The sequence below is a fragment of the Amycolatopsis sp. cmx-11-12 genome (genome assembly GCF_046269425.1).
Classification (GTDB): Bacteria; Actinomycetota; Actinomycetes; order Mycobacteriales; family Pseudonocardiaceae; genus Amycolatopsis.
This window is the reverse complement of sequence record NZ_JADNQM010000031.1, coordinates 55794-105616: the sequence shown is the minus strand read 5'-3', so window position 1 is coordinate 105616 and position 49823 is coordinate 55794. Positions and strand designations below refer to the sequence as shown.

The 49823-nt window shown below is 70.3% G+C and carries 41 protein-coding genes and 2 pseudogenes (1 of these 43 only partly in view); 24 read left to right on the top strand and 19 right to left on the bottom strand.

Features of this window, described 5'->3' with window-relative positions; genetic code table 11:
• Window positions 1-367, top strand: a pseudogene (locus ACLARN_RS33155) (hypothetical protein); the annotation flags it as partial.
• An 846-nt stretch (window positions 368-1213) separates the two neighbouring features.
• Here ACLARN_RS33155 and ACLARN_RS33150 read toward each other — a convergent pair.
• Together ACLARN_RS33150 and ACLARN_RS33145 are read right to left on the bottom strand one after the other, a co-directional pair.
• Complete coding sequence (locus tag ACLARN_RS33150; protein WP_409495413.1) at window positions 1214-2389, bottom strand: 4-hydroxybenzoate 3-monooxygenase; 1176 nt, start codon at window positions 2387-2389, stop codon at window positions 1214-1216.
• A gap of 32 nt (window positions 2390-2421) precedes the next feature.
• Complete coding sequence (locus ACLARN_RS33145) at window positions 2422-3195, bottom strand: IclR family transcriptional regulator (RefSeq protein ID WP_409495412.1); 774 nt, start codon at window positions 3193-3195, stop codon at window positions 2422-2424.
• A 68-nt stretch (window positions 3196-3263) separates the two neighbouring features.
• Between ACLARN_RS33145 and ACLARN_RS33140 the strand changes: the two genes are divergently transcribed.
• Entirely contained in the window at window positions 3264-4487 is a 1224-nt protein-coding gene (locus ACLARN_RS33140) for an FAD-binding protein (protein WP_409495411.1), read from the top strand.
• Here the strand turns inward: ACLARN_RS33140 and ACLARN_RS33135 are convergent.
• Window positions 4484-4834, bottom strand: a complete 351-nt coding sequence (locus ACLARN_RS33135; protein ID WP_409495410.1) for a hypothetical protein — start codon at window positions 4832-4834, stop codon at window positions 4484-4486. The genes ACLARN_RS33140 and ACLARN_RS33135 overlap by 4 nt on opposite strands.
• Before the next feature lie 24 nt (window positions 4835-4858).
• Window positions 4859-5089 carry an FCD domain-containing protein gene (locus ACLARN_RS33130; RefSeq protein ID WP_409495409.1) on the bottom strand — a complete coding sequence of 77 codons (231 nt, stop codon included), beginning with the start codon at window positions 5087-5089 and terminating at the stop codon, window positions 4859-4861.
• Between ACLARN_RS33130 and ACLARN_RS33125 the strand changes: the two are divergent.
• Window positions 4986-5984 (top strand): annotated as a pseudogene (locus ACLARN_RS33125) (AMP-binding protein); the annotation flags it as partial. The gene ACLARN_RS33130 and the pseudogene ACLARN_RS33125 sit on opposite strands and share 104 nt — an antisense overlap.
• Here the strand turns inward: ACLARN_RS33125 and ACLARN_RS33120 are convergent.
• A complete protein-coding gene (locus tag ACLARN_RS33120; RefSeq protein ID WP_409495408.1) occupies window positions 5965-6924 on the bottom strand; it encodes a helix-turn-helix domain-containing protein in 960 nt (319 codons plus the stop codon). The pseudogene ACLARN_RS33125 and the gene ACLARN_RS33120 sit on opposite strands and share 20 nt — an antisense overlap.
• A gap of 99 nt (window positions 6925-7023) precedes the next feature.
• Between ACLARN_RS33120 and ACLARN_RS33115 the strand changes: the two genes are divergently transcribed.
• Complete coding sequence (locus tag ACLARN_RS33115) at window positions 7024-8028, top strand: NAD(P)H-binding protein (protein WP_409495407.1); 1005 nt, start codon at window positions 7024-7026, stop codon at window positions 8026-8028.
• On the opposite strand, the gene ACLARN_RS33110 is transcribed toward ACLARN_RS33115, so the two are convergent.
• Entirely contained in the window at window positions 8018-8530 is a 513-nt protein-coding gene (locus tag ACLARN_RS33110) for a M15 family metallopeptidase (protein ID WP_409495406.1), read from the bottom strand. The two genes, ACLARN_RS33115 and ACLARN_RS33110, sit on opposite strands and share 11 nt — an antisense overlap.
• A 154-nt stretch (window positions 8531-8684) precedes the next feature.
• Here ACLARN_RS33110 and ACLARN_RS33105 point away from each other — a divergent pair, with 154 nt between their 5' ends.
• The 16 genes from ACLARN_RS33105 (at window position 8685) to ACLARN_RS33030 (ending at window position 33070) form a co-directional block, all read left to right on the top strand.
• Window positions 8685-9419 (top strand): response regulator, encoded by a 735-nt coding sequence (locus ACLARN_RS33105; RefSeq protein WP_409495405.1) that lies wholly within the window; start codon window positions 8685-8687, stop codon window positions 9417-9419.
• Entirely contained in the window at window positions 9416-10822 is a 1407-nt protein-coding gene (locus ACLARN_RS33100) for an ATP-binding protein (protein ID WP_409495404.1), read from the top strand. The genes ACLARN_RS33105 and ACLARN_RS33100 overlap by 4 nt, the downstream gene beginning before the upstream one ends.
• On the top strand, window positions 10819-11304 hold the full coding sequence (locus ACLARN_RS33095; RefSeq protein WP_409495403.1) for a GerMN domain-containing protein: 486 nt from the start codon (window positions 10819-10821) through the stop codon (window positions 11302-11304). The genes ACLARN_RS33100 and ACLARN_RS33095 overlap by 4 nt, the downstream gene beginning before the upstream one ends.
• 112 nt (window positions 11305-11416) lie before the next feature.
• Window positions 11417-12166, top strand: a complete 750-nt coding sequence (dhbA, locus tag ACLARN_RS33090; protein WP_409495402.1) for a 2,3-dihydro-2,3-dihydroxybenzoate dehydrogenase — start codon at window positions 11417-11419, stop codon at window positions 12164-12166.
• Between the two features lie 139 nt (window positions 12167-12305).
• On the top strand, window positions 12306-13502 hold the full coding sequence (locus tag ACLARN_RS33085) for an isochorismate synthase (RefSeq protein ID WP_409495401.1): 1197 nt from the start codon (window positions 12306-12308) through the stop codon (window positions 13500-13502).
• Entirely contained in the window at window positions 13499-15121 is a 1623-nt protein-coding gene (locus ACLARN_RS33080) for a (2,3-dihydroxybenzoyl)adenylate synthase (RefSeq protein WP_409495400.1), read from the top strand. Before ACLARN_RS33085 ends, ACLARN_RS33080 begins: the two co-directional genes overlap by 4 nt.
• Complete coding sequence (locus ACLARN_RS33075; protein WP_409495399.1) at window positions 15118-15792, top strand: isochorismatase family protein; 675 nt, start codon at window positions 15118-15120, stop codon at window positions 15790-15792. The genes ACLARN_RS33080 and ACLARN_RS33075 overlap by 4 nt, the downstream gene beginning before the upstream one ends.
• Entirely contained in the window at window positions 15789-16022 is a 234-nt protein-coding gene (locus ACLARN_RS33070) for a phosphopantetheine-binding protein (RefSeq protein WP_409495398.1), read from the top strand. Before ACLARN_RS33075 ends, ACLARN_RS33070 begins: the two co-directional genes overlap by 4 nt.
• Entirely contained in the window at window positions 16019-16873 is an 855-nt protein-coding gene (locus tag ACLARN_RS33065; RefSeq protein ID WP_409495397.1) for a siderophore-interacting protein, read from the top strand. The genes ACLARN_RS33070 and ACLARN_RS33065 overlap by 4 nt, the downstream gene beginning before the upstream one ends.
• Before the next feature lie 31 nt (window positions 16874-16904).
• Complete coding sequence (locus ACLARN_RS33060; protein ID WP_409495396.1) at window positions 16905-17909, top strand: ABC transporter substrate-binding protein; 1005 nt, start codon at window positions 16905-16907, stop codon at window positions 17907-17909.
• Window positions 17906-18889 carry a FecCD family ABC transporter permease gene (locus ACLARN_RS33055; protein ID WP_409495395.1) on the top strand — a complete coding sequence of 328 codons (984 nt, stop codon included), beginning with the start codon at window positions 17906-17908 and terminating at the stop codon, window positions 18887-18889. Before ACLARN_RS33060 ends, ACLARN_RS33055 begins: the two co-directional genes overlap by 4 nt.
• Complete coding sequence (locus ACLARN_RS33050; RefSeq protein WP_409495394.1) at window positions 18886-19908, top strand: FecCD family ABC transporter permease; 1023 nt, start codon at window positions 18886-18888, stop codon at window positions 19906-19908. Before ACLARN_RS33055 ends, ACLARN_RS33050 begins: the two co-directional genes overlap by 4 nt.
• Entirely contained in the window at window positions 19905-20681 is a 777-nt protein-coding gene (locus ACLARN_RS33045; protein WP_396562667.1) for an ABC transporter ATP-binding protein, read from the top strand. Before ACLARN_RS33050 ends, ACLARN_RS33045 begins: the two co-directional genes overlap by 4 nt.
• Window positions 20675-30631 carry an amino acid adenylation domain-containing protein gene (locus ACLARN_RS33040; RefSeq protein WP_409495393.1) on the top strand — a complete coding sequence of 3319 codons (9957 nt, stop codon included), beginning with the start codon at window positions 20675-20677 and terminating at the stop codon, window positions 30629-30631. The genes ACLARN_RS33045 and ACLARN_RS33040 overlap by 7 nt, the downstream gene beginning before the upstream one ends.
• Window positions 30628-32034 (top strand): DHA2 family efflux MFS transporter permease subunit, encoded by a 1407-nt coding sequence (locus ACLARN_RS33035; protein ID WP_409495392.1) that lies wholly within the window; start codon window positions 30628-30630, stop codon window positions 32032-32034. Before ACLARN_RS33040 ends, ACLARN_RS33035 begins: the two co-directional genes overlap by 4 nt.
• Window positions 32021-33070 carry a 3-deoxy-7-phosphoheptulonate synthase gene (locus tag ACLARN_RS33030; protein WP_409495391.1) on the top strand — a complete coding sequence of 350 codons (1050 nt, stop codon included), beginning with the start codon at window positions 32021-32023 and terminating at the stop codon, window positions 33068-33070. Before ACLARN_RS33035 ends, ACLARN_RS33030 begins: the two co-directional genes overlap by 14 nt.
• Before the next feature lie 224 nt (window positions 33071-33294).
• Here ACLARN_RS33030 and ACLARN_RS33025 read toward each other — a convergent pair whose 3' ends face one another.
• On the bottom strand, window positions 33295-33726 hold the full coding sequence (locus tag ACLARN_RS33025; RefSeq protein WP_409495390.1) for an SRPBCC family protein: 432 nt from the start codon (window positions 33724-33726) through the stop codon (window positions 33295-33297).
• A 41-nt stretch (window positions 33727-33767) separates the two neighbouring features.
• A complete protein-coding gene (locus tag ACLARN_RS33020) occupies window positions 33768-34136 on the bottom strand; it encodes a winged helix-turn-helix transcriptional regulator (RefSeq protein ID WP_409495389.1) in 369 nt (122 codons plus the stop codon).
• Between the two features lie 94 nt (window positions 34137-34230).
• On the opposite strand from ACLARN_RS33020, the gene ACLARN_RS33015 reads away from it, so the two are divergent.
• A complete protein-coding gene (locus tag ACLARN_RS33015; RefSeq protein WP_409495388.1) occupies window positions 34231-35070 on the top strand; it encodes an SDR family oxidoreductase in 840 nt (279 codons plus the stop codon).
• A gap of 5 nt (window positions 35071-35075) precedes the next feature.
• Here the strand turns inward: ACLARN_RS33015 and ACLARN_RS33010 are convergent, their stop codons facing one another.
• The 5 genes from ACLARN_RS33010 to ACLARN_RS32990 form a co-directional block, all read right to left on the bottom strand.
• Window positions 35076-35705, bottom strand: a complete 630-nt coding sequence (locus tag ACLARN_RS33010) for a hypothetical protein (RefSeq protein WP_409495387.1) — start codon at window positions 35703-35705, stop codon at window positions 35076-35078.
• Between the two features lie 144 nt (window positions 35706-35849).
• Window positions 35850-36401, bottom strand: a complete 552-nt coding sequence (locus ACLARN_RS33005; protein ID WP_409495386.1) for a hypothetical protein — start codon at window positions 36399-36401, stop codon at window positions 35850-35852.
• A 99-nt stretch (window positions 36402-36500) separates the two neighbouring features.
• A complete protein-coding gene (locus tag ACLARN_RS33000) occupies window positions 36501-37157 on the bottom strand; it encodes a response regulator (RefSeq protein WP_409495385.1) in 657 nt (218 codons plus the stop codon).
• Window positions 37136-38206 (bottom strand): histidine kinase, encoded by a 1071-nt coding sequence (locus ACLARN_RS32995; RefSeq protein WP_409495384.1) that lies wholly within the window; start codon window positions 38204-38206, stop codon window positions 37136-37138. Before ACLARN_RS32995 ends, ACLARN_RS33000 begins: the two co-directional genes overlap by 22 nt.
• Window positions 38199-39302, bottom strand: a complete 1104-nt coding sequence (locus ACLARN_RS32990) for a sensor histidine kinase (RefSeq protein WP_409495383.1) — start codon at window positions 39300-39302, stop codon at window positions 38199-38201. Before ACLARN_RS32990 ends, ACLARN_RS32995 begins: the two co-directional genes overlap by 8 nt.
• Window positions 39303-39486: 184 nt before the next feature.
• On the opposite strand from ACLARN_RS32990, the gene ACLARN_RS32985 reads away from it, so the two are divergent.
• On the top strand, window positions 39487-41121 hold the full coding sequence (locus tag ACLARN_RS32985) for a choice-of-anchor A family protein (RefSeq protein ID WP_409495382.1): 1635 nt from the start codon (window positions 39487-39489) through the stop codon (window positions 41119-41121).
• A gap of 357 nt (window positions 41122-41478) precedes the next feature.
• On the opposite strand, the gene ACLARN_RS32980 is transcribed toward ACLARN_RS32985, so the two are convergent.
• Window positions 41479-42366 carry a DUF2268 domain-containing protein gene (locus ACLARN_RS32980; RefSeq protein ID WP_409495381.1) on the bottom strand — a complete coding sequence of 296 codons (888 nt, stop codon included), beginning with the start codon at window positions 42364-42366 and terminating at the stop codon, window positions 41479-41481.
• 179 nt (window positions 42367-42545) lie between these two features.
• On the opposite strand from ACLARN_RS32980, the gene ACLARN_RS32975 reads away from it, so the two are divergent.
• Window positions 42546-43439: a helix-turn-helix domain-containing protein gene (locus ACLARN_RS32975; RefSeq protein WP_409495380.1), complete on the top strand. Its 894-nt coding sequence runs from the start codon at window positions 42546-42548 to the stop codon at window positions 43437-43439.
• On the opposite strand, the gene ACLARN_RS32970 is transcribed toward ACLARN_RS32975, so the two are convergent.
• Entirely contained in the window at window positions 43436-44107 is a 672-nt protein-coding gene (locus tag ACLARN_RS32970; protein ID WP_409495379.1) for a GntR family transcriptional regulator, read from the bottom strand. The two genes, ACLARN_RS32975 and ACLARN_RS32970, sit on opposite strands and share 4 nt — an antisense overlap.
• The gene (locus tag ACLARN_RS32965) at window positions 44104-45537 is read right to left on the bottom strand and encodes an aldehyde dehydrogenase family protein (protein WP_409495378.1); all 1434 of its coding nucleotides are present in this window, start codon (window positions 45535-45537) and stop codon (window positions 44104-44106) included. Before ACLARN_RS32965 ends, ACLARN_RS32970 begins: the two co-directional genes overlap by 4 nt.
• A 138-nt stretch (window positions 45538-45675) precedes the next feature.
• Between ACLARN_RS32965 and ACLARN_RS32960 the strand changes: the two genes are divergently transcribed.
• The gene (locus tag ACLARN_RS32960) at window positions 45676-47121 is read left to right on the top strand and encodes a GMC family oxidoreductase (protein WP_409495377.1); all 1446 of its coding nucleotides are present in this window, start codon (window positions 45676-45678) and stop codon (window positions 47119-47121) included.
• Here ACLARN_RS32960 and ACLARN_RS32955 read toward each other — a convergent pair.
• The 3 genes in view from ACLARN_RS32955 to ACLARN_RS32945 are tightly spaced (at most 9 nt apart) and all read right to left on the bottom strand, a layout consistent with a single transcriptional unit that may run on beyond the window.
• On the bottom strand, window positions 47105-48028 hold the full coding sequence (locus ACLARN_RS32955; protein ID WP_409495376.1) for an alpha/beta hydrolase: 924 nt from the start codon (window positions 48026-48028) through the stop codon (window positions 47105-47107). The two genes, ACLARN_RS32960 and ACLARN_RS32955, sit on opposite strands and share 17 nt — an antisense overlap.
• Window positions 48025-48984 (bottom strand): aldo/keto reductase, encoded by a 960-nt coding sequence (locus tag ACLARN_RS32950; protein WP_409495375.1) that lies wholly within the window; start codon window positions 48982-48984, stop codon window positions 48025-48027. The genes ACLARN_RS32955 and ACLARN_RS32950 overlap by 4 nt, the downstream gene beginning before the upstream one ends.
• 9 nt (window positions 48985-48993) lie before the next feature.
• Window positions 48994-49823: the 3' portion of a zinc-binding dehydrogenase gene (locus ACLARN_RS32945; RefSeq protein ID WP_409495374.1), read on the bottom strand. 274 nt of this gene lie beyond the right edge of the window; only the last 830 of its 1104 coding nucleotides appear in the window; its start codon lies off the right edge, out of view — the gene reads right to left on this strand; its stop codon occupies window positions 48994-48996.

Below are 49823 nucleotides of genomic sequence, written 5' to 3'. Positions count from 1 at the left end.
CAGCCCAACAAGCATAACTACATGGAGAGCCCGTTGCGGCGAGAGTCGCACGGCGGGTTCGGCGGGCGGCCTCTGGGAAACGCACCCGAGGAAACTCGGGCGGCGCGCCCAGGGCCGACCCATCTGCAACCGGGCCGCCCATGTCTGCGAACTCGACCACTCGATTCCGTGGCAGTTCCAGGGCGAAACGAACGTGGCCGACCTGGTCACCTACTGCACTCGCGACCACCGGCTGAAAGACGAACCCGGCTGGATCTATCACCTCGAACCCGATGGCGGCTTGAAGATCACCACTCCTACCGGGCAGGTCCACACCAGTGCGCCACCACCATTGCATGACCCGCGGTCGGAAACGCCGCCGTTCTGACCTGTTGCCGCGAAACGGCGACGAGTGTGCGGTCTCGTGGAGCGGTTGCCGCTGGCGGTGACCACGGCTGGCGGTCTGATTGACGCTTGCCGTACGCCGATCGGTTTTGGTCCCGGATCGTTGCCGCGGAACGGCTACACCGGGCACCTGACTGTTCCGCGCTTGGTGTTGCCGTGAATTGGCGACCACAACGGCTGGTGGCTTGACCGAAGCTTGGCCGTTTGCTGATCGCTGGTTCGTCTGGGCCGTTGCCGTGGAATGGCGAAACCTGTGGTCTTGCCGCGGGACGGCGACACCTCGAGCTGTTCGCCGGATCAAAGCTTGCCGCCCGTCGATCGCTGGTTCACCCCTGATCGTCGCCGAGGAATGGCAAGACCAGGCACCTGGCTGTCCGGTGCTCGGCGGCGTTGCGTTGTCGCGTTGCCGCGAATTGGCGACGACCGCGGCTGGTGGCCTGTCCGAAGCTTGGCCGTTCACTGGTTCGCCTGGGCCGTTGCCGTGGAATGGCGAAACCTGTCCCGATTCGCCTCTGTCGAATGGCGCGTGGTGCATCTTCTGCCATGTGGTCTTGCCGCGGGACGGCGACGCCTCGAGCTGTTCGCCAGATCGAAGCTCGCCACCCGTCGATCGCTGGTGTACCCCAGACCGTCGCCTCAGAACGGCAACACCCAACACGAGCCCCAAGCCCTTGCCCGCCCCGGAGCGACCACCGCCGTCCGTTCATCCGAAACCAGCCGCGAACCACCCACGACCAACCCACGACCAACCCGCATCCGGCCCCCAACGCCGCCAGTTCGTCCATCGCCCGAGGCTGGCCAACGGCCCTCGAAAACCGGACCAGACGAGTCAGAACCCGATGGGCAGCCCCGCGTAGTTCTCCGCCAGCCCCGCCCTGCCCGCCTCGCTTCGCGCCAGCCAACGCAGTTGCGAGAGCTGCAACTGCCGGTCGAACGGATCGCCCGATTGGTGCAACATCGTCGTCATCCACCACGAGAAATGCGTACACCGCCAAACCCGGCGCAGTGCGGCGTCGGAGTAGGCGTCGGCGAGCGCGGAGTTCTTTTCTCGCACCAAAGCGGCCAGCGCGGGGGCGAGGAGGGCGACGTCGGCGACGGCGAGGTTGAGGCCTTTGGCGCCGGTCGGCGGCACGATATGGGCGGCGTCGCCGGCGAGGAACAGGCGGCCGTGCCGCATGGGTTGCTGCACGAAACTGCGCATGGGCAGCACGCTCTTGTCGGTGATCGGCCCGGGGGTGAGCGTCCAGCCGTTCTGGCCGTGGCCGAGCCGGGCCGCGAGAGCTACCCAGATCCGCTCGTCGGACCACGTGCCGATGTCGGTGCCGTTGGGCACCTGGAGATACAGCCTGCTGACAGTGGCCGAACGCATCGAATGCATGGCGAAACCGTCGGGATGCCAAGCGTAGATGAGCTCGTCGGTCGACGGGGCGACGTCGGCGAGGACGCCGAGCCACGAGTACGGATAGGTGCGCTCCCAGGTCTGCTTCGCGGCGTCGGGAATCGCGGTGCGGCAGGGCCCGAAGGAACCGTCGCAGCCGACGACGACGTCGGCGTCCAGGCGCTGAGGCGTGCCGTCAGGAGCGGTGAAGGTGACGTAGGGCTTGTCGGTCTCGACGTCGTGTACGGCGGTGTCGCTGACCTCGTAGTGGATCTGCTGCCCCGCCGCCGCTCGCGCCTTGCCGAGGTCTTTGGTCACCTCGGTCTGGCCGTACACGGTCACGCTGCGCCCGACCAGGTCGACGAAGTCGAGATGGTGTCGTTCCTCCGGCCACTGCAAATAGATGCCGCGATGCTCGTCGCCCTCGCGGTCGAGCCGGTCGGCGAGCCCGACCTCGCGCAGGAGGTCCACTGTGGACTGTTCGAGGATGCCGGCCCGGATCCGTGCCTCGACGTACTCGCGCGAGCGGGTCTCCACGATCACCGATTCGACGCCCGCCAGATCGAGCAGATGCGACAGGAGCAGTCCGGCGGGGCCGGCACCGACGATGGCGACTGGGGTTCGCATGACCGGAGTCTGGTCGTGAGGCAGGTGAACTCCTAGCGTCCGCTTTCACTCAGTGAAACTCGCAGGCTCCGGCCGATTCCGGCGGCCGCCACCTGGAGCGCGGAGACCAGTCGCGCCTTGCCGCGGCTCAGATCCGGGACGACCAGGCCGAGTGCCGCGACGACCTCACCGCCGTCGGACGGCCGGATCGGGACCGCGACCGAGCAAGCGCCTCGACTCATCTCCTCGACGGTCTGCGCGTAGCCCTCCCGGCGGACGCGCCGCAACTGCTCACGCAGCCGTCCGGGCTGCGTGACGGTGTACGGCGTGACACGGGTCAGCGAGGCGAGCACCTGCCGCTGGACATCCTCCGGAGCCCAGGCCAGCAGGACCTTCCCGATCCCGGTGGCGTGCAGCGGCAGCCGTCCGCCGATCCGGCTGACCACCGGCACGGACGCGTTCCCGGAAAGCCGGTCGAGGTAGAGCACCTGGCCGCCGTCCCGCTCGCCGAGGTGCACGGTGGCACCGGTCGCGCCATAGAGATCCTGAAGGAAGGGGGCCGCGACCTGCCGCAGTTCGAACTGGACGGGGGCGAGCAGGCCGAGGTCCCAAAGCAGCCTGCCGACGGCGTAGCGATCCTCGCGTCGCTCCAGCGCGCCCAGTCCCACGAGTTCGCGGGCGAGCCGGTGCGCGGTGGGCAACGGCAGAACGGCGCGGTTCGCGAGTTCGGTCAGTGACAGCTCACGGTGCTCGACGTCGAAGGCACCGAGCAGCGCGAACGCCCGCGAAGTGACGCTGGCGCCCGGCGTGGAGAGGTTCCCGGCCATCCGGCCATTCTCTCACTGAGTGGAATCAAGGCCGACCTTGGCATTCTGGCCTGCGTAGGCTGGGCCGGGTGCGCGAGACGAACTGGGCGGGAAATCAGACCTTCACCGCGGAGCGGATCCTTCGCCCGCGCACGGTCGAACAGGTCCAGGAGGCCGTCGCCGGAGCGACCGCGGTCAAGGCGCTCGGCAGCAGGCATTGCTTCAACGACATCGCGGACTGTCCGGGTGGTGTCCAGCTCGACCTGAGCGCGCTCGACACCGAGGCCGTACTCGACGCGGAGTCCGCGACGATCTCGGTGTCGGCGGCGGCCCGTTATGGCGACGTCGCCGTTCAGGCGCACGCGGCCGGGTTCGCGCTGGCCAACCTCGCTTCGCTGCTGCATTGCACGGTGGCGGGCACCGTCGCGACGGCGACCCACGGCTCCGGACGACGCAACCAGAGTCTCGCGTCGGCCGTGTCCGGTCTGGACCTGGTCACCGCGGACGGTGAGCTGAAGACGTACTCGCACCACGACGGCGTGGTCGTCGGCCTCGGCGCGCTGGGCGTGGTGACCCGGCTGACGCTCGACCTCGTGCCGTCCTTCGAACTCCGCCAGGACGTCTTCGACGGCTTGTCCTGGGAGTCGGCGTACGAGCACTTCGAAGAGATCCAGGACGCGGGGTACAGCGTCAGCATGTTCACGAACTGGGCCCGCGACGAGATCGACCAGATCTGGGTCAAGGGCCCGGGACAGGCGGGCGCGGACTTCTTCGGCGCGAAGGCGGCGGACGGGCCGAGGCATCCGGCGCACGCGGCGGGGATCCCGGCGGACAACTGCACGCGGCAACTCGGGGTGCCGGGGCCTTGGCACGAACGGATCCCGCATTTCCGCCTGGACTTCACACCCAGTATCGGGAACGAACTACAGACCGAGTACTTCGTGCCCGTCCGGCACGCCGTCGCCGCGATGGAGGCGCTGCGCGGCATCGGGCACCGGCTGGCGCCCGTCCTGCTCACCTCCGAAATCCGCACGGTGGCGGGGGACGAGCTGTGGCTCAGCCCGTTCCACGGCGGTGACCGGATGGCACTGCACTTCACGTGGCAGCCGGATGAGGAAGCGGTCCGCGCGCTGCTTCCAGTCATGGAGGAGCGCTTGGCGCCGTTCGATGTCCGGGCACATTGGGGGAAGCTCTTCCAGCGGACGGGGAACTACCCGAAGCTGGCCGATTTCCGGGCGCTGGCCGTCGAACTGGACCCGGATGGCAAGTTCCGGAGTCCGTTCGTCCGGCGACAGGTGTTCGGGCAGCGCTAATCCGATTGCGACCAAGCGGCGACGGGCAGTGAGAGGTACACGCCGACGTCGTCGATCCCGGTCGCGGACTCGATGCTGGTGCGCAGCAGGTCCACCCGCTCCTGGCGGTTGTCCGCCCGGCTCGGGAACCATTTGGACTTGACCTCGATCAGCAAGTCCAGCCCGAAACGGTCGAAGGGGCCCGGCTGGCGGAAGCGGAGCTCGACGTCGCCCGGTTGCAGATCGCCGTCGTAGGGCTCCTCGGGACACTCCACCGCGACGGACACGAGGTGCGGCAGGACAGTGCCCAGTTCGCGCAGCTTGGCTTCGGAGAGGTGGGGCGCATAAGTGATTTCCACGATCGGCACGAGACCAAGCCTAAGGCAGGCGGATCAGTCGGTCTGCGGGTCCCAGGTCAGCAGCCGGACCTTGCTGACGGTCTGGACGTGCCGTCGCATCGCGCTCGCGGCCGCCTTCGGGTCGCCGTTCCGGATGGCGTCGGCGATCTTCTGATGCTGGCCGCCGGAACTCGGGGCGGTGCCACGAGCCGATATCGAACTGGACCGCTCCGGCACGCCGTGGCAAGGAGAAGAGCCGGACGCGGAGACCCCAGCTTTCGTCATCTATACCTCGGGGACTACCGGACCGCCGAAGGGAGTTCTGCTCCCGCGCCGGGCGGTGGCGTCGAATCTCGACGCGCTCGCCGGGATCTGGGGCTGGACGGACGCCGACGTCCTCGTGCACGCCCTCCCGCTGTTCCACGTGCACGGCCTGATCCTGGGCGTGGTCGGCCCGCTGCGGCGGGGCGGTTCGCTGCACCACCGGCTGGCGGCCGACTGCGAAGCCGATCCCGCGCTGGCCGCCGGTGTGGGCGCGGCGCGGCTGCTGGTGTCGGGCTCCGCCGCCTTGCCCGCGCTACGGCATGACCGAGACGCTGATGAACTGCGGGGTCCGTGACTCGGGGATCGGCGGCCCGGCTCGGTCGGCCCGCCGTTGCCCGGCGTCGAACTGCGGCTGGTCGACAACTCCGGTGTCCCGTTCGACGCCGTCGAGACGGTGGGGGAGATCGAGGTCCGTGGCCCGAACCTGTTCCTGGGCTACCTGAACCGGCCGGACGCCACGGAAGCCGCGTTGAACGACGGCTGGTTCCGTACCGGTGACATGGCGGTGCGCGACGCGGACGGTTACGTGCGGATCGTGGGCCGCCCCGCCACCGACCTGATCAAGAGCGGTGGCTACAAGATCGGCGCGGGTGAGATCGAGAACGCGCTGCTGGAACATCCCGGCGTGGCCGAGGCGGCCGTCACCGGCGAATCGGACGAGGACCTCGGCGAGCGCATCGTCGCGTGGATCGTCCCCGCCGAGATCAAGCCGACGGCGGACGAACTCGCCGACCACGTCGCCGCCCTGCTGTCGCCGCACAAGCGACCGCGGGTGGTCCATTATCTGGAAGCGTTGCCCCGCAACGAGATGGGCAAGATTCTCAAGCGGGCTCTCGTCACTGAGCGGCTCCGCTAGCCGTCTGCGCGCGGAAGGTGCGGCGGTAGCTGTCCGGCGGAACGCCGACGGTCCGGTTGAAATGCCGTCGCAGTGTCGCGGCGGTGCCCATCCCGGTGGCCTCCGCGATGAGGTCGACGCTGTCGTCGGTGCGCTCCAGTAGTTCCTGTGCGCGGCGGATGCGCTGGATCAGCAGCCATCGCAACGGCGTCGTCCCGGTCGCGGACCGGAAATGCCGGGCAAGGTTGCGCGAACTCATGTTGGCGTGCCGGGCGAGATCCTCCACGGTCAGCGGCCGGTCCAGCCGTTCGGTCACCCAGGGGAGCAGGCCGCCGAGCGGATGGTCGTCCTGATCGGGCACCGGCGCGGTGACGAACTGGGCCTGCCCGCCCGCGCGGTGCGGCGGGACGACCAGGCGGCGCGCGACGGTGTTCGCGACCGCCGAGCCGTGGTCGGAGCGGACCAGATGCAGGCACAGGTCCATCGCGGCGGCCTTGCCCGCCGAAGTGAGGACGCTGCCGTTGTCGACGTAGAGGACGTCCGGATCGACCTCCACCAGAGGATGGCGGTCGGCGAGCATGTCGGTGTGCGCCCAGTGCGTCGTCGCGCGGCGGCCGTCGAGGAGACCGGCGGCCGCCAGCACGAACGCGCCCGTGCAGAGGGACGCCACCCGCGCGCCCGCTTCGTGGGCGGCACGTACGGCGTCGACGAGGTCCGCGGGCGGAGCGACGTCGACGTCGGCCCAGCCGGGAACGATGACGGTGTCGGCACGGGTGAGGTGACCGAGGCCGTGGTCCGGTTCGAGGAGGAACCGGCCGACCTTCACCGCGGCCGGACCACAGACGGTGAGTTCGTACCAGGAGCCGGTGAATCCCGGCAGGCTCGAACCGAAGACCTCGTGGGCGATGGCCAGCTCGAACTGCAGCATCCCGTCCGTGGCGGCGAGGGCGACCTTATGCATGTCCGAAAGTGTACGCATGATGGCGTTCCGGACACTGTCGGCGGCCGGTTCCCGTCGGCAGGATGGTCCACAGTGGATCAGCCAAGGGCAGGAGAAACCATGGGTACGGGGTTCAACGTCGCGGTGTTCGGGGCCTACGGGCACACCGGCCGGTTCGTGGTGGCGGAGTTGCGCGAGCGGGGCTTCGGCGTGCTGGCGGTCGGCCGTGACGAGGCCAAGCTGCGTGGCCTGCCTTGGCCTGACCTCATGATCCGGCAGGCTTCGGTCTACGACCCGGCCACGCTCGACCGCGCCTTCGAGGGAGCAGACGCGGTGATCAACGCCGCCGGGCCGTTCGCCGACACCGCCGCGCCGGTGATCGAAGCGGCGCTGCGGGCAGGTGTCCCGTACCTGGACGTTGCCGCGGAGCTCGAAGCGAACATCGACACCTTCGCGCGGTTCGGCGACCGCGCCGAGGAGGCGACGGTGATCCCGGCGATGGCGTTCTTCGGCGGTCTCGGCGACCTTCTGGTCACCGCCGCGATGGGTGAGTGGACGTCGGCCGACGAAGTGCATATCGCCTACGGGCTGAGCAGTTGGCATCCGACGGACGGGACCCGCGCGGCGAGCAAGGTCTCGCGGGAGCGGCGGAACGGGAAACGGCTCCGGTTCTCCGGCGGCCGGATCGAATATCGCGACGACGCGCTGCCGACCTTGGACTGGGACTTCCCCGCGCCGTGGGGTACCAGCGCGGTGCTCGGCGAGTTCACGATGGCCGACGTCGTCACCGTTCCGAGTCACCTCGCCATTCCCGAAGTGACCACGTACATGACGGTGGACGCGGCCCGCGAGGTGGTGGCGCCCGAGACACCGTCGCTCGCCACGGACGGCCCGTCTTCGCAGACGTTCGTGGTCGACGTCGTCGTCCGGTCCGGTGGTGAGGAACGGCGGATCGTGGCTCAGGGGAGGGACATCTACGCGATCACGGCGCCGTTGGTGGTGGAGGCCGTCCAGCGGGTCCTCGACGGACGGACCAAGGCGAGAGGGGTCGTCTCGGCGGGGGAGATCTTCGACGCGGCCGACTTCCTGGCGGCGCTGGCTCCCCACATCACCGTCACTGGGTGACTCCCATCCGCCAGCCGGGGTGCGGCACCCGCGCGGGCGGATTCTCAGGCCAGTACTCGAAATGCCACCATTCGTTGTCGTAGGTCCGGTAGAGCGCGAAGCGGGCGCCGTGGTCCTCCAGCCACTGCGCGCCTTCGCGCGGCCGGACGTCCAGTGCGGTACCCCGGACGTGCGCCGAATCCTTCGGGGGCAGGACCCGCTTCCGCGCCGCCCCGGTCTTGGCGACGTCGTCGACGTACAGGCGATGCTGCTCGGCGGCGTCGCGGTGTCCCGAGGTGAGGCCGAGCAGCGTGTGGTGCCGCCAGAAGGCTTCCGTCCTGGCGGCGGTGAACGCGTCGAGGGTGCCGCCGGTGAGCCCGGCGAGGTTCTCGGCGGGGAAACGCAGCGACAGCGCCCAGCCGCAGGCGAGCCGCCGCGCGTGGCCGGGGGACCGCAGCCACGCCGGGATCACCAGCAGCACCGCGAGGACGCGGGTGACCACGGCGAGAACGATTTCTTTCATGCCGTCCACAGTCGACGCCGCCTGTCCGAGGCCGATCGCGGCCACGTGCGCGGACGCCGACGAATATGTCACCGTTCCGCACGGACCACGCTGTGACAGAACGAAGACATTCCGCGGATGTTCCGCGGAAACAGGGCAGGCACGATGGCGTGTCATGGACGAGCGGATTCCGTCCGGCGCTGCGATAGTCGTCGGTATGCCCAGGGTGCTGCTCATCGAAGACGACGAGGCCGTGCGCGACGGGTTGTGCATGGCGCTCGGGGGCCGTGGTCTCGCGATCGACGGGGTGGCCACCGGCGAAGAAGGCCTGGCCAGACTCGCGTCGAGGCCACCGGACGTCGTCGTGCTGGACCTGATGCTGCCCGGACTGGACGGATTCGAGGTCTGCCGCCGCATCCGGGCCGCGGGCGAGCTGCCGATCATCATGCTCACCGCGCGCAACGACGACATCGACGTGGTGGCCGGACTCGCCGCCGGCGCGGACGACTACGTGGTCAAGCCTGCCAGGGCCCAGGTGCTGGAGGCGCGGATCCGCGCGGTGCTGCGCCGCAGCGGGCAGCCCTCGCGCCCCGGGCCCGCACAGCCCGAGACTGAGTGGCACGGCGACCTCGGCATCGACCGCGCCGGGCTGACGGTGACCAAGGACGGCAAGCCACTCGCCCTCGCCCCGACGGAACTCCGGTTGCTGCTGGAACTGTCCCAGGTCACCGGCCGGGTGCTCAGCCGCCAGTATCTGTTGGAAAGCGTGTGGGAGCACGGATATTTCGGTGACTCCCGGGTCGTCGACGCGTGCGTCCAGCGGCTGCGGGCGAAGATCGAGGACGACTCGTCGGCCCCGGTGTACGTGCAGACGGTCCGCGGGTTCGGGTACCGGTTCGGGCCACTGTGAAGCTCTGGGGTCTGCGCACCCGGCTGCTGATGGCGTTCAGCCTGCTGGTCGTGATCACCGCGACGACGGTCGCCGGCTTCACCTACGTCCAGTCCCGCACCGTGATCCTCCAGCAGGCGCAGGACGCCACCGCCCGCGTCCTGGTCGACAAGGCCACCGCCCTGTATCCGCTCGGCCCGCTGCCACCGAGCGACGGGACGCTGAACCGGATCAGCGGCGAACTGTCCGATCGTGATTTGAGTTCCCTGGTCTTCCACGGGGACAGGGCGGTCGGGAGCGAGCAGATGCGACCGCTGATCTCGCCGGAACTGCGGGCGCAGGTCCGGTCGGGAACCGTCGCCTGGCAACGGGTCGTCTCCGAGGGGACACCGATGCTGGTGGTGGGTACCGGATTCACCGTCGTCCTCCCGGACGGGAAGCGGCAGGACTCGGGTATCGAGGCCTACGTCGCCCGCTTGCTGGTTCCCGAGGAACAGAGCATCGGGGAACTCGCGACCCGGGCCTGGCTGATCGGCGGGCTGGCCCTCGTGTTCGCCATCGGGCTTGCGCTGCTGGCCGCGCGCGGGGTGCTGCGGCCGGTGCGGGAACTGGGCGCCGCGGCACACCGGCTGGGGGAAGGCGACCTGCGGGCGCGGGTCGGCGTCCGCGGTTCGGACGAATTGGCCGGCGTGGCGAGAACGTTCAACGGGACGGCCGAGGCATTGGAACGGCACGTCGGTGAGCTGGAACGGCTGGAGTCCGACGCGCGCCGGTTCGTCGCCGACGTGTCCCACGAACTGCGTACGCCACTGGCCGCGATGACCGCGGTCGCGGACGTGCTGGAGCAGGAAGTGGCGCACCTGCCAGGGGACGCCGGCCGAGCGGCGCGGATGAGCATCGACGAGACGCACCACCTGACCCGGCTGGTGAACGACCTCATCGAGGTGTCCCGGTTCGACGCCGGAGCGGCCACCCTGATGCCGGAGGAGGTCGACGTCGCCGAGGTGATCACGGCGAGTCTCCGCGTCCGCGGCTGGTCCGACGAGGTGGAAAAAGACCTGCCCGCCGGGATCTTCGCCGGACTGGAACCGCGGCGGCTGGACGTCATCGTGGCGAATCTGGTTGGGAACGCGTTGCGGCACGGGGAAAAGCCCGTTTCACTCCGGCTGTCCGAAGCGGACGATTGGATCACACTGGAGGTCTCGGACCACGGGCCGGGGCTGGCTCCCGAAGTGCTGCCGCAGGTGTTCGACCGGTTCTACAAGGCGGATTCGGCACGGGCGCGGTCCGGCGGGAGCGGGCTGGGGCTCGCGATCGCCTGGGAGAACGCGCGTCTGCACCGCGGGACCCTGATCGCCGCGAACGGCACGGACGGCGGCGCGGTGTTCACCCTGCGCCTGCCCCGTCAGGTGGTGACGGCGTGAGGAAGAACTGGCTCGCGCTGCCTCTGATCGCGTTGGCGATCGCCGGTTGCGGTGTCCGGCCCAGTGGCGTGATCCCCGGGGCGCCCGCTCCGGTGGGCCCGTCCGGTGCCACCCCCGGGGAGCCCGGTCACGGTGCGGTGCTCTATTTCCTGTCCGGCGGGGAACCGGTGCGGGTGCAGCGCCGGCTGGACGAGGAACTGTCACTGGCACGCACGGTCGAACTGCTCGCCGCCGGACCGGACGAGAGCGAGCGGGAACGGCGCTATACCAGCGAAGTCCCGCTCGGCACCAGGGTTCTCGATCAGGAAACGGGGCCGGACGACGCTATGGTGACCCTCTCGGCCGGTGTCGCCGGGCTGTCCGCGAGGGCCGTCGACCAGATCGTGTGCACCGTCATGGACTCCCTCGGCGGCACCGCGCGGATCACTTTGCGGGGCGGGGGAACCGACCGCGGTCCGTTGTCCTGCCCCGTGCCTCGTTAGAAGTGTCCCTAATCACCGGTGTCGGTCCCTCGCTTTGTCCGGATTCGCCAGCTAGCTTAGGCAAGGCTAAGTAAATGGGACCTCGGTAAATGGGACATAGGGTGGTTGTGGCGTGGAAGGGATCGAGGGCAAGGTCGCGCTCGTCACCGGAGGCGCGCGCGGGATCGGGGCGGCCGTCGTGGACGGACTCGCCGAGGCGGGCGCGATCGTGGCGGCGGTGGATCTGACGGAAGTACCTTCCCGGGACGGGGTGACCTCGTTCGTCGCGGACGTCGGGGATCCCGCCGCCGTGACGCGGGTGGTCGACGAGGTCGAACGCGAACTCGGGCCGATCGGGATCGGGGCGTCCGTCGCGGGCGTACTGAAGCCGGGGTCCGTCTGCGAGACGAGCGACGAAGACTGGGCGGCGACGTTCGCCGTCAACTCCACCGGTGTCTTCACCGTGCTTCGAGAGATCTCTCGCCGGATGCTGCCCCGCCGGAGCGGAGTGCTGGTGACGGTCGGGTCCAACGCCGCGGGTGTCCCGAGGACCGGGATGGCCGCCTACGCCGCGTCGAAGGCCGCGGCGACGATGCTGACCCGCTGTCTCGGCCTCGAACTGGCGGGCTCCGGCATCCGCTGCAACATCGTCTCGCCCGGTTCGACCGACACCGATATGCAACGTCTACTGTGGACGGACAAAAACGGCGCGGACCGTGTCATCGGGGGAAATCCGGAGCAATACCGCGTCGGCATACCACTGGGCCGGATAGCCGAACCCGCCGACATCGCCGACGCAGTACTGTTTTTGGCCTCCGATCGCGCGCGGCACATCACCATGCAGAACCTCTACGTCGACGGCGGCGCCACGCTTCGCGCGTGATCTCGATGAGGCAACGAAGACTTTTCGGGTCCGCATGATTAGGTTAGGCTAACCGAAAGGCGTTTTCGGTGCGTCCGGGGGATCGCGTTCCATACCGGTGCCAGCCTGATCAGTAGTATTTGCGAAAGGGAATCCTGTCGTGTCCTCACCCGCACCGGCCCGACCAAGGCCGGTCCACCAGGCGGCCGATCTGCTGGCGGCGTACCTGCCCGGATCGTTCTACTACTCGTCGGCTCGAGGATCGCTGCTCGCCGACGGCGTGTACTCCCCGGTGCACGCGGCGCCGGGCAAGCGGGCCCGTGCCGCCGCCGAAGTCCTCGACGCCGCGCTCGTGGCTGGAGTGACCGAACCCGTGGTGGCCGGGGCGATCGGATTCCGGCCGGAGGCCCCGAGCAGCCTGGTGGTCCCCGCCGTGGTGCGCCGGGCGGGCGCGCCGGGCGCCGGCAGGCCGGTGGCCCCGCTCGGTGGGGGGAACTGGTCGGTGTCGCCGCGGCCCGCTCCCGAGGTCTATACCACTGCCGTCGCCAGGGCGCTGGACGAGATCCGCGACGGTGACCTGCGCAAGATCGTGCTGGCCCGCTGCCTCGACGTCACCGGTGGCGACCCCATCGCCGTGCCGCGGCTGCTGGCCCGGCTCGTCCACGCCGACCCGGCGGCCCACGCCTTCGCCGTCGACGTCAGCGCGCCGGGCGATCCCGCGCCGCGCACCCTGATCGGCGCGAGCCCGGAACTGCTGGTCTCCCGCCGCGGCCGGACCGTGACGGCCAACCCGCTGGCCGGGTCTCGCCCGCGCGTCGCCGACGAAGCCGAAAACGCCCGCAGGATCAGCGATCTGATGGCGTCCGAAAAGGACCGTGCCGAACACGCCCACGTCGCCGCGCAGGTGGCCGAGGTGCTGGGCCGGTTCTGTGTGGACCTCGATGTGCCCGGCGAACCCGAGGTGATCGGCACACCCACGATGTGGCACCTCTCGACCCGGATCAGCGGACGGCTCGCCGATGCGGGCGACGCCGGTTCGTCCGCGCTCGCGCTGGCCGAAGCACTGCATCCGACGCCCGCCGTCTGCGGCGTCCCGACCGGCCTCGCCCGCGACACCATCGCGGCGCTCGAACCCGAGGATCGCGGCTATTACGCGGGTCTCGTCGGCTGGACCGATCAGGACGGTGACGGCGAATGGGTCGTCACCATCCGCTGCGCCGAGGTCCGTGACCGGACCGTGCGGTTGTTCGCGGGCGCGGGCGTGGTGGCGGGTTCCGACCCGGAGGCCGAACTCGCCGAGACCGGCGCGAAGTTCGGCACCATGCTGCGGGCCCTCGGTCTGGAGGGAGTCGCGTGAACCCGGATCACGTGCCCTGGCCGCCGGAGACCGCCGCGCGCTACCGGGCTTCGGGACACTGGCGGGGCCAGACCTTCGGCACGCTGCTGACCAGCCTCGCCGAGGCCTACGCCGAACGTCTCGCCGTGATCGGCGAGACCGCCCGCTGGACCTTCGCCGAACTCGACGAGCGGGCGCACCGGCTCGCCGCCGGGTTCGCCGGAGCCGGGATCCAGGCGGGTGACCGGGTCGTCGTGCAACTGCCGAACGTGCCGGAGTTCGCGTCCGTCGTGTTCGGACTCTGGCGGGCGGGCGCGCTGCCCGTGTTCGCGCTGCCCGCGCACCGGGCCAGCGAACTGCGGCACTTCGCGCAGCAGAGCGAGGCCGCGGCGATCCTGACCGTCGGCGAACACGAACGGTTCGACCACGCGGCCATGGCGCGTTCGGTCGCGGACGGAATCCCGTCGGTGCGGGAGGTCTTCGTAGTCGGCACGGAAGAATTCGCCGCGCTCGAAGCGGCCAAGCCGCGCGCGCTGCCCGACCCGGATCCCGCCGGTGTCGCGTTCCTCCAGCTGTCCGGCGGCAGCACCGGGCTGCCCAAGCTGATCCCGCGTACGCACGACGACTACCTCTACAGCGTCCGCGAAAGCGCCCGGATCTGCGGCCTGCGCCCGGAAAGCGTGTACCTGGCCGCGCTGCCCGCCGCGCACAACTTCCCGCTCAGCTCACCCGGCATGCTCGGGGCGCTGCATGCAGGTGCAGCCACGGTATTCGCGCCGCGTCCGGACGCCGACACCGCGTTCCGCCTGATCGAGGCCGAGGGCGTGACGATCACCGGGCTCGTGCCGCCGCTGGCCGCCGCGTGGGCACAGGCGGCCGCGAGGACCACCCGCGATCTGTCCTCTTTGGACGTCCTGCTGGTCGGCGGCGCCAAATGCGCCCGTGAACTGGCCGAGAAGATCGGGCCCGCGCTGGGCTGCCGCCTGCAGCAGGTGTTCGGCATGGCCGAGGGCCTGGTCTGCTACACCCGGCTCGACGACCCTGACGAGTACGTCCTCGCCACGCAGGGACGGCCGATCTCGCCGGACGACGAGATCCGCGTGGTGAACCCGGACGATCCACTGTCCACTTCGGACGACGTCGTCGCGCCGGGCGAGATCGGCGCGCTGCTGACCCGCGGCCCGTACACGATCCGTGGCTATTACCGGGCCGCGGAGCACAACAAGACCGCATTCACCGAAGACGGCTTCTATCGCACCGGCGACCTGGTCCGGCAGCACCCGTCCGGGCATCTCGAAGTGGTCGGCCGGGCGAAGGAACAGATCAACCGCGGTGGCGAAAAGGTGGCCGCGGAAGAGGTCGAGAACCACCTGATGGCCCACCCCGGCGTCCTCGACGCCGCCGTGGTCGCGGTGCCGGATCCGTACCTGGGCGAGCGGACTTGCGCCTACGTCGTCCCCACTGCCGGAGCAGAACCGGGCGCGGCGGAGCTGCGCCGGTTCGTGCGCGAGCGCGGGGTGGCGGCGTTCAAGGTGCCCGATCTGGTCCAGGTGGTACCGGAGTTCCCGGTGACCGGGGTCGGCAAGACCAGCAAACGCGAGCTGCGGGCGGCACTGGCCGCCCTGGCGAAGGAGGGATGAAAGTCGTGTCACTGCCCAAGATCCGGCCCTACTCGCTGCCGACGGAGGCCGAGTTGCCCGCCGGACGGGTCGGCTGGAAACCCGACTCCGCCCGTGCCGCGCTGCTGGTGCACGACGCGCAGCGGTACTTCCTCGCGCCGTACGAAGGATCCCCGGTCCCGGAGATGGTCGCGAACATCGCCGCGCTCGCCGGAGCCGCCCGCGCGGCCGGGGTCCCGGTGTTCTACACCGCGCAGCCCGGCCACCAGGCCGCCGAGGACCGCGGCCTGCTCACCGAGTTCTGGGGCGACGGTATCGGCGCGGTCATCGATGACGACCCGAGCGCCGCCGACGTCGTCGACGAACTCGCCCCACAGCCGGGCGACACCGTGCTGACGAAGTGGCGCTACAGCGCGTTCCAGCGCAGCACGTTCACCGAACAGCTCGCTGAAGCGGGCCGCGATCAGCTGCTGATCACCGGCGTCTACGCCCACATCGGCTGCCAGGCCACCGCGGTCGAGGCGTTCATGCGCGACGTCCAGCCGTTCCTGGTCGGCGACGCCGTCGCGGACTTCTCCCGCGAACGCCACGACCAGGCCTGTGAATACGTCGCCCAGCGCTGCGGCGCCCTGACCACCACCACCGCCGCGCTCGCCGCGCTGGCCCCGATCCACGCCGGAGTACCCCGATGAGCCTGACCGTCGAGAAGATCCACGCCGACGTCGCCGAACTGCTCGGCTGCGACGTGGCCGAGCTGAAACCGGAAACCGATCTCACCGACCTCGGCCTCGACTCGATGCGGATCATGGGCCTGGTCGAGCAGTGGCGCGCGGACGGCGCGGACACCCTCGAATTCGCCGATCTCGCCGAGCAGCCGAACCTCGGCCACTGGACGAAGATCCTCACCGGGAACGTCGCGTGAGCCGCGCCGATCACCGCCACCGGCACCTCGAACGCATCGCCGAGGTCCGCGTTGGCGAGCACGCGGAGAAGGTGGGCTACCCGATCCGCGTGCGGACGGCCGAAGTCGTTCGCACCGAGATGATCGGCTCCGGACTGGTTCGCGTGACCCTTGGCGGACCTGGCACGGCCGGATTCGAGGCGCATTCGCCCGACGAGCACGTGAAGCTGATCTTCCCGGAGTTCGACCCGGAGCCGAGGCTGCCGGAGCCGAACGGCGACATGCTGCGCTGGCCGAAGCCGTTCCCGACGACGCGTGAGTACACGGTCCGCCGCTACGACCCGGCCTCCGGGGAACTCGACCTCGACGTCGCGCTGCACGACGGTGGGCTCGGCGCCGAGTGGGCCAAGGCCGTCACGCCGGGTACGCCAGTACACGTCGCGGGTCCGCCCGGCGGGCTGATCGTGCCGCACAACTACGACCGGTACCTGCTCGCCGGCGACCTCACCGCCCTGCCCGCGATCGCGCGCTGGCTGGAGGAACTGCCGCGCACCGCCGCTGGCTGGGCGTTCATCGAGGTCGCAGGTGCGGCCGAGGAGATCGAGCTGTCCGCGCCCGAGGACGTCGAAGTGCACTGGCTGCACCGGGGTGACGCCGCGCCGGGCACCACCGACATGCTCGCCCGCGCGGTACAGACGATCGAGGTTCCGGCAGGCGAGCGGCTCTACGCCTGGGTCGCCGGTGAAGCCGGGCAGATCAAACCGCTGCGCCGCTGGCTCAAGAACGACCTCGGGCTCGAGAAGGCCGACTACGACGTCACCGGCTACTGGAAACTCGGCGTCGCCAACTTCGACGACGACCACGACCACTGATCCCCACCCACTGAAATAACGAGGAAAACCCATGCGCACCACCAGAACCCGCCGCTTTGCCGGAGCGATCGCGCTCGCGTTGACGGTCGCGACCGCGGCCACCGCCTGCGGTTCCGGCGACGACGGCAAGGCGGCCGACGGCGGCCAGACGCGGGTGTTCGCCGCCGACAACGGCCAGATCACCATCCCGGTCTCGCCGAAGCGGGTCATCGCCACCGGTTACGCCGTGCCCGCGCTGCTCGAAGCGGGTGCGCCGCTGGTCGGTGTGTCCAGCTGGAAGCGCGGTGTCCCGCTGTTCAACGAGCAGGAGCGCAAGAAGTACGACGAACTGGCGAAGGTCGCCGGCGAGACGGCGGCGGAGACGAACTACGAGGCGATCGCGCAGGCCGATCCCGACCTCATCGTCATCGGCGTGCCGAAGCCGGTGCTCGCCGACATCGACATCAAGCGTCTCGAAGCCATTGCCCCGGTCGTGGCGATCGGCCCGTCGGTACCGTCGATGTGGCGTGAACTGTCCCGCAAGCAGGCCGACGCCGCAGGTGCGGCCGCCGGGTTCGATGCCGTCAAGGCCGCGTACGACACCAAAGCCAAGGGGCTGGCTGACAAGTACAAGGCCGTGCTGCCGCAGCTGAAGCTGGGCCACGTCGGCGCCTACGGCGAGGTCGCCAAGGGCAACTTCCAGCGCGAGTTCAACGGCTCGTGGGGCACCAACGCCGCCCAGGACATCGGCGCCACCTACTACGGCCAGGTCAAGGTCAAGGGCGGCGGCTCCAAGGACGTCAGCGAGTACCCGTCGATCGAAGAGCTGTCGACGGCGTTCGCCGAGGCCGACGCGATCAGCTACTCGGTCGGCCCGGACGGTGCCGTGCCGGCGCCGGTCAAATACGTCCTCGACTCGCCGCTGTGGAAGGAACTCCCCGCGGTGAAGGCGGGCAAGGTCTACGCGTTCCGTTACACCGAGGCCGCCACCTACCGGGCCGCGACGTCCACTTTGGACGCCGTCGACCAGGCGTTCGCGCCGCTGCTCAAGAAGTGACCACCACCGGGCGGTCCGCGCTGCTCGGCGCCGCACTGCTCGGGCTCGTCGTGGTCGCCGTGCTGAGCGTCGGCATCGGCGCGCACGCCATCGCCCCCGGCGAGGTCGTGCGCGCCCTGCTTGGCGACGGGAACCCGAGTGACCGGGCGGTCGTCCTGGACATCCGGATGCCGAGGGCGGTGCTCGCCGTCGGCGTCGGCGCGGCCTTGGCCGTCGGGGGAGTGCTCGTGCAGGCGTTGTCGCGCAACGCCTTGGCCGAACCCGGCGTACTCGGCGTGACCGCGGGGGCCGGGTTCGCCATCGCGGTGGGCTCGGCGTTCGGCCTCACCGCGTCGGCACTGGCCGAACTGGGCCTGGCGGTGGTGGGCGCGTTCGGCGCGTCGGCGCTGGTGTACGCGGTCGGCAGCCGTTCGCCGTTGCGGCTGGTGCTCGCCGGGACCGCGTTGAGCGCCGTGCTGCTGGGCCTGACCCTCGGCCTGCGCTTGCTGTTCCCGGACACCTTCGACGTCTACCGGTTCTGGTCGGTGGGTTCGCTGGCGGGCCGTGAACAGGCGCCGACCACGGTGCCGCTGATCATTATCGGCCTGTCGCTGCTGGGCGCGTTCGCGGTGAGCCGTCAGCTGAACGCCATCGCGCTCGGCGAGACGGTCGCGCACACCCTCGGCGCGAACGTCGCCAGGGTCCGGGTGATCACCCTGCTGCTGATCACGCTGATGGCGGGCGCGGCCACCGCGCTCGCCGGGCCGATCCTGTTCGTCGGGCTGATCGTGCCGCATCTGGCGCGGCGGGTGGCCGGTGCGTCGATCCCGTGGCTGATCGCGTTCGCCGCGCTGCTCGGCCCGGTCCTGATCCTGGCCGCGGACGTCGGGTCCAGGGTCCTGCTGCCGACCGGTGAAGTACCGGTCGCCATCGTGACCGCGTTCCTCGGCGGCCCGGTGCTGATCTGGGCCGTCCGCAAATACGGGGCGGCGCCGCTGTGAGCACTCTTGTCCTGCGGCGCGGGCGGTTCTCCGCCCGGCTCGAACGCCGCACCCTCTGGTTCCTCGTGGTGATGACCGTGGTCATCGCCGGACTGATGCTGCTCGGGCTCTGCTACGGCGCGGCGTGGGCGAGCCCCGCCCGCGTGTTCGCCGCGCTCACCGGTTCCGGCGGCGGCCCTGGGGTGGTCATCCGGGAATGGCGACTGCCACGGGTACTGGCCGGGCTGGTGTTCGGCGCCGCGCTCGGACTGGCAGGCGCGATCTTCCAGAACATCACCCGCAATCCGCTCGGCAGCCCGGACGTGATCGGTCTCGACGCCGGCGCCTACACCGGCGCGCTGTTCGCGATCACCGTGCTGTCGGGGACCTCGACGCAGCTCACGATCGGCTCGGTGCTCGGTGGCGTGCTCACGGCGGCCGTCGTGTACGCGCTGTCGCTCGGCGGCGGGCTGTCCGGGCTGCGGCTGATCGTCATCGGCATCGCGATCAACGCGATGCTGACCGCGCTCAACTCGTGGATCGTGCTGCGTGCCGAACTCGAGATCGCGATCGCGGCCGTCGGCTGGAACGCCGGTTCCCTCAACGGGGTCGGCTGGGACGACGTCGCCATCCCGTTCGGGGTGCTCGCGGTGCTGTTCGTCGTGCTGTTCACCAGGGCACCGGCGATGCACCAGGCCGGGCTCGGCGGGGCGCTGGCGGTGACCACCGGTGTCCGATGGGACCGGCTGCGGCTGGTACTGGTGCTGATCGGGGTCGGCTGCACGGCCACGGTCACCGCCGTCGCCGGGCCGATCGCGTTCATCGCGCTGGCGGCCCCGCAGATCGGGCGGCGGCTGGCCCGCACACCCGGTATCGGCCTGCTGCCCGCCGCATTCACCGGTGCCGTGCTGCTGACCGCCGCTGATTTGGCCGCCCAGATGTTACTCGCGCCGGAAGCGCTGCCGGTCGGTGTGATCAGCACCGTGATCGGCGGCGGCTACCTGATCTGGCTGCTCACCAAGGAGGTGCGGCGCACATGAGTGCCCGCTTGACCGCTCGGGAACTGACCCTGCGCTACGGCGACCGGGTCGTGTCGACCCGGCTGAGCCTCGACGTGCCCGACCACGCGTTCACCGCGGTCGTCGGACCGAACGCCTGCGGCAAGTCGACCTTGCTGCGCGCGTTCGTCCGGCTGCTGCGCCCGGCCGAAGGCGAGATCCTGCTGGACGGCAAGGACGTCGGTTCCTTCCACGGCAAGGGTTTGGCGCGGGAACTCGGCTTCCTGCCGCAGGATCCGGTCGCGCCGGAGGATGTCCGTGTCCGGCAGCTGATCGCGCGCGGCCGGTTCCCGCACCAGTCGCTGTTCGCGTCGTGGTCCGAAGAGGACGAACGCGCCGTGCTCGACGCGATGACCGCGGCCGGGGTGGCCGGGCTGGCCGACCGGCCGGTGCAGGAACTCTCGGGCGGACAGCGTCAGCGCGTGTGGGTGGCGCTGGTGCTGGCGCAGAAGACGCCGTACCTGTTGCTCGACGAACCGACGTCGTTCCTCGACATCGCGCATCAGTACCAGCTGCTGGGGTTGCTGGCGCGCCTGCGCGACGAGGGACGCACGGTGATCGCCGTCCTGCACGACATCAACCAGGCCTGCCGCTACGCCGACCACCTCGTCGCGCTGCGGGACGGCCGGATCGTCGCCGAAGGCGCGCCCGCCGACATCGTCGACGCGGAGTTGATGAAGGAGGTCTTCGATCTCCCCAGTGTCGTCGTGCCCGATCCGGTGACCGGAACCCCGATGGTGGTGCCCTCTTGCTGAACCTCACCGGAGCACAGCTGGGGATCTGGACCGCGCAGCGGCTGGAGCCCGACTCGCCTTACTACGTCGTCGGTGACGTCATCGAGATCGTCGGTGACCGGCCGGTCGACGTCGACGCGCTGAGCGAGGCGATCCGGGCGACCGCGGAAGAGGCAGACAGCCTGCGGCTGCGTGTCTTCGAGACGCCGGACGGGCCACGTCAGGTGGTGTCGGACGACGCGGTGCCGCTGCCGGTCGTGGTGGATCTGAGCGGTGAAGCCGATCCGGTGGTCGCGGCGCACGAGCGGGTGGCGGCCGAACGCCGCCGCGTCGCCGAAGCGTGCCGCGAAATGGTGGACCGGCCGCTGTTCGCCCATCTCGTGCTGCGGATTTCGGCGGCGCACGTGTGGTTCACCCAGCTCGGGCACCACCTCGTGTTCGACGGGTACACCGCCGCGATGCTCGCGCGCCGGACGGCCGCTCGCTACACCGCCGCGTTGAACGGGAAGGACGTGCCGCCCTCGACGTTCGCGCGGTTCGCCGATCTCGTCGATGCTGATCGCGAATACCGGGCGGGTGAACGCTTCCAGCAGGATCGGGAGTACTGGCGCTCGCGGTTCACGCCGTTGCCGGACCTCGATGACGGCAGTGCCGCGTCGGGTCCTCCGGAGAACACGGTGACCGCCCGGTCGGTTCTGCACGCCTCGGACGTGGAACGGCTTCGCGAACTGGGCAAACGTGCCGGAACGACCTGGGGCGACGCGCTGATCGCCTGCTACGCCGCGTTCCTGCACCGCCTGCTCGGCTGGTCCGACGTCGTGTTCGCGCTGCCGTTGATGTGCCGTGAAGGGGCCGCGTTGCGGACTCCGGCGATGGCGGTCAACGTGCTGCCGTTGCGGGTCACGGTGCACCCGGAGGACTCGGGTTCCGAACTGACCGCGCGCGTCGCGGGCGCGCTGAAGGAGATGCGCACGCACCAGCGTTATCGCGGCGAGGATCTGCCGCAGGATTTGGCGGTGCCGGGCGCGGGCGCGTTGCTGCACGGCCGCGGTATCAACCTCAAGGCGTTCGACCTGAAACTCGACTTCGCGGGTGCGCACGGCACCATGCGCAATGTCGCCGGAGGACCGCCCGAGGACATGGGCCTGTCCGTGCTCCCGACCTCCGATGGCGGGCTGCTGCTCGGGTTCGAGGTCGACGCGCGTACCCATGACCAGGCCGCCGTCGACGCGAAGCTGACCGCGTTGCGCTGCCTGATCACCGCGATGACCGACCCGGACGGCCCGGTGGTCGGAGGCGCCGACCTGGTTCCGCCAGGGGAGCGGGACGTCCTGCTGGCAGCGTGGTCGACACCCGCGCCGGACGGCGAACCCGTTGGTGTACCGGAACTTCTGGCTGAGCTCGATCCTGAGCAGACCGCTTTGATGTTCGGTGACGAGCGCCTGACCGGCGGTGAGCTGGTGGCGCGGGTGCACCGGCTCGCGCGGGCCTTGCGGGCGCGTGGCGTCGGGCCCGATGACGTCGTCGCGCTGGCCCTGCCGCGGTCGGCGGATCTCGTCGTCGCCCTGCTGGCGGTGCTGGACGCCGGTGCCGCGTTCCTGCCGCTGGATCTCGCCCATCCGGTCGAGCGGTTGCGGGAACTGGCCGCCGAGGCCGGTGCAGTGCTCACGGTGGCCGACAGCGCGGACATCGTGCCCGGACCGCAGTTGCTGCTTCCCGAAACCGATCTGTCCACACTGGACTCTTCACCGCTTTCCGTGCCGCGTCATCCGGAGCACCTCGCGTACGTCATCTTCACCTCCGGCTCGACCGGGCGTCCCAAGGGCGTGCTCGGCCGGGTCGGCGGATTGACGACGCTGCTGCGTCACCACGGCGCGACCACGGTCGCCGAGACCGAACGCGCCGCGGGCAGGCGGCTCCGGGTCGCGCATACCTACTCGTTCGCCTTCGACTCCGCGCTCGACCAGCTGATGTGGCTGCTGTTCGGGCACGAGCTCCACGTCTACGGCACCGACGTCGCCCGGGACGCCGACGAACTGCTGGCCGCGTTCGCCCGCGACCGGATCGACGTCGTCGACACCACGCCGTCGATGGCCGCGCCCCTGATCGAGGCCGGACTGCTCGACAGCCCGCACCCGCCTGCCCTGCTCGTGCTCGGCGGCGAGGCGACCCCGCCCGCGCTGTGGCGCCGCGTCGCGGAGTCCGGTGTCCGTGCCCGCAACATGTACGGCCCGACTGAGGCCACTGTGGACGGTGCCGGATCCTGGCTGGACGACGGGGAACCGACGATCGGGCCCGCTGTGCCGGGTACGGCGGTCCGGGTGCTCGACGCCGCGTTGCGTCCGGCACCCGCGGGAACGCCGGGTGAGCTGTACCTCGCCGGACCGCATCTGGCGCGAGGTTACCTCGGCCGCCCCGGTGCGACGGCGGAGCGGTTCGTCGCCGATCCGTACGGCGCGCCCGGCGACCGCATGTACCGCACCGGCGACCTCGCCCGCTGGGTGCCAGGCCGGGGTCTGGAGTACCTGGGCCGCCGCGACGGTCAGGTGAAGGTGCGCGGCCACCGCGTCGAACTGGGCGAGGTCGAGGCCGCGCTGGCCGCCGTGCCCGGTGTGCGGGCGGCCGCCGCCGCGGTGCGCGGACCGAGGCTCGTCGGCTACGTCGTCGGCGAGGTCGCCCCGGACGACGTCCGCGCGGAACTCGCGGCGCGGGTGCCGGAGCACCTCGTGCCCGCCGCCGTAGTCGTACTCGACATGCTTCCCTTGACCACCAACGGGAAGATCGACCGTGCGGCCTTGCCCGCCCCGCGTGCGGCGGCCGGGCGGCCCGCGGCCACCGACCGTGAGCGGTTGCTGTGCGCGACCATCGCCGAGGTCATCGGCGTCGACGAGGTCGCCGTCGACGACGACTTCTTCGCACTGGGCGGCGATAGCATCACCGCGATCAGCGTCAGCAGCAGGCTGCGCGCGCACGGCCTCGACCTGCGACCGCGTGATCTGCTGGCCCGGCGCAGTTTCGAGGCGCTGGCGGCGGCGAGCGCGGAGATCGGCGGCGGGATCGAGGCCCCGGACGAGCCCGTCGGCGAAGTGCCCGCCCCGCCGATCGCCCGCGCCCTGCTCGACCCGCATCCGGACGTCACCACGATCGCCGGATACGCGCAATGGACCGCGATCCGGCTCGACGAGGACCTTCCGCCCCATTTGCTGACCGAGGGCGTGCAAACGCTGCTGGACCACCACGACGTCCTGCGCCTGCAATTAGGTGACGAATTGCGTGTGCGAGAACGCGGTTCCGTGCACGCCGCCGACGTCGTCGTCGAAACGACAGGTGATCCGGCGGACGTCGCCCAGGACCTCGCGGACTCGCTCGATCTCCGAGCGGGCGTGCTGAGGGTCGCGTTGCTGCCGGATCACCTTGTCATCGTGATCCACCATCTGGCGATCGACGGCGTTTCCTGGCGAGTCCTCCTGCCGGACCTGCGCGCCGCCTGCGCCGGAGAACAGCTCGAACCGGCCGGGACGTCGTGGCGGCGGCACGCGCTCCGCCTTGCCGGGCAAGGGACTTCCGGTTCCCGGCGCGGCGAACTCGACCACTGGCGCGGCGCGCTCGACGGCCCGCGCCTCGGCGAGCGGCCGCTCGACCGGGCCGTCGACACGGTCGCGACCGCGCGGCGTTCGGTCACCGTCGCCTCGCCGGAGCAGACCGAGGCGGTGCTCACCGGCCTGCCCAAGGCCTACCGTGCCGGACCGGACGACGTCCTGCTCGCCGCGCTCGTGCTCGCCCTCCGGTCGTGGCGGGCCGCTCCGGTCGCGGCCGAAACCGTGTCCCTCGAAGGGCACGGCCGGGACCAGGACGGCCTGGATTTGTCGCGCACCGTCGGCTGGTTCACCGCCGAGCATCCGCTGCGCGTACCCGCCGGCGCGGTGGCCGCGACGACGGACTTCGAGAACGCGCTCGCGGGCGGTGCCGCCGCCGGAACGCTGCTGCGGGCCGCCAAAGAGGCTAAACGCGCCGTCCCGGACAGCGGCGTCGGCTTCGGTGTCCTGCGCTACCTCGACCCGCTCACCCGGGACGAACTCGCCGCCGTCCCGCCGCCGGACGTCGTCCTGAACTACCTCGGCCGGTTCGCCGCGCTGCCCGGCACGGGCTGGCGACTGCCGGAGGAGGACCCGTTCGCGGTCACCGAACCCGAGGGCAAGTCACTGGACCAGGTGCTGGCGCTGAACTGCTTCGTCCGTGAGGGCGAACTCCCGCGACTCGCCGTCGAATGGACCGCCGCGAGCGAGGTGCTCTCCGAGGAAAGCGTTGAGGCGCTTCAGGAAGCATGGACGCGAGCGCTGGAAGCCATGGCCGCGCACGCCGCCCGGATCGGACCGGACGGCGGCGGTCTCACACCGTCGGATCTGCCGCTGGTCGGCCTCGGCCAGGCCGACATCGACGCGCTCGAACGCCAGGGCCGGATCGAGGACGTTCTGCCCGCGACCCCGTTGCAGACCGGGCTTTCGTTCCACACCCTGGCACGCGGCGCCGACGACACCGACGTCTACGTGGTGCAGGCCGTCACCCTGCTCAGTGGCGCGCTCGACGCCGACCGCATGCGCGAGGCCGCGGCGGAAGTCTTGCGGCGGCATCCCGCGCTGCGCGTCCACCTGCACACCACCGACGCGGGCGAGGTCGTCCAGGTCGTGCCCGAGGCGGTTTCGCTGGACTGGCGGCACGCGAGTGTGGCGCCGGACGAGGTCGCGGCCGAATGCCGCGTCGAGCTGGCCCGCCCGTTCGACCCGGCGACCCCGCCGCTGATCCGGTTCCTGCTGCTGACCCTCGGCCCGGACGAGCACCGTCTGGTGCTCACCAACCATCACGCGCTGCTCGACGGCTGGTCGATGCCGCTGGTCGGCCGGACGCTCTTGGCCACCTACGCCGAACTCGGCGGCGGTCCGACGGCCCCGGTCGCCCCGCCGCTCTCGGAGTACCACCGGGTGCTCGGCGAACGCGATCCCGAGGCGGCTTTGGAGGCGTGGCGCGAGGCGCTCGCCGGTCTCGATGAGGGCACGCGGCTCGCGCCCGCGAGCATCGAGTCCACTGTGGAGCGTCCGGAGCGGGTCACCGTGGAACTGGGCGGGGAGTTCAGCGAACGGCTGCGCGCCTTCGCCCGCGAACGCGGGATCACGCCGACGACGGTGTTCCAGACCGCGTGGGGTGTCCTGCTCGCCCGGCTGACCGGCCGCCGCGACGTCGTGTTCGGCTGCCCGGTCTCCGGACGGCCCGCCGACGTCCCCGGCGTCGAGCGGATGATCGGCCAGCTCGGCAGCACGATCCCGGTGCGGGTCCGGTTCGACGCCGCCGACACCGCGGTCACCGTGCTGGACCGCGTGCACACCGAAAGCGTCCGGCTCACCGACCACCACCACGCCGGGCTGCCGGACATCCAGCGCGCGGCGGGCGTCGGCGACCTGTTCGACACGATGCTGGTGATGGAGAACTTCCCGCTCTCCAGCCGCGCCCGCACCACTTTGGCGCCGGGCCTGGACCTCGTCGGGGTAGACATCACCGACGCCACGCACTACCCGCTCACGGTGATCGTCCTGCCCGGCGACGAGTTCACCGTCGGCCTCGGCTACCAGCCCCAGGCCTTCACCCGCGACGAGGCCGAGTCCTTCGGGCGCTGGCTGCGTGCCGTGCTGCACGAGATCGTCGCCGATCCGAAGCGGCCCGTCGCCCGGCTGCGGGCGCTCGACGCCGACGAGGAACGCGCGATGCTGCGGCTCGGCGAAGGGCCTGAGCCGAGGCGCGAACGCGGCGGCATGCTGGCTGAGTTCGGCCGCTGGGTCCGCGAGACCCCGGACGCCGAAGCCGTCGTCTGCCGCGACCGGAGCCTCACCTACGCCGAACTCGACCGGCGGGCCAACCGGCTCGCGCACACCCTGATCGACGCCGGCGTGCGGCCACAGGACCCGGTCGCGGTGCTGTTGCGCCGCGACGTCGACCTGGTGGTCGCGCTGTTCGGCGTGATCAAGGCGGGTTCGGTGCACGTGCCGATGGATCCGGACTACCCGGCCGACCGGCTGGCCTACATGCTCGACGACATCAAACCCGCCGCCGTCGTGTCCACTTCGGACGTCGACGGTCTCCCGGTGGTGAATCCGGCTTCACTGTCTACAAAGGACACCGATCCGGCCGTCCGGCTCAGCGAAGACGCGCTCGCCTACGTCATCTACACCTCCGGCACCACCGGCAAACCCAAGGGCGTCGCGGTTCCGCACCGCGGTGTCCCGAGCCTGATCGCGTTGCAGGAGGACATCGTCGGCATCGGGACCGCCGAGCGGTACCTGCATTTCGCCTCGACGAGTTTCGACGTCGCGTTCTGGCAGTTCATGCTTCCGCTGCTGTCCGGCGGCACGTCGGTCATCGCGCCGGAGGAGGTGCGCGTCTCCGGCGACGACCTGCTGGCCTACGCCGCCGAACACCGGGTCACCGGGCTGAACCTGCTGCCGTCGTTCCTGTCGGCGATGCCCGACGACGCGACCGTCGATCCGGACGTGTTCTTCGTCGTCGGCGCCGAACGGCTCGACCCGGAACTGGCCCGGCGCTGGGGGAACCGGCGGGCACTGTTCAACGCCTACGGCCCGACCGAGGTCACCATCAACTCGGTCACCTGGCACTACGACCCGGCCGACCCCGGCCCGCTGCCGATCGGCCGCCCGGACCCGGAAGTCCGCGCGTACGTGCTCGACGGCGGCCTGCTCCCGGTCGGGCCGAACGTCACCGGCGAGTTGTACCTGGCCGGGCCGAAACTCGCCCAGGGCTACGTCGGCCGTGCCGCGCTGACCGCCGAGCGGTTCGTGGCCGATCCGTTCGGTCCGCCGGGGGAGCGCATGTACCGCACGGGCGACCTGGTCAGGTGGCGGCCGGACGGGCAAATCGTCTTCCTCGGCCGCGCCGACCACCAGGTCAAGCTGCGCGGGTTCCGCATCGAACTCGGTGAGATCGAGACCGCGCTGACCGGGCATGACGACGTGCGTGCCGCCGCGGTGATCGTCCGCGAAGACCGGCTGGTCGCCTACGTCGTGCCTGTCGACGGCGCCGAGCCGTACCCGGCCGTACTGCGCGAACACCTCGCGGCGGACCTGCCCGCGTACATGGTTCCGACGGCGTTCGTGCCGCTGGAACGGCTTCCGCTCGGCCCGAGCGGCAAGCTCGACCGGGCCGCGCTGCCCGCGCCCGAGGCTCGTTCGGTAGGCGGCAGGGAACCGGCGACCCCCGCGGAAGCCGTGCTGCTGCACGTCGTCCGCGAGCTGCTCGGTCCCGGCGTCGGCCTGGACGACGGCTTCCTCGAAGCGGGCGGGGACAGTATCGCGTCGCTGCGGGTGGTTTCCCGCGCCCGCCGCGAAGGGCTGCACCTGACCGCGCGTGACGTCCTCGAAGGCGGCACGGTCGCCGGGATCGCGGCGCGCAGTGGCGGACCCGAACAGGCCGAGGAGGCGCCCGCGGTCGGCGACGCGCCGCTCACCCCGATCATGCGGGATCTGTTGCTGCGCGCGGAAAAGGCGGCCGACGGGTTCTGCCAGTGGGTCGAGATCTGTGTGCCTGCGGCGGACGACGTTGCGCGGTGGCGCTCGGTGCTCGACGCCGTCCTCGCCCGCCACGACGTCCTGCGGGCGCATCTGGTCGAAGACGCGTTGCGGATTCCCGCCGCGGGCGCGGTGACCGGCGCGGACGTGCTCACCACCGTCCGGGTGGGCGGCGATCCGCGCGCGGTGCTGCACGCGCAGGTCGAGCAGATTGTGGCCCGGATGGACCCGCGCACCGGCCCGCTGCTGCACGCGGTGCTGGTGGACGCGGGCGAGCACCGCTCGGGGCGGCTCCTGTTGGTGGCGCACCACCTCGTCGCCGACGCGGTGACCTGGCGGGTGCTGCTCGACGACGTCGAACAGGCCTTCCACGGCAACACCTTGCACCGGCGCGGGCAGTCGTTCCTCGGCTGGGCGCGTTCGCTGCGGGCGGCCGCACCGGCCCGGCAGGACGAACTGCCGTACTGGCAGGCGATCGCCGCCGCGCCCGCGACGCGACTCGGCCGGACCGACCTCGACCCGGCGCGCGACACCGTGGCGACCGCACGGCACCACCGCATCGACATCGGCGCGGACACCACCCACGCCGTGCTCACCGCGTTGCCCTCGGCCTACCGCACCGGACCGGACACCGTGCTGCTGACCGCGCTCGCCCGCGCGGTCGCCGCCTGGCGCGGCACCGGAGCCGATCTGCTCGTCGCCGTAGAGAGCCACGGGCGGCCGGGACACACCCCGGACTTCGCGGGCACCGTCGACCTGGCACAGACCGTCGGCTGGTTCACCGCCGTGCATCCGGCGCGGATCACCCCGCCCGCCGGACCGCTGCCGGACGCGCTGAGGGCGGTCCGCGACCACCTCCGCGCCGCCGGTGACGGCCTCGGGCACGGGATACTCGGTGTCGGGGGCACCCGGCCGGAGGTCGCGTGGAACTACCTCGGCCGGTTCCCGGCGCCTCCGGTCGCCGAAACGCCTTGGCAGCGCCCGCCCGACGCCGACCCGCTCGGTTCCGGCGGTGGCGCGGATCTGCCACTGCCGTACGCGCTGACGGTGAACGCGATGGTCCCCGACGGTGGCACGCTCGGCGTCCGGTTCACCTGGCCGTCCGCGCTGTTCACCGACGACGAGATCACCGTACTGGGCGAGCACTTCCGCCGGGAGCTGGACGAACTCGCCGCCGACGTGCCGGGGCCCGGCGAGGTCCTGCCGTTGACGCCGTTGCAGGAGGTGATCCTGCGCGAGTCCCGCGCGGCGGACGAAGATCCGTATCCGGTGCAGGCCGCTTTCACGCTGTCCGGGGAACTCGACGTCGAGGCACTGCGGGCCGCGGCGACCGCCCTGGTGCGACGGCATCCGAACCTGGGTGCGGTGTTCCCGCCGTCGCACGAGGTCCAGGTGATTCCCGCGGTACCGCAGGCCGGTTTCCGGATCCGTGAAGTGTCCGAGGTGGACAGTGCGCTGGACGAAGACCTCGCGGAGCCGTTCGATCTGGCGAACGGTCCACTGTGGCGGGTCACCGTGCTGCGGCAAGGTCCCGGCCGTCAGACCCTCGTGCTGACCAGTCACCACCTGCTGTCCGATGGCTGGTCCGCGCCCCGAGTCCTCGACGAGTTGTTCGCGCTGTACGCGGGGAAACCGTTGCCGGAGCCCGTTCCGCTGGCCCGGTACACCCGCTTTCTCACCGCGGCCGATCACTCCGCCGACGTCCGCGCCTGGCGGGCGGAACTCGACGGCTTGCCCGAAGGCGACCACCTGCCGCGCATTGACGGCCCTGCCGAGCCCGTGGTGTTCACTGTGGACGGTCAGCTGGTCGCGGAACTGACCCGGCTGGGCGCGGCACGCGGGCTCACTGTCAACACGCTGTTGCAGGGTGCGTGGGCGGCCGTGCTCGCGACCCGCGCCGGGCGCACGGACGTCAGCTTCGGGGTGATGACCTCGAACCGGACGTCCGATGTGGACGGTGTCGAGGAGATCATCGGGTTGCTGGCGAACAGTGTCCCGGTCCGCGCCCGGTTCACCGGAACGGTCGTCGAGGCGCTCGCAGACCTGCAAGCGCGGCAGCAGACGATGGCCGGGCACCACCGGATCGGCCTGCCGGAACTCGCGTCACTCACCGGACGCGAGCGGCTGTTCGACAGCCTGCTCGTCTTCGAGAACTACCCGGTGGATCCGGCGAAGTTGCGCGAACCCGCGCCCGGCCTGACCGTCACCGGCACCCGGTTCCGCGAACGGACACACCATCCGGTGAGCGTCACCGTCGTTCCCGGCGAGCACGGCTGGGAAGGCGTCCTCTACGCGCGGGGTGGAAACGCCCGGTCCCTGGCGGACGATCTGGTCCGGTCGCTGCGGGAGCTGCCGTCCTGGCTGGACGGCGACGCCGCCGGATTCGCGGGGGAGCGGTGACCGCGCGGCCGATCGACGCGGCGCTGTGGCGCACCGCGTCGGTGCTGGTCCTCGGCACGTTCATGGCGACCTTGGACAGCACGATCGTCTCGGTCGGTGTCGACACGCTCGCCGACGAGTTCGGCTCGTCGGTCACCGGTGTCCAGTGGGTGACGACGGCCTATCTGCTGGCCGTGGTCACCGCGGTGCCGGCGTCCGGCTGGCTCGCCGACCGGTTCGGCGGCCGTCGCGTCTGGCTCACCGCGGTCGTCGTGTTCCTGCTGGCGTCCCTGTTGTGCGCGCTGGCGCCGACTTTGCCCGCGCTCATCGCGTTCCGGGTCCTGCAAGGGCTCGCGGGCGGGCTGCTGCCGGCGACCGGGCAGGCGTTGCTGGCGCGGGCCGCCGGGCCGGACCGGATCGGCCGCGTGATCAGCGTCGTCGGCCTGGTGCCGCTGTTGTCGCCGGTGCTCGGCCCGCTGGCGAGCGGCACGATCCTCGCGGTCGCCGACTGGCCGTGGCTGTTCTACGTCAACCTCCCGGTCGGCGTGGTGGCGATCTTCCTGGCGCGGCGCTGGGTCCCGGCCGGAGAGCCGGGCGGGCGGGGCGAACGGTTCGACTTCCGGGGCGCGTTGCTGCTTTCGCCGGGGCTCGCGGTGCTGGTGTTCGGGCTGACCTGGTTCGAACGGGGGAGCCCGGTGGTCGCCGGGATCGCGGTCGCGGCGGGTGTCGTGATGCTCGCGGCGTTCGTCCGGCACGGTCTGCGGGCCGAAGCGCCGCTGCTCGACCCGCGGCTGTTCACCAAACCGCCGTTCGGGGTCGCCGCGCTGGCACTGGTCCTGCTCGGCGCGTCGGTGTTCGGCACGATGTTCCTGCTCCCGCTGTATCTCCAGCGCGGCCCCGGACTGTCCACATGGGACACCGGATTGCTGCTGGTGCCGCAGGGCATCGGCGCGGCGGCCGGGTCGGTGCTGGTGAACCGGCTCGTCGACCGGATCTCACCGCGCACCCTGGTGCTGAGCGGGATCGGACTGGTCGCCCTCGGCACCGCCCCCTTCACCCAGCTCGGCCCGGGTTTCCCGGACTGGGTGATCGTGGTTTCCCTGCTGCTGCGCGGTTTCGGCGCGGCATTGATCGGCGCGCCGGTGATGACGATCGTCTACCGCCGGGTCGAACCCGCCCGCCTGCCCAGGGCGGCCGGGGCGCTGAACCTGCTCAACACGCTCGGCGGCTCGATCGGCACCGCGGTGCTGGCCGTGGTGCTGCAGGCCCGGCTGACCGCGCGCGGCCCGGACGTCTCCGCGGCCTTCGCGGACTCTTTCTGGTGTGTTCTCGGCCTCGCCGTCGTGGCGGTGGCCGGTGCGACGCGGCTGCCCCGGGCCGGGGTGGCCGCCCCCGACAAGAAGAGAGGTCATGCGGATGCTTGACCAGGACACTCTGCCCAGCCCGGCCGACATCACCACGAATGGCGTCGTTTCGGCGGAAATCGCCCGGCACCGCGAAACCGTCGCGAACGTCCTCGCCCGGCGCGACTCACGGCTGCTCGTCGTCGTGGGCCCGTGTTCGGTGCACGACCCCGGCGGCGCGCTCGAGTACGCGCACCGGCTCGCCGAGGTGTCCCGCCGCTTCGCCGACGACCTCGTCATCGTCCTGCGCGCCTATCTGGAGAAGCCGCGGACGATCGCGGGCTGGACCGGCCTGGTGCCCGACCCCACCCTGGACGGCAAGGGCGATCTCGCGTCCGGCGTGCGGATCGGGCGGCGGTTCCTGGTCGACGCCGCCGCGACCGGGCTGCCGCTGGCGTACGAGTTCGTCGATCCGTTCCTGGCGCCCTATTTCGCGGACACCATCAGCTGGGGCGCGATCGGCGCGCGCACCGTGGCCAGCCAGCCGCACCGGCATCTGGCGTCGTGGCTGCCGATGCCGATGGGCATGAAGAACTGCGTCTCCGGCAGGCTCGACACGGCCGTCGCCGCGATCCGGGCCGCCGGAATGCCGCACGTGTTCCCCGGCGCCGCGGCGGACGGGCGCCCCCGGATCCTGCGCAGCGCCGGGAACCCCGACGCCCACCTCGTCCTGCGCGGCGGCCTGAAACCGAACCACCACGCCCACGCGGTCGCGGACGCCCTCGACGCGCTGACCGCCGCCGGCCTGCCGCACCGTCTCGTCGTCGACGCCTCGCACGGCAACAGCGGCAAGGACCACAACCGGCAGCCCGTCGTCATCGCGGACCTGGCGGACCAGATCTCGGCGGGCAACGACGCGCTGGCGGGCGTGATGATCGAGTCGTACCTCGCCGACGGCAGGCAGGACGTCGGCTCCGCGCCGCCCCGGCCCGACCTGAGCATCACCGACGCCTGCCTGGGCTGGGAACGCACCGTCCCGCTGCTGGAGTCCCTCGCCTGCGCGAACGCGGTGCGGCGGATCAGCACCCCCCGCAAGGCGGGCGCCCTCCGCAACTAGTCACCTAAACGCGCCCCCACAACACCGATCTCGCGTGCTTGAACGGCGATCTCTCGTGCTCGAACGGAGAACTCGCGTGATTAGACGGAGAACACGTGAGTTCCGCCTCCAAGCACGCGTGATCTCCATCCAAGCACGCGTGATCTCCGTTCAAGCACGCGTGATCTCCATCCAATCACGCGAGATCGCCGTTCAGGCACGCGTGACGTCGGGGGTATCCGGCGCTAGAGGGCTTCCAGGGCCTTCCGCATCGTCGGCACCAACTCGTCGCCCATTTTCTCGAATTCCCGTTTCAGGAAGGGATCCGCGAGTTTCGCCAGGCCGTGGAATGTGATGGTGGCGTCGTAGCTGATGGACGTCGTGCCGTCTTCTTCGGTCACCGTCAGATCGTCGGTGGACGTGGCGGTCTTGTTGCTGCCGACGAACACGATCCGTCCCGGTTCCAGCCGTTCGAGGCGGTAGGTCAGTTCGGTCTTCTTGCCGCGGAACTCGGACACGTTGCGCCACTGCGACCCGACGACGATGGGGCCGGTATCCGCGCGGGTGCAGGACACGGTCCCGGGGTCCCACTCCTCGGCGTGCGCGAAGTCCTGGAGGTAGTCGACGACGGTCTGGACGGGGGTTCGGACGGTGATCGTCCGGTGCACGTTGACCACCGATACGACGGTACGCAGGTGTCTCCGCGCTCGCAGTGTGGTCAGGCGCCGCGTGGCGACAGCCGCGCGGTGATCCGGTCGAACAGTTCCGTCAGCGGCTCGCCGACCTCCCGGCCGAACTCGGTCAGCCCGTAGGTGACCTGGGGTGGTGTCGTCGGCTCGACCTTCCGCCAGATCAGGCCGTCTTCGACCAGGGCGCGCAAGGCCTGGGCGAGCATCTTCTCGCTGATGCCCCGAATGCTCTCGCGCAGCTCGTAGAACCGGAGATCGTTGCTCAGCAAGGAGATCAGCACCCAGATGCCCCATTTGCTGGTGACGTGGTCGACCACGTCGCGCGCGGGGCAGTCGGTGTGAAACACCTCATAACGCTGCTCCGACCCGTCCTGTGTGAGCTGCACGCCTCCCGCCATGTCATGAGCTTACCGAAAGGTATGTCCTTACCAAGAGTTAGCCAGGCTCCTAGCGTCATCGCCATCGAAGAACGACCGGACGAAGGAGCAGAACATGATCGTGGTGACCGGGGCTACCGGGAATGTGGGCCTGCCGCTGACGCGGGCGCTGGCCGAGGCGGGCGAGCAGGTGACGGCGGTGTCGCGGCACGCGGCGGCGGTGCCGGACGGCGTCCGTCACGTGGTGGCGGACCTGGCCGAGCCGGCGAGCCTCGAGCCCGCGCTGGCCGGGGCGAAAGCGTTGTTCCTGTTGTTGTCCGGCGATCTGCACGCCACCGGAGCCAACCCCGCCGACGTCATCGCCGAGGCCGCGGCCTCTGGAGTCCGCCGGATCGTCCTGCTCTCCTCGCTGGGCGTGGCGACCAGGCCCTTCGGCGCGACACGGATCGCGCTGCGCGGGCTGGAGGACACGCTGCGGGAGTCCGGTTTGGACTGGGCCATCCTTCGGCCGGGTGGCTTCGCCTCCAACGCCTTGTGGTGGGCCGAGTCCGTCCGTGAGCGACGGGTCGTCGCCGCGCCCTTCGGAGACACCGGGGTACCGATCATCGACCCCGCGGACATCGCCGAAGTCGCGGCGGCCTGCCTGCTGGACGATCGGCACACCGGCGGCGTGTACGAGCTGACCGGACCGGAGGTGATCACGCCGCGCGGGCAGACCGAGGCGATCGCGGCCGCGCTGGGGTCGCCGGTGCGGTTCCACGAACTCACCCGCGAAGAGGCCAAGGCAGGCATGACCCAGAGCATGCCGGGCGAACTCGCCGACGACACCCTGGACATCCTCAGCTCCCCGAGTCCGGCCGAACTGCGCGTCAGCCCGGATGTCCAGAGCGTCCTCGGCCGCGCCCCGCGCTCCTTCGCCGACTGGACCGCCCGCTCTGTCGCCGCGTTCCGGTAAGACCGCTACTTCTTCCAGATGACCGGGCTGTCCTTGTACCCGTCGCTGTCGGTGAAGGTCGCGCCGCCGACCTCTCCGCCGTCCCTGATGGCCTGGAGTTCACAGGTCTGGTAGGTGGCGCCGACGGTCTTGAAGTCCCGCTTGGCCGACTCGGACTGGCACTGCGGGGTCTCGCCGGTGATGATCACGCCGGTGCTCTTGCCGTTCGGGCCCACCGCGCGCAGCCGCACCGAGCTGTAGGAGAGGTCCGTGCCGCCGACGTTCTCCACGGACATCCGGATGTACACCGGGGTCATGCCCTTGGCCTTGTCACCGTAGGCGGCGAGATCCTCCTTGGCGCCCAGCTCGATCGACTTGACGGTGATCGCGATGGTGCCGGTCTTGTCGTTGCCGTACTTGAACGGGACGACGGCGCGATCGCCGACTTTCAGTTCACTGCCGGGAGCGGTGGTGTCGGCGTTCGAGACCGGGACGGTGCCGCTGGTCGCGGGGGAGGAGGCGGGGGCCGACGTCGGAGCCGAAGAGGGGGCGGGGGCGGGCACCGGACTGCCCGCCTCCTCCTTCCCGCCACAGGCGGTGAGCAGCAGCACCGCGGCGAAACCGGTGGTGAACAGGGCGATGCGGGCGGACTTCATGGATCTCCTCGGACTCCTCGCCGATGGGTCACGGCGTTCTCGCCACGCACCGTAATCGTCGTCGGCGCCCGGCGGTGTGGCCCGTTCGTACCACAATCGATCACGAATCGCTTACGCCGATCGGCCCAGCCCGGTGGGTCGCGTTCACTTCTTCCAGAGGATCGGGTCGTCCTTGTACCCGTCACCCTCGCTGAAGGTCACCCCACCGACCTCGCCGCCGTCCTTGACGCCCTCGGTTTCGCAGGTCTCGTAGGTCGCGCCCGCGGTGGTGAAGTTCTCCGCCGCCGGCTCGCCCTTGCAGGCCGCGGTGCCGTTGGCCAGGATCACCTTGGTGCCCTTGCCGCCCGCGTCCACCGCGCGCACCGATACCGAGGTGTCGGCGAGGTCCGTACCGCCGACGTTCTCGATCACCATCCGGACGTAGACCGGAACCACGCCCGCGGCCTTCTCACCGAACTTGGCGAGGTCCTCTTTCGTGCCCAGCTCGATCGACTTGACGGTGATCGCGATGGTGCCGGTCTTGTCGTTGCCGTACTTGAACGGCACGACGGCGCGGTCGCCGACCTTGAGTTCGCTACCGGGAGCGGTGGTGCCGTCAGCCCGGACGGTCGCCCCGGCCTCCTTCTCGCCGCAGGCGGACAGCCCCAGCGCGGCCGCGCAGCCGATGGCGAGCAGGGCGACACGGGCGGGCTTCATGGATCTCCTCGGGCTTTCGCCGAACGGTCACGGCGTTCTCGCCACGCACCGTAACCGCCGAGTCGGCCCACCGATGTGGCCCGTTCACACCACAGCCGATCACAAATCACTTACGCCGATCAGCCCATCCTGGATCGCCCGCGCGACGAGCGCGGCCTTGGTCGGGGCCTCCCTGCCGATCTGGGCGTACTTGACCCGGATCCGCTCGAGGTGCGAGTTGACCGTGTTCGGCGAGATCCCCAGCCGGTGCGCGACGAAGTCCTTCGACTCGGACTGGAACCATTCGATGAGCACTTCGGTCTCCCGCGCGGAGAGAGCGGGACGCCGCTCCGATCGGTCCCCGGCCAGCGCGCCCGCCAGCGACGGCGGCGTATACGACCGGTCGACGGCCGCCGCGCGCACGGCTTCGAGGAGGTGTTCCGCGCCTTCGGCCTTGGTGAGATAGCTGAGCGCGCCGAGTTCCAGACACTGCAGGACGGTCTCGTCGTCGGCCCGCATCGAATAGACGACGACGCGGCGGCCCGCCTCGGTGAGCCGCCGCAGATCACCCATCGCGGGGATGGTGCTGTTCAGGTGCAGGTCGAGGATGACGACGTCGGCCTGTGCGCCTTCGCCGATCCACGCGGCCCGCACGTCCTCGCCCTCGGCCACCACAGTGACCGGCGGGGTCCCCGAGGACAGCCAGTACACGACCCCGGCCCGCACGGCCGGATGATCGTCGACGACCACCGCGGTCAGTTCGGTCGCGAACGCCATTTCGCCTCCATCCACGATCGTTCTCCCAATGCGTGCCATTCGACGTCGACGGAGCCCGATCCGTTCGGCGGTGCGGCCGGTTCACCGTCGGTGATCGCCGCGACCCGGATCTCGTCGCCGGTGCGCAGCACGCTGACCCGCGCCTGGGACCGGGCGGCGACCAGCGCGGTCATCAGCGGGCCGGTCAGTTCGCGGCGGACGTCCGTCGGCACGGGCGCCGGTTCGCCGCTGACCGCCAGCGTCACCGTCAAACCCCGCCGTTCGGCGAGATCGACGCACGCGGACACCTCGTGCACCAGCGGGTCGGGGACGTCGTCGTTCTCCGCGAACAGCCGTCGTAGCTGGGTGGCCGCGAGCGCGCACCGTTCTCGTACCACCGCGTCACGTGGATCCAGGGTGCGGTCGGCGAGTCCGGCGAGCAGCGGCAGGGTGGCGCCGAGCTGACCGGCGAACCGAGTGCGCTGGTCGGCCTCGCGCTGCTCGGCGAGCGCCTTGCGATGGACCAGCCGGTCCCGTTCGGCGGAGGCCTCGAAGGCTTCGCCCGCCCGCCGGTGGACGACCCGGATCAGCGCCAGCGTCGCGGCCTGGAAGGTGACCACACTGAGCCCGACGATCACCACGCTGCCGATCTCGGACCGGTCGGCGGGCGCCGAACCGATTTGACTGCAGAAGGTGAGAGTCATTTGGAGGACGAGCGCGGCCATCGCGACCGCGGGGCGGTCCAGCAGCAGCACCAGCAGATGCCAGCCGGCGAGGCCGGACGCCCAGTCTTCGTCGCCGAGCAGCCGATCCGGTGGGAGCGTCCAGACAGCGGCCGTCGACGCGGCGAGGACCACCACCGCGCCCGCGAGCGCGACCGGCCAGGGGACCGGCTTCCAGCGCAGTACCCACCACGCCGCCACGACGAGCACCCCGGCGAGCGCGGTGAACGCGATCCTGCTCGTGGTGTCGTTCAGCCGGACCATGCTGAGCGCGACCTGGATCGCCGCCGTCGCGAGCAGCACCGCGATCCGGCAACCGCCGAGTACCCGGTCCGAGGTCTCATTCATGCGGCCACACCAGTTCCACCGTGGTTCCCGCGCCGGGCGCCGACGTCACCTTCGCCCGGCCGCCCGCCGCGGCCATGCGCTCGACGACCGAACACCGGACGCCTCGCCGCTGCGCCGGGGTCTCCGCCGGATCGAAACCGCGGCCCTCGTCCCGGATGGTCACGCGGACACCGTCTTCGACCGTCAGCCGGGCTTCGGCGACGCCCGCGTGTCTCTCGACGTTCACCAGTGCCTCGCGCACGGCACGGACCAGCGCGAGCGCTGCCGCCGCCGGGATCGGCGGGACCGGCGACCAGCGCGTCTCGACCTTCACCGGGCTGTGCGCGAGCACGCCGCGCAACGAGGCCTCGAGGTCCACCTCGCCGCCGGGACCGGATTCGCCGGTGAGCATCGCGAGATCCCGGCGAGCGTATTCGGCGACCTCGGCCGGGCCCGCCGTTTCCCCGCGCTGGGCCACCGTGAGAAAGGTGGCGGCCGCCGTGTCGTGCAGGACGGCCAGATACTCCCGTTCCAGACGTCGTCGTTCCACGGCAAGGGATTCCTCGCGCGCCAGCCGAGCGCGCCGTTCACGGAGATGGTCGATCCGGCGCGTCGTGCGCGACAACAGGAGGAAGGCGCCCCTGGCGAGCGCGGCTTCGATCAGCACCCGCAGCACCACCGAGAGGCCGTCCTCGAAGCCGAGCGGCACCACTTCTATCGCCAGCAGGCAGGCGATGGCGGGCACGGTGATCTTCGGCGGCCATTCCCATTGCAGGGTGATCGCGGTGATGGTGAGGACGTTCAGCGCCCATTGGTTCAGCTCGCCCGCTTCGGGCGTGGTCAGGAACTGGGTGCCGCAGATCGCCGCGGCGCGCACCAGCGTCAGCGCGAACGCCACCGGCCTGCCCCGGCCCGTCTTGCCCGCGAAGTGCTCGGCCACAGCGGTGACCAGCGCCAGCGCCAGCAGTCCGAAGCCGAGCGGGAGCACCTCCGACGGTGTCCCGAGTACCCCGAAAACACTGATCACCAGCAGTCCGGCACCCCGGGCCGGTCCGGCGAACCGGCCGACCACCGTCAAGAACTCCGCTTCGACGGAGGTCTCACGAGCGGACGGCACGGGCAGCAGTCAAGCAGACGGCCTCAGCGTCCGCAGGCACTGGCCATCAGAACGACGCGAAGAATTTCCTTCCCCGGACAACACTGGACGAACACGAACGGGGTGGGTGATCATCCTCGCCCGGTCGGGGGTATTTCCGGTTTTCGATTGTGTTCACCCGGTCGATCGGCACAAGAATCGCCGCATGCGTGCAAGGCGGTTCGCCTCGATCTCTGCCGGTGCCGCCGCGGCGGTGTGCGTGGCGGCCCTTGTCGTCACCGGTGGCGCGGTCGCGGCCCCATTACCCGGCGGCCTCGGTCCGTGTGTCGGCGATGCTTGCCCCGGCAAGTACCCGCCGGTGAACAATGGGCCCTACGCCGGCCGGGACAACGGCATCAACGTCTATGTCGGCGGCGACTTCCAGGTACGGGAAGCGGCCGCGGAAGCCGAAGGACGAGTCGTCGTCCTCGGTGATTTCAACATGGCGAAACGAACGGGTGTGTCCGCTATCTACAACGTCGGCATCGCCGGTGTCGGCTCGCGGGTCCCGCCGTCGGACGGCGCGGACTTCCTGACCACCGGCGGGAACGTGAGTGTCGCCGCGCAGCAACGGCTGGTCGCCGACGACGGTGTCGTCCGGCACGCGGGGACCGTCACCGGGACGGTGGACGGAACGCTCCGAAAAGACCCCGACGCGGCGAAACCCTATGTGGGACTGCGCGAGGATCTTCGAGTGGCGAGCCAGTGTTACGCACGCGAAGGCACCGCGCCGCGCCCCACCACGGGCACGGCGCGCAACGAGGGACACCGCACCCTGTTCACCGGGGACGGGAAATCCGCGTTGCAGGTGTTCACCGTGGACTTCGACGTGACCGCGGCCAACGGCGGTATGCAGGGCATCGAGTTCGAAGGCATCCCGGCCGGGGCGACGATCCTGGTCAACATGGTGGGCGCCGCCAGGACGATCAACACCTTCACCGGCGACCCCGGCGACACGAACCCGATCAACAAGCTGCGGGAACGCCTGCTGTGGAACTTCCCGGACGCCACCAAGGTGAAGATCGCCGGTGGCGCCCAGTTCCAGGGGAGCGTGCTGATCGGCGACCCGGGGAGTACCGCGACGATCACCGCGTCCGGGATGAACGGCCGCTTCTTCACCACGGGAAACCTGGTGCACAGCTCGGAGGCCACCGGTGGTGGCGGGCAGGAGTTCCACGCCTACCCGTTCACCGGCGACCTGCCCGAATGCGGCAGTACGCCGACCACGACGCCGAGCAGCTCGACTTCGTCTTCTTCCAGCACCACGTCGCCCAGTTCCACGAGCCCGACCAGCAGTTCGTCGACGACGACCAGCTCCACGACGACCAGCAGCTCGACCACCACGACGAGTCCGACGAGTAGCTCGACCACGACGAGCAGCTCACCGACGAGCAGCAGCTCGACCACGACCAGCCCGACGTCGTCGAGTAGCACCACCACATCGAGTAGCAGCGCCACTTCGAGTAGCGCCACTACTTCGAGCAGTGCGCCGTCGAGTACGGCTTCGTCCAGCACGTCGTCCAGCAGCACCTCGCCGACCAGCACTACCGGCAGTAGCAGCAGCACGTCGCCGACCACCAGCAGCAGTACCTCGAGCACGACGCCGGGGCCAGGGGTGACCAGCGGCACCACGCCTGGCCAGCCGGGTGCGACCACGCCGGGTGGCGGGCCGTCCGACAGTGGCCCGCTGGCCTCGACCGGTAGCGAGGTCCGTGGCCTGCTGGTCTCCGGCCTGTTCCTGCTGCTGCTCGGTGGCGCGCTGGTGGCGCTCACGATCCGGTCGAGGCGCCGCGAGTCCTAGACGGTTGATTCCGTGAAAATCACGTGAAGCACTAGGACTGTCCACAGAGGACGCTTTTCGAGTCGAATCGTCCGATTGGATGCCGTATGTCCGTATCGCCAATGTTGTGAAGGCCTCCTTGCCTACCTTGAGGGTAAGCAAGGAGGCCTTCACGACCTTGGTTCGCACTGAAGGGGCGACCGAGACGGCCACGGCCATCTGAGCATGTCGAGTCCTTGAGGGGCCTCGCAGATCCGGTAATACGGGCAATCGATGATCAATCGGATAATTCGGCCCCAACCAGTGTCCTTTATGACGGTCAAGGGAAGGATTCCTTCGCGGGGTTGCACTTCACACGATCTTCACGGAATCACTCATCTAGGAGAGCCGGGCGAGCGCGGTGTCGATGACGTCGCGGCGGTCCGCCAGCAGGGCCTCCGCGGCGGTGCGGCCCGTCGCGGCCAGGTAGGCGTCGACGAGGCGGTTGCCGACCGCGTACCCGGCACCGGTCGGCAGTCCGACGGGAGTGCCGCCGTAGCGGGCGGCGGTCTCGTCGCCGTGCACCCAGGCCGCGAAGTTGTGCATCCCGGTGATCTCCAGTCCGGTGAGCACCTTCGCGAACACCGCGTCGTCGTGCAGATGCGGCACACCGATGCGGGTGTGGCCGAGGTCGTCGCCGTACAGCTGGCGGGCGAAGGCGTCGGCCAGCCCTTCGGACACGATCTGCTCGCCGACGGTGACCGTCGCCGGGTCCCAGATCACCCCGCCGGGGCTGTAGCGAAGGTTGTGGTTCAGCTCGTGAACCGCCGTCGCCTCCAGCCGCTCCAGGTTCTCCGGGTACGGCCAGAAGTTGAGGTAGATGTAGCCGGACACGCTGCCGTTCGCCGTCATACCCAGGTTCGGGCCCATGAAATGCTCGTCGCCGGGATCACCCAGGACGATGAGGACGGTGATGTCCGGGACCGCGATGCCGGGTGTCGCCGCCGCCTGCGTGGTGACGGCGTCGTCGAGTGCCCGCTGGATACGGTTCCAGGCGTCGGCTTCGCGCAGGGTGTCGAGTGCTTCCAGGCAGCGTTCTTCGTCTCTGTCGAGCGGGAAACCGGAACTCATCGCGTGCATCGCGACGAGGTCGACGTCGCCGGGGAAGTAGCGGTACATCCCGGCGGCGGGCTCGACCATCGCCTTGAGCAGCGCGGCGCGGTCGGCCCGCGGCGCACGCAGGATCTCGCGCATCGCCGGGTAGGTGTCCAGAACCTTGATCGTCATGGAAGCGACGATAAAGGCTCCAGTGGGTGGAGACTCAAGCCTCGTTGAGCAGGAGCACCGGGACGTCCGGCAGCTTCCCACCCCGGTGGCGGCTGGTCGGGTTATCGCACCGACCCCGAGCCCGGAGTAGGGAGAATCCCGGATGTCGGCGGCGGCGCCCCGCCCCTAACGTCATGATCATGATCCGACGGATACTGCTGGCCTTCCTCGCCGGCGCGGCGGTCCTCCTCGTGCCCTGGACCGTCTACCTCGCCCAAACGCTGCCCGACCGGTACGACACCGGCCAGTGGCGCGCGGCCTGGGTCGGGTTCGACGTCGCCCTCCTGCTCTGCTTCGCCGCCGGAGCGTGGCTCGGGTTGCGCCGCCGTCGGTCGGCCGTTCCGCTGCTGTCGGCCACGGCCGCGCTTTTGTGCTGCGACGCGTGGTTCGACGTCATGCTCGGCTGGACGTCGGCGGAGCGGTGGACCAGTATCGCGCTCGCCGTCTTCGTGGAGATCCCGGTCGCCGTGGTCCTGGCCCTCGCCGCGCGGCGGCTGTTGAGTACCACGATGCCCCGCCGAACGGTGACGTTGCGCGACATCGCGATGCGGGACGACCCGCGATACCAGCGGGTGGTGAGCGAACTTCCCGCGACAGCCGACGACGTGACACGCCGGACAGGTCTCCACCGAGCCGAAGTCGCCGAATGCCTGAAGACGTTGCAGGACAACGGTTTCGTGCGCCGTGACCGGAAGGGACAGTGGATCTCCATCCCGCATGACCTGCGCGAGCCGAAGCCGGACGACTACGACGGCGCGGACCGGGAGCGGGTCACCGCGTTCCTCGACGCCAAATACGCGAACGAGGTCGCTTTGCTGTCCTGGGCCGCGGAACACCGCGACGAGTTCGGCCCGTGGGCGACCGCTCAGCGGACGTCGACCCGGCTGACCGAAGAGGAATTCCGTGAACTGGAAGTGGAGTACCGCGAGTTGATCACACGGTACTGCCACCGACGGCGGCGTCCGGCGGCGGACGAAAAGGAACTTTCCGTGCGCTTCTACGCGTTCCCGCCACCGGAGGCCGTGCCGTCCTAGGGATGCCGCCAGGCCAGGAACGTCTCCAGCGTCGTCAGCCGGTGCTCCCGCACCGCCAGCTCGATCTCCCCGGCTGGCGCGTTCCTGTCGAACAGATCGAGGATGTTCTGGTGCTCCCGCACGGATTCGTGCGCGCGGCCGGGGACGAAGCTGAACGTCGACGTGCGCAGTCCGGCCAGCCGGTTCCAGCCGCGGTTGACCAGGTCGAGCACCTGTGGATTGGGACAGGTGCCGAACAGGACACGGTGGAAGTCGCGGTTCAGCGCGGTGAACCGCGACGGCTCGAAGTTGTCGAGGCAGGCGGTCAGTTCCGCGTTGAGTTCTTTCGCCTCGTCGAGTGCCTTGCCGGGCAACGACGGCGCCGCCAGCGCGGCGGCGTAGCCCTCGACGAGCGCGAGCGTCTGCATGGTGTGCTGGTAGTCGCTCTCGTCGGCCATCGCGACCTGCGCGCCGATGTTGTGCTCGTAGGTCACCAGCCCCTCGGCCTCCAGCCGCCGGACCGCCTCGCGCACGGGCACGGTGCTGACCCCGAGTTCCTGCGCGATCTGTCCGAACACGAGCCGGTAGCCGGGGGAGAAGGTGCCGTCGTCGATGCGCGCCTTGATCCAGTGGTAGGCGATCTGCGACTTGCTCATCGCGGTCGAGTTCACCGCGTCGCCTGCGGTCACGAGTAGTGCAGCCAGACGGACTTGATCTCGGTGTACGCGTCGATCGCCCACGGGCCCATCTCGCGACCCCAGCCCGACGCCTTGTACCCGCCCCACGGCGCGGCCATGTCGGGGATCGGCGGCATGTTGACGAACACCGCGCCCGCCCGGATGCCGTTGGCGAACCGGTGCGCGACACCGAGATCGCGGGTCCATACGGTGGCAGCGAGCCCGTACTCGGTGTCGTTCGCGCGTGCCAGCAACTCGTCCTGATCGTCGTAGGCGGTGACAGCGAGGACCGGCCCGAAGATCTCTTCGCGCATGATCGTCATGTCGTCGGCGACACCGGCGAACAGCGTCGGCGAGTAGAAGTAGCCATCGCGATCAAGCACTTGGCCGCCGGTGACCAGTTCCGCGCCTTGCTCGCGACCGGTCGAGACGAGGAAGTCCACGTGCTCGCGGTGCTTCGCGGACACCAGCGGCCCGAGCTGGCTCGATTCGTCCAGGCCCGGCCCCAGCTTGAGGCCCTCGAGCCCGGCGGCCAGTTTCGCGACGAACTCCTGTTCGCGTTTGCGGTCCACGAAGAACCGGGTGTACGCGGCACAGACCTGCCCGCTGTTCAGCGTCGCGCCCGCGAGGTTGCCCGCGACGGCGGCGTCGATGTCGGCGTCCGAGGCGATGATGCTGGGTGCCTTGCCGCCGAGTTCGAGGGTGAGCCGTTTGAGGTTCGACTCCGCGCTCGCCGCCGTGATCAGCTTCCCGACCGCCGTCGACCCGGTGTAGGACAGGTGATCGACGTCGCCGTGCCCGCTCAAGAGCGCGCCCACCGCGCCGTCGCCGGTGACCAGGTTGACCACGCCCGGCGGGAACCCGGCCTCGTCGGCCAGTTCCACCAGCCGGATGCTGGTCAGCGGCGTGACCTCGCTGGGCTTGATCACCACGGTGTTGCCGGTGGCCAACGCGGGCGCGAGTTTCCACACCAAGATCATCAGCGGGAAGTTCCACGGCGTGATCAGCGCGTTCACCCCGACCGGCTCACGGCGCGTGTAGTGCAGCGTGTCCGGGAAGGACACCGGATTGGTGGTGCCTTGGATCTTCGTCACCCAGCCAGCGAAGTACCGCAGGTGTTCGGCCGAGCCGGTGACGCTGACCTGGCGGGAGATGCCGATCGGCTGGCCCTGGTCGCGGGTTTCGAGCACGGCCAGCTCCTCGTGGTGTTTGTCGACCAGTTCCGCCAGCTTGAACAGCAAGGCGGCCCGCTGAACCGGCAGCAGTCCCGCCCAGGCGGGGTCGTTCAGCGCCTTCCTGGCGGCGCAGACCGCGGCGTCGACGTCGGCGGCCGACGCGGTGCCGACTTCCTCGATCACCTGGCCGGTGGCCGGATCGTACGTCGGCAGCGACCCGCCTCCGGCGGCGGTCCACTGTCCGTCGATGAACAGGCGTGTGGCCATGGCTAGCTCCTCCTCGACCGGTGTGTGATCGAGTATCGGGCGCCACGCGGTCCCGGGTCTTGCCCGCCAGGGCACGCCGATTGTCGGCCAGCGAACCGAATCCGCCGGACGGGGTCCCGACTTGCGAGGGTGGGGGACATGGACGTCATCGTGGTAGGAGCGGGTTCGGCCGGATCGGTGGTCGCCAGGAGACTGGCCGACTCCGGGGCGTGGGTGACCCTGCTCGAAGCCGGCGGGCCGGACACCAACCCGGCCATCCACGACCCGTCGCGCGCGGGAGAGCTGTGGCACGGTCCGGAGGACTGGGGTTACCACACGATGCCGCAGCCGCACGCGGCGAACCGGCGGCTGCATCTGCCGCGCGGCAAGGTGCTCGGCGGATCGCATTCGCTCAACGCGATGATCTGGGTGCGCGGCGCCCCCGCCGACTACGACGGCTGGGATCTGCCCGGCTGGCGGTGGGACGACGTGCGCCCGGTGTTCGAGCGGATCGAGAAGGACCTGCTCGACGTCGTGCCGAACGAGCCGCTGCACCCGATCCAGCAGTCCATTGTGGACGCTGCCATGCAGATCGGTCTGCCGTTCAACCCGGACTACAACGGTGACGAGCTCGACGGTGTCTCGGTGCAACGTGTCACCACGCGGGACGGCAAACGGCTCAACACCTGGCTCGCGTACGGACAGCCCGCAGCCGAGCGGATGACCGTCCACACGGGAGCGCTGGTGCACCGGCTGCTGATCGAGGGCACCAAGGTGACCGGCGTGCTGGCCGAGGTCGACGGCGAACTGCGCAAGGTCTTCGCCGACGAGGTCGTGCTCGCCGCGGGGGCGCTGGCCTCGCCCGCGATCCTGCTCCGCAGCGGCATCGGACCGGTCGGCGAACTCGACGTGCACGGCATCGACGTCGTCGCCGAGCTACCGGGAGTGGGGCTGAACCTGCACGACCATCTACTGTGCCCGGTCATCTTCGCGACCGACCGTCGTGAGGTCGAGCCGCCCGCGCCCGGCCGCTCGGCGACGCAGACCCATCTGTTCTGGCGCAGCCGTCCCGGCCTGGAAGTGCCCGACACTCAGCCGATCCACTTCAGCGTGCCGATGTACGAACCATGGATGACCGGCCCGGAAACCGGGTTCTCGCTGATGGCGGGCATGGTCACGCCACGCAGCCGGGGCAGCCTGCGGCTCTCGGGGCCGGGTCCGCTCGACGAGCCGCTAATCGACCTCGCCGCGCTGAAAGACCCGGCGGACTTCGAGAGCTTGGTCGCGTCGGTGGAGCAATGCCGGGAGATCGGCCGGGCGGCCGCGCTGGCGGAGGACTGGGGAGCCCGCGAGCTGTATCCGGGGCCCGATGCCGATGTCCGCGACTATGTCCGGCGGACCGCCATCACCTACCACCACCAGGTCGGGACCTGCCGGATGGGGACCGACGAACTGGCAGTGGTCGATCCGGAGCTGGCCGTGCACGGGCTCGAAGGGCTCCGGATCGCCGACGCGTCGGTGCTGCCGCGGGTGACCACGGGCAACACCAACGCGCCGGCGGTGCTGGTCGGCGAGCAGGCCGCGCGGTTCATGCTCTCCCGATAGTGCGGCGCAGCCAGGAGGTCCGGGTGGCGCGTGCCGCCCTGGCCACCTCGCTGTCCGGGGCGAACCGGTCGAAACCGTGGTACGCGCCCGCCCAGACGTGCAGTTCGGTGGGCACTCCCGCTCGCCAGAGGCGCCGCGCGTAGTCGACGTCCTCGTCGCGGAAGATCTCGGCCGCGCCGACCTCGATGAAGGCGGGTGGGAGCCCGGTGAGATCCGTCGCGGTCGCCGGGACCGCGTACGGTGAGGTCTGTCCATTCAGGAGAGAGCGCCAGCCGAACTCGTTGGCCGCCTGGCCCCACACTCCGCGTTCGGCGAATTCCACTGTGGACAGCGAGTCGTTGGCGCTGTCGATCATCGGGCACAGCAGGAGCTGTCCTGCCAGCGCCGGTCCGCCGCGATCCCTGGCCAGCAAGGCGATCCCGGCGCTGAGGCCACCGCCCGCGCTGCCACCGCCGACGATCAGTCTCGCCGGATCGAAGCCGAGTTCACCGGCGTTCTCGGCCATCCAGGTCAAGCCCGCGTAGCAGTCTTCGAGTGGCGCCGGATGCGGGTGCTCGGGCGCGAGCCGGTAGTCCACGGTCACCGCGACGAAACCGAACTCCTCGACGAGCGCGACCATCCGGGGCAGGTCGGCGAACCGGTTGTCCAGCACCATGCCGCCGCCGTGGATGTTGTAGAACCCCGGTACGCCCTGGGCATCCCGGGGTTTGACAACGGTGACGACGACGTCGGTGCCGGGCACGGTGCGGTCTTCCCAGACGAGGTCACGGTCGCCGATCGCCTCGGCGCAGCTCAGATTCCCCTCGGCCAGTGCTTTCCGAACGCTCGCCAGCGATTCGGCGCCGAGCGGAGGTCCGGAGGGCAGGCCTTCCAGGGCTTCGGCGAGTTCGGGATCGAAGGTCGTCACGGTCCCTCCGGGTCGACGGTGTCGCGGTCCGCCCAGAACGGTTCGACCAGTTCGCGCAGCTGCTTCGCGCCGATGCGCTCGACGAGGTCGACGGCGCCCAGGTTGTCCTTGAGCTGGTCGGTGCTGGTCGCGCCGAACAGGGTGGTGGTGTTGGCCGGGTGGGTGAGCGTGAAGGCCAGGCACAGCTGCGCCGTCGTCACGCCGAGGTCGCCCGCGATCTTCGCGAGTTCCGGTGCGGAGGAGGCGATGCGCTCGCGGATGTCGCCGGGATCGCGGCCGACCTGACGCGCGCCGCTGTTCTTGCCCAGCAGGACCCCGCCCTCGAAGATGTCCGAGGACTGGAGCGTGACCCCGAGTTCGCCGAAGACGTGCTTGAAGGGTTCACCGTCCGGAATGGACCGTCGGGCGACGCTGTACTTCAGCTGCGCGATGGCGGGGCCGGGGACGTTCTCTCGCGCGGCGAAGTCGTGCAGGGCGCGGATGGTGGTGGCGGACCAGTTGTTCACGCCCCACTGCCCGATGAGCCCGGCCTTGCGCAGTTCCTCGAGATCGAGCACGAGCTGGTGCAGATCGGTGTCGTCACGCCGGAGATCACCCAGCACCACCAGATCGGCGTGCTCGACCCCGGCGCGGAACAGCGCGTTGTCCAGCTGGTCGCGCAGGTTGTGCTCCGGGTAGCCCTCCAGCCACAGCTTGGCCGAAAGCAGGTAGTCCTCACGCTTGATCCCGGCCGCGCGGACCATGGCGGAGAACAGCACGTCGGTGTACACCGGGGTGGCGCCGGGGAAACCGTAGACGCCGACGTCGAAGAGCGTGATCCCGGAATCGACCGCGGTGCGGACCAGGTTCACCGCCTCGCGGAAGTCCATCCGGTCGTAGGTGTGCCAGGAACCGAGCGAGAGCACGCCGGTGAGCGGGCCGTCGCGGCCGATGCGGCGCTGGGGGATGACGGACACGGAAGTCTCCTAGGGAAGGCGGGGATCGATGACGGCTTTGAGTTCGCCGAGCCGCGACATCGACTCGACGCTCCGGGAAGCTTCGGAAAGCCCGACGGGCGCGCTGAACAGTTCGTCCCAGGGCAGCCGGTCGGCGAACGTGCGGAAGAAGTCCACCGAGCGGTGATAGTCGGCGATGTCGCCGTTGAGCGAGCCGACGACCGTGAGTTCCTTGCCCATCACGGTGCCCAGCGCCACGGGGGAGGGCGCGGGACCGGTGGAGCCGACGATCGCGATCGTGCCGCGTTGCGCGGCGAAGGCCACGGCCTCTTCGCCGATGGTCGGCCCGCCGGCGAAGTCGAAGACGTGGTCGGCGCCGCGGCCATCGGTGAGTTCCTTGACCCGCTCGATGCGGTCTTCGGCGGTGCCGTCGACCGGGATCGTCGCTGTCGCGCCGAAGCGTTCCGCGGTCTCCAGCCGGTCGGCGGGCCCGCCGATGGTGATCACGTCGCCCGCGCCGGAGATCCGCGCGACGGCGGTGGCGAACACGCCCAGCGCACCGGCACCCTGGACGATGACCGTCGCACCGGGACGGATCCCGCCCGAACGCGAGACGGCCCGCAGAACGGTTTTGCCCGCACAGCCCGACATCGAGGCCCAGGTGTCCTTGACATCGTCCGGAAGCAGGAGCTTGGCCGCGCCAGGGGTCACGTAGCAGTACCGGACGAGACCGCCGGTGGCGTACGGGAAGATGTCGGAACGCTGGAGGAAGCCGTATCCGCGCTTCTCGCACGCGACCGGTTCGCGCAGGATCGTGCAGCCGTAACACTTTCCGCAGGTCGACTCGGACCAGCCGATGC

Excerpts from the sequence above, each read along its gene's own strand:
- ACLARN_RS33150 (WP_409495413.1), bottom strand. The coding sequence starts at position 2,389 with ATGCGAACCCCAGTCGCCATCGTCGGTGCCGGCCCCGCCGGACTGCTC.
- ACLARN_RS33145 (WP_409495412.1), bottom strand. The coding sequence starts at position 3,195 with ATGGCCGGGAACCTCTCCACGCCGGGCGCCAGCGTCACTTCGCGGGCG.
- ACLARN_RS33130 (WP_409495409.1), bottom strand. The coding sequence starts at position 5,089 with ATGACGAAAGCTGGGGTCTCCGCGTCCGGCTCTTCTCCTTGCCACGGC.
- ACLARN_RS33120 (WP_409495408.1), bottom strand. The coding sequence starts at position 6,924 with ATGCATAAGGTCGCCCTCGCCGCCACGGACGGGATGCTGCAGTTCGAG.
- ACLARN_RS33115 (WP_409495407.1), top strand. The coding sequence starts at position 7,024 with ATGGGTACGGGGTTCAACGTCGCGGTGTTCGGGGCCTACGGGCACACC.
- ACLARN_RS33110 (WP_409495406.1), bottom strand. The coding sequence starts at position 8,530 with ATGAAAGAAATCGTTCTCGCCGTGGTCACCCGCGTCCTCGCGGTGCTG.
- ACLARN_RS33105 (WP_409495405.1), top strand. The coding sequence starts at position 8,685 with ATGGACGAGCGGATTCCGTCCGGCGCTGCGATAGTCGTCGGTATGCCC.
- ACLARN_RS33075 (WP_409495399.1), top strand. The coding sequence starts at position 15,118 with ATGAAAGTCGTGTCACTGCCCAAGATCCGGCCCTACTCGCTGCCGACG.
- ACLARN_RS33070 (WP_409495398.1), top strand. The coding sequence starts at position 15,789 with ATGAGCCTGACCGTCGAGAAGATCCACGCCGACGTCGCCGAACTGCTC.
- ACLARN_RS33060 (WP_409495396.1), top strand. The coding sequence starts at position 16,905 with ATGCGCACCACCAGAACCCGCCGCTTTGCCGGAGCGATCGCGCTCGCG.
- ACLARN_RS33045 (WP_396562667.1), top strand. The coding sequence starts at position 19,905 with ATGAGTGCCCGCTTGACCGCTCGGGAACTGACCCTGCGCTACGGCGAC.
- ACLARN_RS33030 (WP_409495391.1), top strand. The coding sequence starts at position 32,021 with ATGCGGATGCTTGACCAGGACACTCTGCCCAGCCCGGCCGACATCACC.
- ACLARN_RS33020 (WP_409495389.1), bottom strand. The coding sequence starts at position 34,136 with ATGGCGGGAGGCGTGCAGCTCACACAGGACGGGTCGGAGCAGCGTTAT.
- ACLARN_RS33015 (WP_409495388.1), top strand. The coding sequence starts at position 34,231 with ATGATCGTGGTGACCGGGGCTACCGGGAATGTGGGCCTGCCGCTGACG.
- ACLARN_RS33010 (WP_409495387.1), bottom strand. The coding sequence starts at position 35,705 with ATGAAGTCCGCCCGCATCGCCCTGTTCACCACCGGTTTCGCCGCGGTG.
- ACLARN_RS33005 (WP_409495386.1), bottom strand. The coding sequence starts at position 36,401 with ATGAAGCCCGCCCGTGTCGCCCTGCTCGCCATCGGCTGCGCGGCCGCG.
- ACLARN_RS33000 (WP_409495385.1), bottom strand. The coding sequence starts at position 37,157 with ATGGCGTTCGCGACCGAACTGACCGCGGTGGTCGTCGACGATCATCCG.
- ACLARN_RS32995 (WP_409495384.1), bottom strand. The coding sequence starts at position 38,206 with ATGAATGAGACCTCGGACCGGGTACTCGGCGGTTGCCGGATCGCGGTG.
- ACLARN_RS32985 (WP_409495382.1), top strand. The coding sequence starts at position 39,487 with ATGCGTGCAAGGCGGTTCGCCTCGATCTCTGCCGGTGCCGCCGCGGCG.
- ACLARN_RS32980 (WP_409495381.1), bottom strand. The coding sequence starts at position 42,366 with ATGACGATCAAGGTTCTGGACACCTACCCGGCGATGCGCGAGATCCTG.
- ACLARN_RS32975 (WP_409495380.1), top strand. The coding sequence starts at position 42,546 with ATGATCCGACGGATACTGCTGGCCTTCCTCGCCGGCGCGGCGGTCCTC.
- ACLARN_RS32965 (WP_409495378.1), bottom strand. The coding sequence starts at position 45,537 with ATGGCCACACGCCTGTTCATCGACGGACAGTGGACCGCCGCCGGAGGC.
- ACLARN_RS32960 (WP_409495377.1), top strand. The coding sequence starts at position 45,676 with ATGGACGTCATCGTGGTAGGAGCGGGTTCGGCCGGATCGGTGGTCGCC.